This window comes from Micromonospora mirobrigensis (assembly GCF_900091555.1).
Taxonomy (GTDB): domain Bacteria; phylum Actinomycetota; class Actinomycetes; order Mycobacteriales; family Micromonosporaceae; genus Micromonospora; species Micromonospora mirobrigensis.
This window is the reverse complement of the sequence record NZ_FMCX01000011.1, coordinates 54,990-110,662: the sequence shown is the minus strand read 5'-3', so window position 1 is coordinate 110,662 and position 55,673 is coordinate 54,990. Positions and strand designations below refer to the sequence as shown.

The 55,673-nt window shown below is 73.1% G+C and carries 58 protein-coding genes and 1 riboswitch (2 of these 59 cut by a window edge); of the genes, 21 read left to right on the top strand and 37 right to left on the bottom strand.

All coding sequences use genetic code 11. The features are described 5' to 3' along the window. From GA0070564_RS26730 to GA0070564_RS26705, 6 genes are all read right to left on the bottom strand, one after another. Positions 1-952 carry the 5' portion of an ABC transporter permease gene (locus GA0070564_RS26730; protein ID WP_091615124.1) on the bottom strand. The gene continues 167 nt to the left of window position 1, outside the view, so 952 of the gene's 1,119 nt are visible here — the first part of the coding sequence; it begins with the start codon at positions 950-952; its stop codon lies off the left edge, out of view. After that, positions 949-2,508 carry a sugar ABC transporter ATP-binding protein gene (locus tag GA0070564_RS26725; protein ID WP_245670286.1) on the bottom strand — a complete coding sequence of 520 codons (1,560 nt, stop codon included), beginning with the start codon at positions 2,506-2,508 and terminating at the stop codon, positions 949-951. Before GA0070564_RS26725 ends, GA0070564_RS26730 begins: the two co-directional genes overlap by 4 nt. Further along, positions 2,505-3,683, bottom strand: coding sequence for an ROK family protein (locus tag GA0070564_RS26720; RefSeq protein WP_091615120.1), 1,179 nt, complete (start codon positions 3,681-3,683; stop codon positions 2,505-2,507). The genes GA0070564_RS26725 and GA0070564_RS26720 overlap by 4 nt, the downstream gene beginning before the upstream one ends. Positions 3,684-4,443: 760 nt before the next feature. Next, positions 4,444-5,574, bottom strand: a complete 1,131-nt coding sequence (locus GA0070564_RS26715) for a YihY/virulence factor BrkB family protein (protein ID WP_091615116.1) — start codon at positions 5,572-5,574, stop codon at positions 4,444-4,446. Between the two features lie 77 nt (positions 5,575-5,651). Then, positions 5,652-6,461, bottom strand: coding sequence for an ABC transporter permease (locus GA0070564_RS26710; RefSeq protein WP_091615112.1), 810 nt, complete (start codon positions 6,459-6,461; stop codon positions 5,652-5,654). Between the two features lie 12 nt (positions 6,462-6,473). After that, entirely contained in the window at positions 6,474-7,268 is a 795-nt protein-coding gene (locus GA0070564_RS26705) for an ABC transporter permease (RefSeq protein ID WP_245670283.1), read from the bottom strand. Positions 7,269-7,506: 238 nt separating this feature from the next. Between GA0070564_RS26705 and GA0070564_RS26700 the strand changes: the two genes are divergently transcribed. Together GA0070564_RS26700 and GA0070564_RS26695 are read left to right on the top strand one after the other, a co-directional pair. Beyond that, positions 7,507-8,976: an MFS transporter gene (locus tag GA0070564_RS26700; RefSeq protein ID WP_218105005.1), complete on the top strand. Its 1,470-nt coding sequence runs from the start codon at positions 7,507-7,509 to the stop codon at positions 8,974-8,976. After that, positions 8,973-10,295, top strand: coding sequence for a glycosyltransferase (locus GA0070564_RS26695; RefSeq protein WP_091615108.1), 1,323 nt, complete (start codon positions 8,973-8,975; stop codon positions 10,293-10,295). The genes GA0070564_RS26700 and GA0070564_RS26695 overlap by 4 nt, the downstream gene beginning before the upstream one ends. A 49-nt stretch (positions 10,296-10,344) precedes the next feature. Here the strand turns inward: GA0070564_RS26695 and GA0070564_RS26690 are convergent, their stop codons facing one another. The 6 genes from GA0070564_RS26690 to GA0070564_RS26665 all read right to left on the bottom strand — a co-directional run bounded on the left by GA0070564_RS26690 (position 10,345) and on the right by GA0070564_RS26665 (position 13,485). Further along, positions 10,345-10,869, bottom strand: a complete 525-nt coding sequence (locus GA0070564_RS26690; RefSeq protein WP_091615205.1) for a DapH/DapD/GlmU-related protein — start codon at positions 10,867-10,869, stop codon at positions 10,345-10,347. Between the two features lie 47 nt (positions 10,870-10,916). Beyond that, on the bottom strand, positions 10,917-11,876 hold the full coding sequence (locus GA0070564_RS26685) for an aminoglycoside phosphotransferase family protein (RefSeq protein ID WP_091615105.1): 960 nt from the start codon (positions 11,874-11,876) through the stop codon (positions 10,917-10,919). 124 nt (positions 11,877-12,000) lie between these two features. Beyond that, positions 12,001-12,219, bottom strand: coding sequence for a hypothetical protein (locus GA0070564_RS26680; RefSeq protein WP_091615102.1), 219 nt, complete (start codon positions 12,217-12,219; stop codon positions 12,001-12,003). Positions 12,220-12,259: 40 nt separating this feature from the next. Next, positions 12,260-12,469, bottom strand: a complete 210-nt coding sequence (locus GA0070564_RS26675) for a hypothetical protein (protein ID WP_141714875.1) — start codon at positions 12,467-12,469, stop codon at positions 12,260-12,262. Positions 12,470-12,499: 30 nt separating this feature from the next. Beyond that, positions 12,500-12,691, bottom strand: a complete 192-nt coding sequence (locus GA0070564_RS26670) for a DUF397 domain-containing protein (protein ID WP_091615095.1) — start codon at positions 12,689-12,691, stop codon at positions 12,500-12,502. Continuing rightward, the gene (locus GA0070564_RS26665) at positions 12,682-13,485 is read right to left on the bottom strand and encodes a helix-turn-helix domain-containing protein (RefSeq protein ID WP_245670281.1); all 804 of its coding nucleotides are present in this window, start codon (positions 13,483-13,485) and stop codon (positions 12,682-12,684) included. Before GA0070564_RS26665 ends, GA0070564_RS26670 begins: the two co-directional genes overlap by 10 nt. Positions 13,486-13,965: 480 nt before the next feature. Between GA0070564_RS26665 and GA0070564_RS26660 the strand changes: the two genes are divergently transcribed. After that, entirely contained in the window at positions 13,966-14,202 is a 237-nt protein-coding gene (locus GA0070564_RS26660; RefSeq protein ID WP_091615092.1) for a flavin reductase, read from the top strand. Between the two features lie 88 nt (positions 14,203-14,290). Here GA0070564_RS26660 and GA0070564_RS26655 read toward each other — a convergent pair whose 3' ends face one another. After that, positions 14,291-15,223: an ABC transporter ATP-binding protein gene (locus tag GA0070564_RS26655; protein ID WP_091615089.1), complete on the bottom strand. Its 933-nt coding sequence runs from the start codon at positions 15,221-15,223 to the stop codon at positions 14,291-14,293. Between the two features lie 192 nt (positions 15,224-15,415). Here GA0070564_RS26655 and GA0070564_RS26650 point away from each other — a divergent pair, with 192 nt between their 5' ends. Continuing rightward, positions 15,416-15,982 carry a Uma2 family endonuclease gene (locus GA0070564_RS26650; RefSeq protein ID WP_091615086.1) on the top strand — a complete coding sequence of 189 codons (567 nt, stop codon included), beginning with the start codon at positions 15,416-15,418 and terminating at the stop codon, positions 15,980-15,982. 36 nt (positions 15,983-16,018) lie between these two features. Here GA0070564_RS26650 and GA0070564_RS26645 read toward each other — a convergent pair whose 3' ends face one another. The 6 genes from GA0070564_RS26645 to GA0070564_RS26620 all read right to left on the bottom strand — a co-directional run bounded on the left by GA0070564_RS26645 (position 16,019) and on the right by GA0070564_RS26620 (position 22,339). Then, positions 16,019-16,555 (bottom strand): hypothetical protein, encoded by a 537-nt coding sequence (locus tag GA0070564_RS26645; protein WP_091615083.1) that lies wholly within the window; start codon positions 16,553-16,555, stop codon positions 16,019-16,021. Position 16,556: 1 nt separating this feature from the next. After that, positions 16,557-18,458: a DNA primase gene (dnaG, locus tag GA0070564_RS26640; RefSeq protein ID WP_091615200.1), complete on the bottom strand. Its 1,902-nt coding sequence runs from the start codon at positions 18,456-18,458 to the stop codon at positions 16,557-16,559. Positions 18,459-18,514: 56 nt separating this feature from the next. Continuing rightward, on the bottom strand, positions 18,515-18,766 hold the full coding sequence (locus tag GA0070564_RS26635; protein ID WP_088972668.1) for a helix-turn-helix transcriptional regulator: 252 nt from the start codon (positions 18,764-18,766) through the stop codon (positions 18,515-18,517). Positions 18,767-18,779: 13 nt separating this feature from the next. Further along, positions 18,780-19,631, bottom strand: a complete 852-nt coding sequence (locus GA0070564_RS26630) for an ABC transporter permease (RefSeq protein WP_091615080.1) — start codon at positions 19,629-19,631, stop codon at positions 18,780-18,782. Continuing rightward, the gene (locus GA0070564_RS26625) at positions 19,628-20,602 is read right to left on the bottom strand and encodes an ABC transporter ATP-binding protein (RefSeq protein WP_091615197.1); all 975 of its coding nucleotides are present in this window, start codon (positions 20,600-20,602) and stop codon (positions 19,628-19,630) included. The genes GA0070564_RS26630 and GA0070564_RS26625 overlap by 4 nt, the downstream gene beginning before the upstream one ends. A gap of 93 nt (positions 20,603-20,695) precedes the next feature. Continuing rightward, complete coding sequence (locus GA0070564_RS26620) at positions 20,696-22,339, bottom strand: BCCT family transporter (protein ID WP_091615077.1); 1,644 nt, start codon at positions 22,337-22,339, stop codon at positions 20,696-20,698. 129 nt (positions 22,340-22,468) lie between these two features. Here GA0070564_RS26620 and GA0070564_RS26615 point away from each other — a divergent pair, with 129 nt between their 5' ends. After that, a complete protein-coding gene (locus GA0070564_RS26615) occupies positions 22,469-24,703 on the top strand; it encodes an acyltransferase family protein (protein WP_176730853.1) in 2,235 nt (744 codons plus the stop codon). 273 nt (positions 24,704-24,976) lie between these two features. Here the strand turns inward: GA0070564_RS26615 and GA0070564_RS26610 are convergent, their stop codons facing one another. The 4 genes from GA0070564_RS26610 to ppdK all read right to left on the bottom strand — a co-directional run bounded on the left by GA0070564_RS26610 (position 24,977) and on the right by ppdK (position 30,311). Then, entirely contained in the window at positions 24,977-25,813 is an 837-nt protein-coding gene (locus GA0070564_RS26610) for a siderophore-interacting protein (protein ID WP_091615073.1), read from the bottom strand. A 15-nt stretch (positions 25,814-25,828) separates the two neighbouring features. Beyond that, entirely contained in the window at positions 25,829-27,109 is a 1,281-nt protein-coding gene (locus GA0070564_RS26605) for a deoxyguanosinetriphosphate triphosphohydrolase (RefSeq protein WP_091615069.1), read from the bottom strand. A 6-nt stretch (positions 27,110-27,115) separates the two neighbouring features. Then, on the bottom strand, positions 27,116-27,469 hold the full coding sequence (locus GA0070564_RS26600) for a VOC family protein (protein ID WP_091615065.1): 354 nt from the start codon (positions 27,467-27,469) through the stop codon (positions 27,116-27,118). Positions 27,470-27,575: 106 nt separating this feature from the next. Further along, positions 27,576-30,311: a pyruvate, phosphate dikinase gene (ppdK, locus tag GA0070564_RS26595; RefSeq protein WP_091615062.1), complete on the bottom strand. Its 2,736-nt coding sequence runs from the start codon at positions 30,309-30,311 to the stop codon at positions 27,576-27,578. A 313-nt stretch (positions 30,312-30,624) separates the two neighbouring features. Here ppdK and GA0070564_RS26590 point away from each other — a divergent pair, with 313 nt between their 5' ends. Together GA0070564_RS26590 and GA0070564_RS26585 are read left to right on the top strand one after the other, a co-directional pair. Continuing rightward, complete coding sequence (locus GA0070564_RS26590) at positions 30,625-32,391, top strand: beta-N-acetylhexosaminidase (protein ID WP_091615059.1); 1,767 nt, start codon at positions 30,625-30,627, stop codon at positions 32,389-32,391. A 568-nt stretch (positions 32,392-32,959) separates the two neighbouring features. Next, on the top strand, positions 32,960-33,613 hold the full coding sequence (locus tag GA0070564_RS26585) for a C39 family peptidase (protein WP_091615054.1): 654 nt from the start codon (positions 32,960-32,962) through the stop codon (positions 33,611-33,613). Positions 33,614-33,672: 59 nt separating this feature from the next. Here GA0070564_RS26585 and dusB read toward each other — a convergent pair whose 3' ends face one another. Next, positions 33,673-34,845, bottom strand: a complete 1,173-nt coding sequence (gene dusB, locus GA0070564_RS26580; protein ID WP_091615049.1) for a tRNA dihydrouridine synthase DusB — start codon at positions 34,843-34,845, stop codon at positions 33,673-33,675. Between the two features lie 178 nt (positions 34,846-35,023). Between dusB and GA0070564_RS26575 the strand changes: the two genes are divergently transcribed. Continuing rightward, complete coding sequence (locus GA0070564_RS26575; RefSeq protein ID WP_091615045.1) at positions 35,024-35,995, top strand: hypothetical protein; 972 nt, start codon at positions 35,024-35,026, stop codon at positions 35,993-35,995. An 81-nt stretch (positions 35,996-36,076) separates the two neighbouring features. Here the strand turns inward: GA0070564_RS26575 and GA0070564_RS26570 are convergent, their stop codons facing one another. The 3 genes from GA0070564_RS26570 to GA0070564_RS26560 form a co-directional block, all read right to left on the bottom strand. Next, entirely contained in the window at positions 36,077-37,456 is a 1,380-nt protein-coding gene (locus GA0070564_RS26570; protein WP_091615041.1) for a glycine--tRNA ligase, read from the bottom strand. A 149-nt stretch (positions 37,457-37,605) separates the two neighbouring features. Beyond that, entirely contained in the window at positions 37,606-38,085 is a 480-nt protein-coding gene (locus tag GA0070564_RS26565; protein ID WP_091615194.1) for a hypothetical protein, read from the bottom strand. A gap of 184 nt (positions 38,086-38,269) precedes the next feature. Further along, complete coding sequence (locus tag GA0070564_RS26560) at positions 38,270-38,611, bottom strand: antibiotic biosynthesis monooxygenase family protein (protein WP_091615038.1); 342 nt, start codon at positions 38,609-38,611, stop codon at positions 38,270-38,272. Positions 38,612-38,638: 27 nt separating this feature from the next. Here GA0070564_RS26560 and GA0070564_RS26555 point away from each other — a divergent pair, with 27 nt between their 5' ends. The 8 genes from GA0070564_RS26555 to GA0070564_RS29540 all read left to right on the top strand — a co-directional run bounded on the left by GA0070564_RS26555 (position 38,639) and on the right by GA0070564_RS29540 (position 43,238). Then, positions 38,639-38,896 carry a DUF6703 family protein gene (locus GA0070564_RS26555; RefSeq protein ID WP_091615035.1) on the top strand — a complete coding sequence of 86 codons (258 nt, stop codon included), beginning with the start codon at positions 38,639-38,641 and terminating at the stop codon, positions 38,894-38,896. 53 nt (positions 38,897-38,949) lie between these two features. Next, positions 38,950-39,897: a metal ABC transporter substrate-binding protein gene (locus tag GA0070564_RS26550; protein ID WP_091615032.1), complete on the top strand. Its 948-nt coding sequence runs from the start codon at positions 38,950-38,952 to the stop codon at positions 39,895-39,897. Continuing rightward, positions 39,894-40,655, top strand: coding sequence for a metal ABC transporter ATP-binding protein (locus tag GA0070564_RS26545; RefSeq protein WP_091615028.1), 762 nt, complete (start codon positions 39,894-39,896; stop codon positions 40,653-40,655). Before GA0070564_RS26550 ends, GA0070564_RS26545 begins: the two co-directional genes overlap by 4 nt. After that, a complete protein-coding gene (locus tag GA0070564_RS26540) occupies positions 40,655-41,530 on the top strand; it encodes a metal ABC transporter permease (RefSeq protein ID WP_091615024.1) in 876 nt (291 codons plus the stop codon). The genes GA0070564_RS26545 and GA0070564_RS26540 overlap by 1 nt, the downstream gene beginning before the upstream one ends. 43 nt (positions 41,531-41,573) lie before the next feature. Further along, positions 41,574-41,873, top strand: a complete 300-nt coding sequence (locus GA0070564_RS26535; RefSeq protein ID WP_088972685.1) for an ArsR/SmtB family transcription factor — start codon at positions 41,574-41,576, stop codon at positions 41,871-41,873. Positions 41,874-41,935: 62 nt separating this feature from the next. Beyond that, the gene (locus GA0070564_RS26530; RefSeq protein ID WP_091615019.1) at positions 41,936-42,331 is read left to right on the top strand and encodes a Fur family transcriptional regulator; all 396 of its coding nucleotides are present in this window, start codon (positions 41,936-41,938) and stop codon (positions 42,329-42,331) included. A 121-nt stretch (positions 42,332-42,452) separates the two neighbouring features. Continuing rightward, entirely contained in the window at positions 42,453-43,058 is a 606-nt protein-coding gene (locus tag GA0070564_RS26525; protein ID WP_091615015.1) for a hypothetical protein, read from the top strand. Positions 43,059-43,067: 9 nt separating this feature from the next. Continuing rightward, positions 43,068-43,238 (top strand): hypothetical protein, encoded by a 171-nt coding sequence (locus GA0070564_RS29540; protein ID WP_176730852.1) that lies wholly within the window; start codon positions 43,068-43,070, stop codon positions 43,236-43,238. A gap of 33 nt (positions 43,239-43,271) precedes the next feature. Here the strand turns inward: GA0070564_RS29540 and GA0070564_RS26520 are convergent, their stop codons facing one another. From GA0070564_RS26520 to GA0070564_RS26500, 5 genes are all read right to left on the bottom strand, one after another. Continuing rightward, the gene (locus GA0070564_RS26520) at positions 43,272-45,242 is read right to left on the bottom strand and encodes an acyl-CoA dehydrogenase family protein (RefSeq protein ID WP_091615011.1); all 1,971 of its coding nucleotides are present in this window, start codon (positions 45,240-45,242) and stop codon (positions 43,272-43,274) included. A gap of 116 nt (positions 45,243-45,358) precedes the next feature. Continuing rightward, positions 45,359-45,862, bottom strand: a complete 504-nt coding sequence (locus tag GA0070564_RS26515) for a DUF6328 family protein (protein WP_091615008.1) — start codon at positions 45,860-45,862, stop codon at positions 45,359-45,361. 95 nt (positions 45,863-45,957) lie between these two features. Continuing rightward, positions 45,958-46,707: a sugar isomerase domain-containing protein gene (locus GA0070564_RS26510; protein ID WP_091615005.1), complete on the bottom strand. Its 750-nt coding sequence runs from the start codon at positions 46,705-46,707 to the stop codon at positions 45,958-45,960. Beyond that, the gene (locus GA0070564_RS26505; protein ID WP_091615002.1) at positions 46,704-47,516 is read right to left on the bottom strand and encodes an AAC(3) family N-acetyltransferase; all 813 of its coding nucleotides are present in this window, start codon (positions 47,514-47,516) and stop codon (positions 46,704-46,706) included. Before GA0070564_RS26505 ends, GA0070564_RS26510 begins: the two co-directional genes overlap by 4 nt. Then, positions 47,513-48,337 carry an alpha/beta fold hydrolase gene (locus tag GA0070564_RS26500; protein ID WP_091614999.1) on the bottom strand — a complete coding sequence of 275 codons (825 nt, stop codon included), beginning with the start codon at positions 48,335-48,337 and terminating at the stop codon, positions 47,513-47,515. The genes GA0070564_RS26505 and GA0070564_RS26500 overlap by 4 nt, the downstream gene beginning before the upstream one ends. 76 nt (positions 48,338-48,413) lie before the next feature. After that, positions 48,414-48,520: riboswitch (TPP riboswitch) on the top strand. 74 nt (positions 48,521-48,594) lie between these two features. Here GA0070564_RS26500 and GA0070564_RS26495 point away from each other — a divergent pair. The 5 genes from GA0070564_RS26495 to gndA all read left to right on the top strand — a co-directional run bounded on the left by GA0070564_RS26495 (position 48,595) and on the right by gndA (position 53,437). Next, positions 48,595-49,185 (top strand): ECF transporter S component, encoded by a 591-nt coding sequence (locus tag GA0070564_RS26495; RefSeq protein WP_091614996.1) that lies wholly within the window; start codon positions 48,595-48,597, stop codon positions 49,183-49,185. A 106-nt stretch (positions 49,186-49,291) separates the two neighbouring features. Beyond that, on the top strand, positions 49,292-50,710 hold the full coding sequence (locus GA0070564_RS26490) for an ABC transporter ATP-binding protein (RefSeq protein WP_091614992.1): 1,419 nt from the start codon (positions 49,292-49,294) through the stop codon (positions 50,708-50,710). After that, positions 50,707-51,507 (top strand): energy-coupling factor transporter transmembrane component T family protein, encoded by an 801-nt coding sequence (locus GA0070564_RS26485; RefSeq protein WP_091614990.1) that lies wholly within the window; start codon positions 50,707-50,709, stop codon positions 51,505-51,507. The genes GA0070564_RS26490 and GA0070564_RS26485 overlap by 4 nt, the downstream gene beginning before the upstream one ends. Positions 51,508-51,535: 28 nt before the next feature. Further along, the gene (locus GA0070564_RS26480; RefSeq protein WP_091614987.1) at positions 51,536-51,832 is read left to right on the top strand and encodes an MTH1187 family thiamine-binding protein; all 297 of its coding nucleotides are present in this window, start codon (positions 51,536-51,538) and stop codon (positions 51,830-51,832) included. 162 nt (positions 51,833-51,994) lie between these two features. Further along, positions 51,995-53,437, top strand: coding sequence for an NADP-dependent phosphogluconate dehydrogenase (gndA, locus tag GA0070564_RS26475; RefSeq protein ID WP_091614982.1), 1,443 nt, complete (start codon positions 51,995-51,997; stop codon positions 53,435-53,437). Between the two features lie 7 nt (positions 53,438-53,444). Here the strand turns inward: gndA and GA0070564_RS26470 are convergent, their stop codons facing one another. From GA0070564_RS26470 to recO, 5 genes are all read right to left on the bottom strand, one after another. Then, positions 53,445-54,212 (bottom strand): pirin family protein, encoded by a 768-nt coding sequence (locus GA0070564_RS26470; RefSeq protein WP_091614978.1) that lies wholly within the window; start codon positions 54,210-54,212, stop codon positions 53,445-53,447. Next, positions 54,209-54,430 (bottom strand): thioredoxin reductase, encoded by a 222-nt coding sequence (locus GA0070564_RS26465; RefSeq protein ID WP_091614974.1) that lies wholly within the window; start codon positions 54,428-54,430, stop codon positions 54,209-54,211. The genes GA0070564_RS26470 and GA0070564_RS26465 overlap by 4 nt, the downstream gene beginning before the upstream one ends. Positions 54,431-54,532: 102 nt before the next feature. Continuing rightward, the gene (locus GA0070564_RS26460) at positions 54,533-54,718 is read right to left on the bottom strand and encodes a hypothetical protein (RefSeq protein WP_091614971.1); all 186 of its coding nucleotides are present in this window, start codon (positions 54,716-54,718) and stop codon (positions 54,533-54,535) included. A 59-nt stretch (positions 54,719-54,777) separates the two neighbouring features. Next, on the bottom strand, positions 54,778-55,590 hold the full coding sequence (locus tag GA0070564_RS26455) for an isoprenyl transferase (RefSeq protein WP_091615192.1): 813 nt from the start codon (positions 55,588-55,590) through the stop codon (positions 54,778-54,780). A gap of 8 nt (positions 55,591-55,598) precedes the next feature. Then, positions 55,599-55,673, bottom strand: partial view of a DNA repair protein RecO gene (gene recO, locus GA0070564_RS26450; RefSeq protein ID WP_245670279.1) — the 3' end only. It continues 792 nt past the right edge of the window; the window shows 75 of its 867 coding nt (coding positions 793-867); its start codon lies off the right edge, out of view — the gene reads right to left on this strand; the stop codon is at positions 55,599-55,601.

Below are 55,673 nucleotides of genomic sequence, written 5' to 3'. Positions count from 1 at the left end.
CGCCGAGCAGGGAGCCGACGATGGTGCCCCGCCCGCCGGTGAGCAGCGTGCCGCCGATGATCGCGGCGGCGATCGCGTCCAGTTCGTAGAGGTTCGCCATCGCCGCCTGGGCGGAGTTGGCCTGCGCGGTCAGCATGATCGCGGCGATGCCGCAGCAGAGGCCGGAGAGCGCGTAGAGCAGCAGGGTGTGCAGCCGGACGTTGATGCCGGCCAGCCGGGCGGCCTCGGCGTTGCCGCCGACGGCGACCGTACGCCGACCGAAGGTGGTCCGGTTGAGCAGCACCCAGCCGGCCAGCACCACGGCGGCCAGGATGTAGACCAGCAGCGGGATGCCGAGCACCTTGGTGCTGGCGAGGCCGTTGATGAACTGGCTGTTCGAGACCTGGGTCTGCTTCTCGGAGATCTGGGCGGCCAGGCCCCGGGCCGCCACCATCATGGCCAGCGTGGCGATGAACGGCACCAGCCGGCCGTAGGAGATCAGCACGCCGTTGACCACGCCGACCGCCAACCCGACCACCAGCGCGCTGAAGATCATGCCGCCGGCGCCGTAGCTCTGGGTGGCCAGCGTGGTGCACCAGACGCCGGCCAGGGCGACGATCGCGCCGACCGACAGGTCGATGCCGCCGCCGATGATCACGAAGGTCATTCCGACGGTGACCACGCCGACCACCGAGGCCAGCTTGAGGATGGTGAGGGTGTTGCCCCACACCCAGTTCGCGTCCCCGTACAGGTCGGGGCGGGTGGCGATGCCGATCACCACCAGGATCACCAGGGTGGCGAGTAGGCCCAGGTTACGCCGGGCGCCCTCGCCGCCGGCCCCGCTCCAGAACGGGATCCGGCCACCCGCCGGGGCCAACGCCGCGGCGGCGTGCTCGGCGGCCGTGGTCTGCGCCGGGTCGACCGGCGGCGACTGGGCCGGCAACTGCGTCGCCGTGGGTGTCGTGTCGCTCATGCCGGTGCGCCTTCCATCAGGGACCCCGCCATGACGAGGTCGAGGACGGTGTTCTCGTCGAGTTCGTCGGCCGGGGCCTCGCGGACGAGCCGCCCCTCCCGCATGACCAGCACCCGGTCGGCCAGGCCGAGCACCTCCGGCACCTCGCTGGAGACCAGCAGCACCCCGACGCCCCGCTCGGCGAGCCCCCGGATGACCTGGTAGAGCTCGGCCCGGGCGCCCACGTCCACGCCTCGGGTGGGCTCGTCGAGCAGCAGCAGCTTCGTGTCGCCGAGCAGCCAGCGCCCGACCACCACCTTCTGCTGGTTGCCCCCGGAGAGGGTGCCGACCGGGCGTCGCACGTCCCGGGGCCGCAGCTCCAGGTTGTCGGCGATCCGCATCGCCTCCGCCCGTTCCCGGCCGGTGTCGGTGAAGCCGAGGCGGGCGTACCGGCCGAAGGTGGCCAGCGTGACGTTGCGGTAGATCGGCTCGCCGAGCAGCAGCGCCTGGCTCTTGCGCTCCTCCGGGGCCATCCCCAGGCCGGCCTTGACCGCCGCGCCGACGCTGCCGGCGCGCAGCGTGCGCCCGGCCATCCGTACCGTGCCGGACTCGGCCCGCCGGGCGCCGTAGATCGTCTCCAGCAGCTCGGAGCGGCCGGAGCCGACCAGCCCGGCGATGCCGACGATCTCGCCGGCCCGCACGGTCAGCGACACGTCGGCGAACTCCCCGGCCCGGGTCAGCCCGTCCACCCGGAGCAGTTCGTCGCCCGCCGGCTCGTCGACCGGCCGGTCCGGGAAGACGTACTCGATGGTCCGGCCGGTCATCCGGGACACCAGGTCGCGGGTGGGGGTGTCGCGGGCCGGCAGGTTCGCCGCGGTGGTCCGGCCGTCCTTGAGCACGGTGACCCGGTCGCCGATCTCGCGGATCTCCTCCAGCCGGTGGGAGATGTAGATGACCGCGATGCCCTGGGCGGTGAGTTCCCGGATGATCCGGAACAGGTTGCCCACCTCGTCGTGGGCCAGCACCGCGCTCGGCTCGTCCATGATGATCAGTCGGGCCTCGTGGGAGAGCGCCCGGGCCATGCTGACCACCTGCTTGCCGGCGGCGGGCAGCGCCCGGACCATCCGGCCAGGCGGGATCTCGCCGTGCCCGAGCCGGGCCAGGATCTCCCGGGTACGCCGGGCCATCTGGCCGCGCCGGACGAAGCCGGCCACCCTCGGCTCGTGGCCGAGGAAGGCGTTCTCCGCCACCGACAGGTCCTCGACCAGGTCGAGCTCCTGGTAGATGGTGGCGATGCCGGCACGCATGGCGGCCTGCGGGTTGGCGAAGCTCACCGGCTGGCCGCGCCACTGCACGGTCCCCGAGTCCGGCCGGTGCACCCCGGCCAGCACCTTGATCAGGGTGGACTTGCCGGCGCCGTTCTGGCCGAGCAGGCAGTGCACCTCGCCGGCCCGCACCTCCAGCTGCACCCCGTCCAGCGCCCGTACGCCGGGGAAGGTCTTGACCACGTCGGTGAGTCGCAGCACCACCTCGCCCGGGACGGCGTCGGCGGGCGCCTCGACCAGCGGCGCGGTCACGATGCCTCCCCGAAGGCGACGTCGCTGGCGAGGACGGCGGCGCCGGCCACGCCGGCCCGGCCGCCCAGCTCGGAGAGGACCACCGGGAGGTTCCCGGTGGCCAGCGGCAGCGAGCGCCGGTAGACCACGCTGCGGATCTCGGCGAGCAGGATGTGCCCGAGCTGGGCCAGCCCGCCACCGATCACGATCATCGACGGGTTGGTGAAGCTGACCAGGCCGGCCAGCACCCCGCCGACCCGCCGGCCACCGTCGCGGATCAGCTGGATGCAGGTCACGTCGCCCTCGCCGGCGCCCTCGGCGACGTCCAGGGCGGTCAGCCCGCTCCGCCCGGCCAGCCGCTCGGCCAGCGCCGGGGAGAGCCCGCTGCGGGCGGCGGCGGTCGCCTCCCGGGCCAGGGCCGCGCCGCTGAACAGCGCCTCCAGGCAGCCGATGTTGCCGCACGAGCACATCGGACCGTTCGCGTCGACCTGGATGTGGCCGATGTCCCCGGCGCAGCCGTCGGTGCCCCGGTAGACCTCGCCGCTGAGGTAGATGCCGCAGCCGATGCCGGTGCCGATCTTCACGAAGAGGAAGTCGTCCACCGAGTGGGCCACCCCGCCGTGCCGTTCGCCGATGGCCATGATGTTGACGTCGTTGTCGACCACCGCCGGGCAACCGTGCTCCCGGGTGAGCAGCTCACGCACCGGGAACCGGTCCCAGCCCGGCATGATCGGCGGGGAGACCGGCACCCCGTCGCGGAAGCTCACCGGCCCCGGCACGCCGATGCCGACCGCGTCGAGCCGCTCGTACGCGCCGTCGACCTTGGCCTTGTGCAGCAGGTCGTTGACCCGTTGCAGGGTCACCTTGGGGCCGGAGCGGATGTCGGCCGGCTCCGCGTACGCGGCGATCGGCTCCAGCCGCCCGTTCACCACCTCGACGTCGATCGAGCTGGCGCCCAGGTCCACCGCGGCGAACCGCAGGTGCGGGCTCAACTCGACCAGGGTGGAACGTCGTCCGCCCCGGGAGGCGGCCAGCCCGGCCTCGGCGACGTAGCCGAGGCTCACCAGCCGTTCCAACTCGGCGAGCAGGCGCGGGCGGGGCATCTGCAACCGGTCGCCGAGCTCCGCCCGGGACACCGCCCCTTCGTCGCGGAGCAACCGCAACAGCCGCACGTGCAGGGGGTCCTCCGTCCGCACGGGACTCACCTCCGCATCGGGGTCCGTCACATCGACGCAATGGCGATGTGTTGTGTCCGACACAGTAGGAGCCTTCCGTGGCACCTGTCCAGAGCTTCAACCAATCTGACGCAAACTTTTGTACTAACGAACAAAAGCTATGAGTTGATCTAGAAAAGGTGTGCGACGGTCCGTCTACGCAGGTGAGAGTGCTTCTCCGCACCCCTGCACTCCCGCGCCGCACCGACCTTCGGCCGAAGATCGCCCCAGACTGCGGCACTTCGCGTCCTCCCGGGGCCGGCAGGAACCCGCCTGCCGCAACCCGTCGGCCGTCCGCCCGTACATCGAGGGCCTGGCGAAGGACCGACTCGCCGCAATCCGGGTCCAGGCGACAGGACCACGTGTCGATGGACCTGGCCACTTCCCGACAGGCTGGAGCAACGGCCGCTGCGGCCGCAAAGTCCGCGCGAGCGTGATACCTCAGAGTCATCAATATGCCTCTCAGGTATCAGGCGCTCAATCGGCTTACTACGTCCGCCGCGGTTAACGGCACTCACCCACCGGGCCAGCAGCGTCCACAACTCACGCCGAGGGCAGCGATCACCGCCCCAGCAGCTCGGCCACGGACCTGTTCGCGGCGGAACGCCGACCGCCTCCCCGACGCCACCGAACCGTGTCGCCTCGTGTTGGAAGCCCACGCCGAAGGGGCGACGCGTGGGCGGAGACGACGATCGCCCCGCCGCGGGGAGGCGGCGGGGCGATCGGGGCGTACCCGGGCGGGTCAGCGACCGGCGGCGGCGTTGCGCTTCTTGCGCAGCTTGCGGTCGTCGCGCAGCTCGACGTAGGGCTCCTGGTCGACGGGGTGGCCGGCGGAGATGGCCCGGCCGCGTTCCAGCTCGGCGTCGAACTCCGCCCCGAGCAGGATGGCGATGTTGCTCAGCCAGAGCCAGACCAGGAAGACGATCACGCCGGCGATGGCGCCGTAGGTCTTGTTGTACGAGGCGAAGTTGCTGACGTAGAGGGCGAACAGGCCGGAGACCACCAGCCAGATCACCACCGCCAGGATGCCGCCCGGGCTGACCCAGCGGAAGCCGCCGTGCCGGGCGTTGGGCGAGGCCCAGTAGAGGATCGCGAACATCAGGCTGACCAGGATCAGCAGCACCGGCCACTTGGCGATGTTCCAGACCGTGACGGCGGCACCGCCGGCGCCGATGGCCTGGCCGGCCTGCTCGGCGAGGCTGCCGGTGAACACGACGATCACCGCGCTGGCCAGCAGCAGCACGCCGATCACGGCGGTGATGCCGACCCGGATCGGCAGGGTCTTCCAGATCGGCCGGCCCTCGGGCACGTCGTAGATCGAGTTGGAGGCCCGCATGAAGGCGGCGATGTAGCCGGAGGCCGACCAGAAGGCGGCGAGCAGACCGATGACCGCGGCGATGCTGGCCAGCCCGCCGGACGCGCCGGCCTGGTCGATGGCGCCGCTGATGATCTGCCGGATGCTGTCGTTCGGCACCACCTGGTCGACCGTGTCCTGGACGCCGTTCGTGGCCCGCTTGCCGAGCAGGCCGAGCAGGGAGATCAGCACCAGCAGGCCGGGGAAGATGGAGAGCACCCCGTAGTAGGTCAGCGCCGCCGCCCAGTCGGTGAGGCTGTCGTCCTGGAACTCCTTGACGGTGCGGCGCAGCGCCGCCTTCCACCCGGAGCCGGGCAGCTCGGTCGGGCTGTCCGGGCCCTCGTCGGGGCCGGCGGGGCCGGAGCGGACCGCGCCCCGACCGGGCCGGCCGGATCCCGCGGGGCCGTCGTCGTGCCGGCCGGCACCGGCGACGTCACCAGTACGCCGATCGGTGGCGGTCGTGCTGCCGGGCTCGTCCCGGTCGCGCCCGTCGCGGGCGGAAGACTCGTCGGAGGCCATCGCCCCTCCTCATCGTCGGCGGTGTCCCCCTGCTCATGCCCCCTCAGGGCTCGCCACTAACTTCTCGACGCACCACGTCACCGGTAGAGCAGCCGCTGCATCCGTCGGCCGGCCACGCCCAGCCCCAGCCCGGTCGCCACCAGCAGGTAGAGCACGTCGGGGAGCCAGGACCAGCCGCCCTCCCCCAGGGCGACGCCCCGGATCAGGTGCACCGAGCGGTAGAGCGGGGTCACCTCGACCAGCCAGCGCAACACCGTCGGGTACGCCTCGGCGGGGACGAACGTGCCGGAGAAGAGGAAGAGGGTGAACTGGGCCGAGCCCATCAGGTCGAAGTCCTGCCAACTGCGCATCAGCGTGGCGACCGCCATCCCCAGCGCGCCGAAGGTGAAGCCGACCAGCACGGCGGCCGGCAGCGCCACGGCGGCCCGCCCGGCGGTGGTCAGCCCCATCGCCACCATCACCACCAGGAACGCCGCCGAGTAGGCGGTGCCCCGGACCATCGCCCAGGCCAGCTCGCCGAGGGCGATCTCGAACGGCCGGACCGGGGTGGCGATCATGCCGTCGTAGAGCTTCAGGTATTTCATCTTGCCGAAGAAGTTGAACGTGGTCTCGGCCAGCGCCCCGGTCATCGCCGACGAGGCGAGCATCGCCGGGGCGACGAACGCGGCGTACGACACGACGGCGCCGCCGCGCAGCGTCAGGTCGCCGACCAGCGCGCCGACCCCGACGCCGATGGAGAGCAGATAGAGCAGCGGCTCGACGAAGCCGGAGAGCAGCAGCACCCAGTAGAGCGGACGCAGGCTGGCCACGTTCCGCTCGACCACCGAGGCGGACCGGCGGGAGGCGGCCGGCAGGTCGAGCAGCCGGGGCAGGGCGAGGGCGATCACGGCAGCCTCCTCCTAGACGACGAGCCGGCGACGGAAGCCCCGCAGCGCGAGCAGCCAGCCGGCCGCCGCCCACGCCGCGAGGTAGAGCAGGTGCCCGGTCACCGACCAGGCCGGCGCCACCCCGAGCGTGGCCGCCCGGCACAGGTCGACGCCGTGCCAGAGCGGAGTGGCGTACGCGAACCAGCGCAGCACCGTCGGCAGCGACTCGACGGGGAAGAAGACCCCGGCGAAGAGGCTCATCGGGATCACCGCGAAGCGGAACAGCAGGGCGAGGTAGGTGTCGCTGGACACGACCGAGGCGTACCCGAAGGTGGGTGCGGCGACGGCCAGCGTGAGCAGCGCGACCACCGGGAGCACGGCGAGCGCCCACAGCGAGTGCACCGCCCCGAACAGCGTCACCACCAGCAGGAACGCGGCGCTGCTGGTGACCACCCGGAACAGCACGAAGGCGAGGTGACCGGTGAGCACGTCACCGATCCGCAGCGGCGCGGCGACCTGCGCGAAGTATGTCTTGATCCACTGGAAGTTGCTGAACACCGGCCAGGTGGACTCGCCGATCGCGACCTGGAGGGCGGTGGAGGCGATCAGGCCGGGCACGATCCAGTCGAGGTAGCGCACCCCGCCGACGCCCTGGTCGACGTAGGCGCCGACGCCGAACCCGAAGCCGACCACGCTCAGCACCGGCAGCAGGAACGACGAGAAGACCCCGCCGCGCCACGTGCGCCGGTAGCCGACCAGGTAGTGCGCCAGGACCGCCAGCGCCGGCACCCTGGGCAGCGCCGGCCGGGCCCGTTCCGCCACGCTCACCGCCCCACCCCCCGTCCGTCTCACCACGACCTTCCTACCCGAGGGGTACGACAAGCCGCCAGCGCCCCTCCGGACCCGGGAGCTGTTGCTACGCACCACCCCGAGCCTGCTCGGTCCACGCCGTCGGGGGTGATGCCTGTATGGCTCATTACCAGGCACGTAATCGACGCGGGGTGGCCCGTATGACAGCGTCGTCCCTGATCCAAGATCTCCCGTCCGGACAGAAATGTGCCCCGCCATGAGCACCGTGACCCCCACGAGCACGCCGGAGCCGTCGGCGGCGCCGACGAGCGGCTGGCGTTACTGGGGTTCGCTCCCGGTGATGCTGACCAGCATGTTCATGATCACGCTGGACTTCTTCATCGTGAACGTCGCCGTGCCCTCGGTCCAGCGCGACCTGAACGCCGACGCGGCCGCCATCCAGATGGTCGTCGCCGGTTACGGCCTCGCCTACGCCGCCGGCCTGATCACCGGCGGCCGGCTCGGCGACATCTACGGCCGCCGCAAGCTGTTCATGATCGGCATCGGGCTGTTCACCGTCGCGTCCCTCGTCTGCGGGATCGCCACCTCCTCCGAGGTGCTGATCGCCGCCCGGATCGTGCAGGGCATCGCCGCCGCCCTGTCCACCCCGCAGGAACTGGCCATCCTCGGTCTGGTCTACCGGGGCGCCGACCGCTCCCGCGCGTTCATGGCCGCCGCCCTGGCCACCGCGGTGGCCGGCGTGTTCGGTCAGCTGATCGGCGGCCTGCTCATCGCGGCCGACCCCGACGGGATCGGGTGGCGCCTCTGCTTCCTGATCAACCTGCCGATCGGCATCGCGGCTCTGGCACTCGCTCCCAAGGTGGTGCCGGAGTCCCGTGCCGTCCCCGCGGCCCGGCTCGACCCGCTCGGCATCGTGCTGGTGACGCTCGGCATGCTCGGCATCATCTACCCGTTGATCGAGGGTCGCGAGCGCGGCTGGCCGATGTGGACCATCGTCTGCCTCGCCGCCTCGGTGCCGCTGCTCGTTCTCTTCGTCGCCCAGCAGGTCCGCAACCGGCGGCGCGGCGGCAGCCCCCTCGTCGACCTCAGCCTGTTCCGGGACCGCCCGTTCTCGCTGGGCGTCGTGATGGCCCTGCTCTACAACTCCGGGATGGCGTCGTTCTTCCTGTTCTTCGCCCTCTACCTCCAGCAGGGCCGCAGGATGACCGCGCTGGGCTCGGGCGTGCTGATCATCATGGTCGGCGTCGGGTTCGTCGCCGCCTCGGTGTTCGGGCCGCAGCTGAGCAACCGGATCGGCCCCCGGGTGATCACCCTCGGCGCTCTGGTCCTGGCCGCCGGATGGCTGCTCCTGATGGGCGCCGTCGACCGGTTCGGCGACAGCTCGGTCTGGGTCCTGGCACCGGCCCTGGTGATCATCGGGCTGGGCATGGGCACCGTCGTGGCCCCGCTCACCTCCACCGCGCTGGCCACCCTGCCCAGCTCGCACGCCGGCGCCGCTTCCGGCGTGCTGTCCACCTCGATCCAGATCGGTAACGCCCTCGGCGTCGCGGTCATCGGCATCGTGTTCTACGACACGCTGGGAAGCGGCGCCTCCGCCGTGGCCTACAGCGACGCTCTGCGCCTGAGCACCGTCTGCCTCCTCGCCCTGATTCTCGCCGTAGCGGTGCTGGCCTGGTGGCTTCCCCGCAACGCCGGCACCACCAGCGCAACGGAGGGGAACGCATGAGAATCGGCATCGTCACGGTCGGCAGCCGGGGTGACGTGGAACCGTTCGTCGGCCTCGCCCACCGCCTGCGGCAGGCGGGGCACACCGTCACCGTGTCGGCGCCCGGCGATGCGGCCCACCTGGTCGCCGGGGCCGAGGTGCCGTTCGTCCCGATAGACATCGACATGCACCGCGTCCACAAATCCCCGGAGGGCCAGAAATGGATCACCTCCGGCAATTCCCGGGCCTTTCTCCGCGGTTCCGCCCAGGTGCTGTCGCAGGCCCGGGAGACGCTCGGCGACTGCACCATGAAACTGGCCGTGGAGAGCGACCTGCTGGTGGCCGGCATCCAGACCGACGACTACGCGGTCGCCGCCGGTGAGCTCCTCGGCATTCCGGTCATCGCCGGCTACTTCTCCCCCTGGACCGAGACCGGCGACTTCCCGAACCTGCTGGTCTCCACCGGCCGGATCCGCGCCACGTGGCCCGGCCGGCCGCTGCACCGGGCCAGTCACCGTCTCACCGAGCTCGCCTACTGGAACGGCAAACGCCACGACATCAACGCGTTCCGCGCGCGGATCGGGCTCGGTCCGGTGCGCATGTCCGCGGTCGGCATGACCACCCGCACCGGGCTGCCGGTGCTGCACGCGTACAGCAGGCACCTCATGTCCCGCCCCGCGGACTGGGCCGAGAACCAGGTGATGACCGGGTTCTGGCGGCTGCCGCGGGAGGTGCACGAACGGGTCGGCGAGCGCACGCCGCCGGAAGGGCTCACCGAGTGGCTGGGGGTCGGTGATCCGCCGTTCTTCGTCACCTTCGGCAGCATGCCGATCCTCGACCCCGACGTCCTGCTCACCCGGGTGGTCGAGGCGGCGAAACGCACCGGCCGCCGGATCCTGCTCGGCGCCGGCTGGACCGAGGTCAACCAGAGCGCCGCGCTGCCCGAGAACGTCCGCGTGATCGGCGCGACCGACCACTCGTGGCTGCTGCCGCAGTGCCGGGGCGCGATCAGCCACGGCGGCGCCGGCACCACCGCAGCGGCCCTGCACGCGGGCATCCCCACCTGGGCGTTCGCGCTCTTCGCCGATCAGCCGTTCTGGGGAAACCGGCTCACCGAGCGCGGCATCGGCGGCTTCAACCGCTTCCTCGAGTTGAACGCGGACACGCTGAGCGCGGCGATCCGCCGCCTGGACCAGTCGGCGATGCAGTCGGCGGCGCGAGCCTTCGGCGAACGACTGCGCTCCGAGGACGGCTTGGGCGCCGCGGTGGGCGCCATCCACCGCACCGCGGAAACGTCCGTGGCCCGACGACCGACCTCCCACGGCGCCGCCTCAGCCTGAGCGGTTCGCCGCGTGCGGGCTCAACGGGTTCCGGCGCGGTCACGAAGGTTCACCACTGCCGGCGTACCGCCGCCTTCGGGCCGGTGACCAGGCTGGCCGGCGGGACGTCGTCGGCCACCACCGCGCCGGCGGCGATCACCGCGTCCCGGCCGATGCTGACCCCGGGCAGGATCGTCGCACCGGCGCCGATCCACACGTTCTCCGCCACGTCGATCGGCGCGCCGGTGAGATAGAGCCGCCGCTCCCCGGGATCGACCGGGTGGCCGTTGGTGATGAAGGTGACCTTCGGGCCGATCATCACCCGCTCGGCCAGCCGGATGCCGGCGTAGTCCAGGAACGTGCAGTTCTGGTTGATGAAGACGCGTTCGGCGATGTCGAGCCGCAGGCCGTGGTCGGTGTAGAAGGGCGGATAGATGGTCACCCGCGCCGGCAGCGGCCTACCGAGGATCTGCGCGAACAGCTCCGCCTTGCCGGCCTCGTCGTCGAACGGGAGGGCGTTCAGGCGGGACGTCAGCGCGGTGACCTCCAGGACCCGGTCGGCCATCGCCTGGAACTCCGGACTGTGGATCCGCATGAAGCGGTCCTTGGACACGGGGCAACCTCCCGAGGTGTGCTTGTTGGTCAGGCCCGCGCCGTCGAGCCGGGCACGGGGAGCGGTCCGGACGGCGGCGTGCCGTCCGCGTACTCGGAGAAGATCTCGTCGAGGACGCGGAACGCGTCCGGGTCGTCGGCGCCGTCGACGGTCCGGGCGCAGGCGGTCAGCGTCTTCCACAGGGCCCAGCCGCGCCCGCGCGCCCAGCTCGCCGCGTCGACGCAGAGCCGGCCGCGGAAGGCCCGCCGCCCCTGCGCGGTCAGCAGCGTCCAGGCGACCGCCAGGTCGCAGGCCGGGTCCCCGACGCCGCAGGTGCCGAAGTCGATGACCGCCGCCAACTCCCCGCCGTCGAGCAGCAGGTTGCCCTGGGCGACGTCACCGTGGAACCAGCGCTCCACACCGTCCCAGGGTGCGTCCAGCGCGCCGGCCCAGATCTCCCGGGCCAGGCCGACGTCGACGTGACGGTCCAGGGCCGCGAGCGCCCGCCGGGCCAGACCGTCGTACGTCTTCAGCGTGCCGCCCCGGAACCAGTTGTGCAGGCCGGGACGGGGGCCGTCGGAGGGGTCCACGCCGCGCAGGGCCACCAGGAACCCGGCCAGGTCGTCGGCGAACCGCACCGGGTCGGTGATCCGGTCGGCCCGCGCCGGCTCGCCGTCGACCCACCGGTAGACCGACCACGGGTACGGATATCCCGCGCCCGGTTCGCCCATCGCCAGTGGGACGGGGATCGGCAGCGGGAGTCCGGCGGCGAGCACCGGAAGCCACCGGTGTTCCTTCTCCACCGCCAGGGCGTACGGTGCGGCGCTCGGCAGGCGCACGGACATCTCCGGGCCGAGGTGGAACGTCCAGTTGTCCCAGCCGCCGTCGGCGACCGGCTCGACCGGGAGACCGGCCCAGCGCGGGAACTGGTCGGCGACCAGCAGCCGCACCTGCGCCGCGTCGACGGCGACGCGTTCGGGCACGGGGCCGAGCTGCGGTGTGTCGGTCACCGGGACATCCTCGCCCGTCGGGGGCTCCGGCGGGTGCCCGCCGCCACGAGAGCGGCACACCTGCGGCAGGTCGGGGCATCCGGCCGACGGGAAGGGCCGACAGGCCGCACCTCGCCACCGGAACCTACTTCTGGTGCCGGCCCGGTACGGCATGGCGGAACTCCGCCCAATCCAGGAGGCGATACAGGTTGTAGAGCCCGCCCGGGATCAGGAGCGACACCAGCGCGCCGGTCAGCCACTGCCCTACCGACGTCGCGCGGTCCAGCAGCCAGAACACCAGCCCGGAATCCAGCGGGAGTGCCAGCATCAACAGGGCGCCGACCGCACGGCGGGCGACGGTCACCGCCCGCAGATTCGGGGCCCCGCTTACGTCCATCTCTCCGTCACCTCCCCGGACGGGTCGAGGAAGACGGTGGCCTGCCCTTCCGGGTGGGCGCGGTGAGGAAGGCGATGAAGATCAGCAGCGCCGGCGCGTCCTCACGCGCCCACGCCTGCCCGGACCACGACGCGGCGACCTGGATGACGGCCGCCGACACAGCGATCACGAGGATCCAGACCACCCAACGCAGGGCTGCCGGCCGTTGCCCGTCCATCTCGAACCGACCATCCATCCCGGGTGTGGCCTACGACCGGGTGGGAAGGGCGGCGACGAACGCGCGCCAGGCCGCGGGGGCGAAGGCCAGCGCCGGGCCGTCCGGATCCTTCGAATCGCGTACGGCCACCACGCCGGGAAGGCTGTCGGCCACCTCTACGCAGTTGCCGCCATCGGGCCCACTGCGCGTGCTCTTGCGCCATCGGGCAGCGCTCAGGTCCATGTCTCCGCCACTTCCGCCATCAACTCGAGGGACTGCTGCTGCGATAGTGCCTCACCCCGGATCGACTCCCATACCTCGACCATCTGCCGGACGTAGTCGGTCCGGTCGATCACCTGCCCGTGCCGTTGTCCTGCGAGGTAGACCAGATCCTCCGCCTGTGGCGAGGTAGCGAGCACGAAGGGTCCGCCGAGCCCAACGTATGCCCCGGCGGCCAGTGGTACCACCTGGATTCGAACCCGAGGTAGCGTCGAGCCGAGCTTCACCAAGTGGAGGACCTGCTCGCGCATAACCTCCGGACCGCCGACGCGGCGGTGCAGCACATGTTCATCGATGACGGCGGTGAACAACGGCGGGCGATTTCTAGTGAGCATCACCTGACGATCCAGCCGCGTGGTCACGTGCTGCTCGATCTCGTCCGCCGCGAACAAGCCACCGCCAGCCAGCAGCGCCCGAGCGTACCCCTCGGTCTGTAGCAGGCCCGGCACGCACACCGGCTCGAAGGTTCGTAGCGCCGTGGCCTCCTGCTCGATGCCGGCCCAGTCGCGGAACCATGGCACCACGGTCTCCCGGCTGATCCGGCGCTGGATCCGCTCGAAGCGCCCGTCGGCCCCGAACACCGCGTCGCAGCGGCGGGCGAAGTCCAGGCTGGGTCGGCGCTCGCTGGTCTCCACCTTGGCCACCAGCGCCCCGGAATAGCTCAGCGCCTCGGCCAGCGCCGCCTGGGACATGCCGCCGCTCGCCCGGGCCAGCCGCAGCTCCTCGGCGAAGTGGTCCAGCATCGACGAGCTCTCCACGGACAGCCTCCGTACATCCTCGTACCGCCCGGGGCGGACCGGCACACACGCTGGTCGTCGGCGCGCGGAACCTCCCACGGTAGTCGCGTCCTCAGCAGACTGTCACGCAGCGGAACCGCTCACGGGATCACGACGGCGGGCGGAACCAGGCCGGGGGTGTCCTGCGGGCCGCCGGTCGCAGGACACCCCCTCACCAACTCGACGGAGGTTCACCCCGATGCGGATCAGGTTCTGGCGGTGCCGCCCGGCGGCCCCCGCCCCGCTCCCCCGGCGTACGCGCAACGAACGTCCGGCGTGGGCGACCGCCCCGACGGAGGTCTTCCCGGTCGACCGGCCGGGGCGTCCGGGGCGGCTGACCCGGGCGCAGGAGTGGCGGGCGAACGGCGGCCACCGGCTGCCGTCGCCCCGCCGGTCAGCGGAGGGCGCGGGCCCGTGGGCGGATGGAGCGGGTCGGCCGGGCGGCGCGGGGGATCCGCGCTGATGCCCCGCTACCGGCCGCATGTGGCGGCCCGGCCGGGGTGGCGCTGCCGGGTGTGCGGCGCCGGCTGGCCGTGCTCGGCGGCCCGGCTGGCGCTGCTCGCCGAGTACCGCGAGGACCGGACCGCGCTGCTGATCTACCTGGGCACGCTGCTGGCCGAGGCGTCGGTCGACCTGGCCGGACAGTGCGCGCCGGCCCGGTTGGCCGACCGGATCCTGAACTGGGCCCGGCCGCGCTGACCGCCGTCCCGGGCACTCGACGGCCGACGGCGTTAAGAAGGGGCCCGTGCTATACCGAATGCGTTAACAGGGGGCCCCTCCTTGCACCTCAGTCGACGAGGGTGCGGCCGGTGAGCTGGAGGAAGACGTCCTCCAGGCTGCTGCGCCGGACCAGCACGCTGGCCGGCGTCAGGCCGAGCCCGGTCACCTCGTCGACTGCCGCGTCGCCGTCGGGAACGTAGAGCAGGATCCGGTCGGGCAGCACCTCGACCCGCTCGGCAAGGGCGTCCAGCTTGTCGGCGAAGGGCTCCTGGGACTCGGCGGCGAAGCGCAGCTCCACCACCTCCCTGGTGGAGTGCTCCTCGATCAGCGCCCGGGGCGACCCCTCGGCGACGATCCGGCCGCCGTCCATCACCACCAGCCGGTCGCAGAGCTGCTCGGCCTCGTCCATGTAGTGGGTGGTGAGGACCAGGGTGACGCCCTGGCGCTTGAGCCGGAACAGTCGCTCCCAGACCAGGTGGCGCGCCTGCGGGTCGAGCCCGGTGGTCGGCTCGTCGAGGAGCACGATCTCGGGCTCGTTGACCAGTGCGCGGGCGATGGTGAGCCGCCGCTTCATGCCGCCGGAGAGCGGCTCCACCTTGCTGTCGGCCCGCTCGGTGAGCTGGACGAAGTCGAGCAGGTCGGCGGCGCGTTGCCGGGCCACCTTGCGCGGGATGCCGAAGTAGCGGGCGTAGGTGGTGAGATTTTCCCGGACGGTCAGCTCGGGGTCGAGGCTGTCCAGCTGGGGGCACACGCCGAGCCGGGCGCGGATCGCCGGCCCGTCGCGGACCGGGTCCATGCCGAGGATCCGCAGCTCGCCGCCGGTGGGCGGGGAGATGCAGCCGATCATCCGCATGGTGGACGACTTGCCGGCGCCGTTGGGGCCGAGGAAGCCGAACGCCTCGCCCGGGCGCACCTCGACGTCGATGCCGGCGACGGCGGTGAAGTCGCCGAACCGCTTCACCAGCCCCCGGGCCTGGATGAGTGGCTGTGCAGTGGTCACCGGCCGACCCTAGCCGCGACCCCCGACAGCTTCGAGCCGATTCACGCCGGCCCGCCGGCCCCGGGGCGGCCAGGATTGCGGCGAATGGGGGTAGACCGGGTGGCGAAGCGTTCGGCCTGCCGGTGATGGCCACTCGGCGCCGAAGGCGCGATATCTTGAGGTCGTTGACCCGTCGTCGTCCAGGAGGTCAGTATGACTGCCGCGATGGTCGCGCCGGCGTGGATGCATGAGCAGGTCACGGCCGAGCAGTACGCGACGTGGTCAGAGGAGCAGTGCGCGGGCATCGAGATCGTGGATGGGATGGTCCTGGTGGGCCCTAGTGCCTCCAAGCGGCACAATCGCCTGGCCAGACTGCTGGCGAACGCCCTGGACGTCGCCGCGGGGCCCGACTGGAACGCTGACATCGACTTCGATGTCCGGCTTCAGGACGTGCCGCTGAACAACCGCCGCCCTGATGTCACGGTCTACCGGGCGGACAGCATCGACGTCACTCCGACCCGACCCGAGCATGTGCTACTCGTGGTCGAGGTGGTCTCTCCCGGATCGGAGACGACCGACCGGATCGTCAAGGCCGACCAGTACGCGAAGGCCGGAATCCAGTTCTATTGGCGGGTCGAGCAGGTCGCCACCGGCGCACCTCTCCTCTACACGTACGTCCTCGACCCGGCGACCCGGCGTTACCGCGAGGGTGCGGTGTTCACTGACGTCGTGAAGCTGACCACGCCGTTCCTCTTCGAGATCGATCTCAGCCGGCTCTGATCGAAAGCTCCTGATCAGGCCGACCTGCGGCCGGGCTCAGACGTCGGCGGGGGCGGTGGCGGCGCGGGCCTCGGCGACCAGCCGGTCGGTCTCGGCGCGTACCTCGTCGTCGTCGGTCGGGGTGCCCGGGTCGTAGCGGACGGTCCAGCTCAGCCCGTCCACCCCGGCGACCCGGCGGGCGGCGATCCGGCCGGAACCGCCGGGCACGGCGTGCTGGGCGGTGTACGCCACCGAGCGGGTCACCCGGGCCCGCACCTGGTGCGGCAACTCCCCCGGGTCGAGCAGCAGGTAGGTCTCGGCGGGGCAGTCGGCCACCACCAGGTAGCCGTCGCGTTCGGCGACCCGCTCGGCGGGGACGACGGTCAGCTCCCGGCCGGACCAGGTGGCCTTGAGCACGTCGTGCCAGCCGATCCGGTGCGGCCGGCCGGGCAGCCAGAGCCCGAGGTTGCTGGCGACCACCACGCCGTCGCCCTCGCCGTTGCCGGCGGCGGCCCAGGCGAGCACCCGCTCGTCGGCGGCCAGCGGCGGTCGGGCGGCCGGCGGCAGCTTCGGCCTGCGGTTGAACAGTCCCATCTCACAGCCCCCCGGCGGCCTGCTCGCGCAGCGCCCGCGCGTGCTGTTCCAGCGAGAGCAGTTCCCCGAAGAGCGCGAAGTACTCGTCCTTCTGACTCACCGGATTGATCCGCTGGATCTTGGATTTGAGGTCCCGGATCCGGGCCGTCACCGAACCCCACTGCAACTGGGCCATGGTGATCTGCACGTAGCGCGGGTCGGGGTCGCCGTCGATGCGCAGCGGTTCCACGGCCAGCTCGCCGACGAGCGCCCGGGCGGCCAGGTCGTCGCAGGCGTCCCGGACCGCCTCGATCCAGACCGCGCCCCCGGTGGCCGCGGCGGCGCCACCGGCCCCGGCCAGGGCGGCCCGGACGGCGACGTGCACCGGGTGGCGGTAGTCGGCCGCCTCCACGGCGTCGAACATCGGGCCGGCCAGCACCGGCTGCTGGAGGGCCAACTTCAGCGCCTCCCGCTCGACCATGGACTGTGGGCTGTCCACCGACGGCGCGGGGGTGCGGCCACGGCGGGCCGGCGCGGCGGAGTTCTGGGCCGGCCCGGTCGGCGTACCGCCGGCCGCCTGCACCGCCCGCTGCACCGGCTCGATCTCCATGCCGAGGTCGCCGGCGAGCTTGCGGACGTACTCCGGGCGCTTCTCCCGGTCCTTGATCTTGGCGACCAGCGGGGCGGCCCTGCGCATCGCCTCCACCCGACCGTCGACGGTGTCCAGGTCGTAGCGGCTGATCACGTGCCGCAGCGCGAAGTCGACCAGCGGCTCGCGGCGGGCCACCAGGTCGCGGACGGCCAGGTCACCCTTGGCCAGGCGCAGGTCGCACGGGTCCATGTTGTCGGGGCTGACCGCGATGAAGGTACGCCCGACGAAGCGCTGGTCGTCCTCGAAGGCGCGCAGGGCTGCCTTCTGCCCGGCGGCGTCCCCGTCGAAGGTGAAGACGATCTCGCCGGCCCGCTCGTCGCTGTCGAGGAGCACCCGGCGCAGCACCGAGATGTGGTCCGCGGCGAACGCGGTGCCACAGGTGGCGACCGCGGTCGGCACACCGGCCAGGTGGCAGGCCATCACGTCGGTGTAGCCCTCGACGACGACCACCTTGCCCTGCTTGGCGATCTCCCGCTTGGCCTGGTCGATGCCGTAGAGGACGTGCGACTTCTTGTAGATCGGCGTCTCGGGGGTGTTGAGGTATTTCGGGCCGTCGTCGTCGTCGAAGAGCTTGCGCGCGCCGAAGCCGATCACGTCGCCGGTGATGTCCCGGATCGGCCACATCAGCCGGCGGCGGAACCGGTCGATCAGCGAACCGGAGCGGGCCGGCCGGGACAACCCGGCGGTGACCAGCTCGTCGTGGCTGAAGCCCTGCTGGCGCAGGTGCTTGGTGAGCAGGTCCCAGCCGTCCGGGGCGAAGCCGCAGCCGTAGCGCTGGGCGGCGGCCCGGTCGAAGCCCCGCTGGGCCAGGAACTCGCGGGCCGGGCGGGCGCCGGCGGCGGTGAGCTGGGCCTGGTAGAACTCCACGGCGGCGGCGTGCGCGGCGACCAGGCGCTGCTTCTGCCCCTGCTGCGGGCGGGGCCGCGGGGCGCCGTGCTCGGGCTCGGCGTAGCGCAGCTGGATGCCGGCGCGGGCAGCGAGCCGTTCGACGGACTCGACGAAGCTCAGGTGCTCGGCGTCCATCAGGAACTTGATGGCGTCGCCGCCGACCCCGCAGCCGAAGCAGTGGTAGACGTTGCGGGCCGGCGAGACGTTGAACGACGGGCTCTTCTCGTCGTGGAACGGGCACAGCCCCTTGAGGTTGCCGCCGCCGGCCGACTTGAGGGTCACCGTGTCGGAGATGACCTCGGCGATGGAGGTGCGCTCCCGGACCAGCGTGATGTCCTCGTCCCGGATCCGCCCAGCCATTCTCGCCACCCCCTCGGCGTACATCCTGCCCTGCCGGACCGACATGACGGCGGTCGGGGGGACGGCGTGTGGCGCAGCCGTCAGGCGCTGCGGCCCACCCCGCTGGTGGCGTCGCCGATGCGCGGGAACGGCTCGATGGAGAAGACCACCTCCACCGGCACCTCGAAGTACGCGGCGATCCGCAACGCCAGGTGCAGGCTGGGCCGGAACTCGCCGCGCTCCAGGTAGCCGATGGTCTGGTAGTGCACCCCCAGCGCGTCGGCGAGCTGGCGGCGGGAGACCCCCCGCTCGGCGCGCAGCACCGCGATCCGGTTGTGCACGGTCTCGCTCATCCTCGACGCCCTCTCACATCGCCCGCTGCATGGCCTTCTCCCGGCGTGCCGCCACCCGGGAACCGGACTCGCGACGGGCCATCCGGCGCAGCACCACCGGGGCCAGCAGCAGCCCGACCGCCGCCCACGCGCCGAGGACCGCCACGGTCTCCAGGTGTCGCCAGCTGCCGCCGATCTCGACGGCCGCGAGCGAGTCCGGCAGCAGCGCCGAGCGCATGCCCAACCCTAGCCAGTAGATCGGAAAGACCTGGGCGACGGCCTGCACCCAGCCGGGGAAGACGCTGACCGGGTAGAAGATGCCCGACAGGCCGATCAGCCCCATGGTCGGCAGCATCACCAGGCCCATGTTGCGCGGGTTCTCGATCAGCGAGCCGATCACCGCGCCGAGCGGCAGGGTTGCCACCAGGCCGAGCACCAGCACCCAGGCCAGGGTGACCCACGCGGCGGGACTGTCGATGCGCAGCCCGTCCAGGAAGAGCAGCGCGATCAGCAGCTGGGCCAGCAGACCGGCGACCGCCAGCACCGAGTTCAGCACGATCTTGCCGATCAGATAGCCCAGCATGCCGTTGGGGGTGGCCTTGGCGCGCAGCAGCGTGCCGTCCTCCCGATCGATGATGAGCTGCTGGGCCAGGATGAGCATCCCGGCGAAGGCGATCCCCATCCCGAACGAGCTGGGCAGGGTGCGGGCGCCGAGCGAGAAGTCGGTGCCCGGCACGGTCAGGCCCCGGGTGAAGAACATGGTGGCCATCAGGATCACCGTGGGAAAGGCGAAGTTCCACAGGTCCTGACCGCTGCTGAGGGTGTTGCGCAGCTCGATCACGCCCCGGCGCAGACCGGCGCGGACCGCCATGGTGGTCGCGTTCACCGCTCCTCCTCCCCGCGCAGCACCCGCAGCGCGGTATCCGTTCGGCCGCCGGACTCGTGCTCACGCACCAAGGTCATGTACGCGTCCTCCAGGCTGGCCCGGCGGACCTCCAGGTCGGCGACGGCGTCGCCGTGCTGCGCGAACAGCTCACGGACGAAGCCGGTGGCATCGGTCGCGGCGTGCACGAAGCGCTCGCCGTCGACGCTCCAGCGGATCTCGGCCTTGCCGGCCACCCGCCGGGACAGCTCGTCGGCCGAGCCGTCGGCGATGACCCGGCCGCCGGCCAGGATCAGGATCCGGTCGGCCAGCTTCTCGGCCTCGTCGAGATCGTGGGTGGTCACCAGGATGGTGGTCTCGTCCAGGTCGGCCAGCCGGTGCACCAGGTCGTGGAACTCGCGGCGGGCGGCCGGGTCGAAGCCGACCGTCGGCTCGTCGAGGAAGAGCAGCTCGGGGCGGCCGACGATGCCGACCGCCACGTCCAGGCGGCGGCGCTGGCCGCCGGAGAGCTGGTTGACCCGACGGCCGGCCTGTCCGGTCAGCCCCACCGTGTCCAGCAGGTCGGCGGTCGGCCAGGGCCGGCGGATCGCGGCCGTGGCGTACGGCGCGTAGTAGGAGCCGAGGTGGGTGAGGAGGTCACCGACCAGCCACCGGCCGTGGTCGCGCCAGGACTGGAGGACGACGCCCAGCCGGGCCCGCCACGCCTCGTCGCCGCGGGCCGGGTCGGTGCCGAGCACGCGTACCTCGCCGGCCGAGCGGAGCCGGAAGCCCTCCAGGATCTCGATGGTGGTGCTCTTGCCGGCGCCGTTCGGGCCGAGCAGGGCGAGCACCTCGCCGCGCCGGGCGGTGAAGTCCACGCCGTGCAGGACGTCGACGGCGCCGTAGCGCATGCGCAGGCCCCGGACGTCGAGCACCGGGTCGGTGTCGGGTGGATGCGGAGTCTCGGTCGCCCCCGCGAGCTCAACCGCTGTCATGGTCATCCCTCGGAATGATGGATCGGTACCACGAAATGTAGCACCTCTGCTACATCATGGGCAGCCCCGATCCACGCCGGTTCCGGGAACGGTTCAGCGCGGGTTGCGCCGCAGCCAGCGGGTGACCGGCGGCGGATCCTCCTCGTCGTACGACCGGGCGGCCCGCACCGCGGCGGCCAGGCCGTAGCGACGACCCCGGACCAGGTGCGGGTTGGCCGCCGGATCGGCGGCCATGTCCCGCCACAGCGCGGCGGCCAGCCCGAGCATCACCACCACGAACGGCAGCGCCACCATGATGGTGGCCTGTTGCAGCGCCTCCAGACCGCCGGCCAGCAGCAGCGCCGCGGCGACCGCGCCGATCAGCACCCCCCAGAGCACCACCAGCACCCGGTGCGGGCGCAACGCGCCGTTGGAGGTGAGCGAGCCGAGCACCAGCGAGGCCGAGTCGGCGCTGGTGACGAAGTAGAGCGCGATGAGCACCATCGCCAGCACGCTGGTCACCGTCGCCAGCGGCAGCGCGTCGAGCAGGCCGAACAGCGCCTGCTCACTGCCCCTGCCGACGTCCGCCACCAGGTCCCGCGCGCCGGTGGCCTGGGCGCGCAGGGCGCTGCCGCCCATGATCGAGAACCAGACCGCGCTGGCCCCGCTGGGCACCAGCAGCACCCCGACGAGGAACTGCCGCACCGTTCGGCCCCGCGAGATCCGGGCGATGAAGGTGCCCACGAACGGCGCCCAGGAGATCCACCACGCCCAGTAGAAGATCGTCCACGACCCGAGCCAGGCCGCGTCGGAGAAGGCGCCGGTACGGGTCGACATGAAGACCAGGTTGCCCAGGTAGTCACCGACCGAGGCGGGCAGCACCTCCAGCGTGTAGATGGTCGGCCCCACCACGAAGACGAAGACCATCAGCAGCACCGCGAGCACCACGTTCGTGGTGGAGAGCCACTTCACGCCCTTGTGCAGGCCGGAGAAGGCGGACAGCACGAAGGCCAGGGTCAACGCGCCGATCACCACCAGTTCGACCCCCTTGGTGTCCCGGATCCCGGTCACCAGGTGCAGCCCGGCGGCGACCTGGAGGGCGCCCAGGCCGAGGCTGGTGGCCGAGCCGAAGACGGTGGCGAAGACCGCCAGCAGGTCCACCGCCCGACCGGCCGCCCCGTCGGCCCGGGCGCCCAGCAACGGGTGGAACGCCGCCGAGATCCGGTTGTCCCGACCCTTGCGGAAGGTCGAGTACGCCAGCGCCAGCGCGGCGATCGCATAGATCCCCCACGGGTGCAGCGTCCAGTGGAAGAGCGTGTACTGCATCGCCGCGGCCCCGGCCGCCGGGGTCTGCGCCGCGATCCCGGTCGCCGGCGGGGGTGCTGCGTAGTGCTGGATCGGCTCGGCCACGGCGAAGAAGACCAGCCCGATGCCCATCCCGGCGCTGAACATCATCGCGATCCAGGCCAGGGTGCTGAACTCCGGCTCGTCGTCGTCGGCGCCGAGCCGGATCCGCCCGAACCGGGAGGCCGCGATGACCACCGCCAGCACCAGGAAGGCGTCCGCCGCCACCACGAAGAACCACCCGAAGGTACGGATCACCCAGGCCAGCCCGGAGGTGCCGAAGTCCGCCAGCGACCCGCGGGCCAGCAGTCCCCAGGCCACCACCGCCAGCACGCCGCCCACGCTGAGCGTGAGCACCACCGGGTCGGGCCGCCGGACCGACCCCGTTCGATCCCGTTCGACCTGTTCGGACATCAGTCACCCCCGGTGACCATCCTGGCCGCGCCGGACCGTCCCGGACGGCGGAACGGCGGTAATCGCCCGGTCCGGCGGGCCCACCGGTCGATGCGCATGGCCGGGAACGCCCGGGGCAGGATATGCCGCATGTCCACGACCGCCCCGCCCCGGTTCGCGTACCAGCCGGCGCTCGACGGCGTCCGCGCCCTCGCCGTGGTCGCCGTCCTGGCCTTCCACGGCGGGGTGGCCGCGCTGCCCGGCGGTTTCCTCGGCGTCGACGCGTTCTTCGTGCTCTCCGGGTTCCTGATCACCTCGCTGCTGCTGGCCGAGCAGCGGGACACCGGCCGGATCGACCTGGTCGCGTTCTGGGGTCGCCGGTTCCGGCGGCTGCTGCCCGCGCTGCTGCTGGTGCTCGCCGTCGTGCTGCTGGTCTCCCGGTGGCTGCTGCCCGACACCGAGCTGACCGCGCTGCGCTGGGACGCGCTGGCCGCCCTCGGCTACCTGGCGAACTGGCGGATGGCGAACCGGGACGGCGACTACTTCGCCGCCACCGGCAGCCCGTCGCCGTTGCAGCACACCTGGTCGCTCGGCATCGAGGAGCAGTTCTACCTGCTCTGGCCGCTGCTGCTGGGGCTGCTGCTCGCACTGACCGCCCGCCGGGCCGGTGGGGCGCCGTCCGGGGGTCGGCGGCTCGGCGCGGTGCTGGCGCTCACCCTGGGCGGCGCGCTGGCGTCGGCGACGGCCGCCGCGCTGCTCTTCGCGCCGGACGCCGTGGACCGGGTCTACTACGGCACCGACACCCGGGCGGTGGCGCTGCTGGTCGGCGCCGCGCTGGCGGTGGCGTTGGCCCGCCGGGCGCCGTCACCGCCCGCGGCGAGCGACCCGCCGGCCGCCGAGGCGGCACCGGCTGCCGGGGCCGCACCGTCGCCTCGGGTACGCCGGGTCCTCGGCGCGCTGGCGCTGGCCGGAGCGGTCGGCACCGGCTGGCTCTGGGCCACCGCGAACGGCGGTGACCGCTGGCTCTACCGGGGCGGGCTGACCCTCGCCGCGCTGGCGGTGGCGGCGGTCATCGCGCACGCCGCGGTCAGCCCGGCCGGACCCACCGCCCGGCTGCTGGCACTGCCCCCGCTGGTCTGGACCGGCCGGATCTCGTACGGGCTGTACCTGTGGCACTGGCCGCTGTTCCAGTGGTGCGACGCGGAGCGGACCGGGCTGACCGGGCCGGCCCTGCTCGCCGCCCGGTGCGCGCTCACCCTGGCCGTCGCCGTCGCGTCGTACCTGCTGGTGGAGCGCCCGATCCGACGGGCCCGGCGGCTGCCCCGGGTGACGCCGGCGCTGGCCGGCGCGGCCGTCGCCGCGGTGGCGACGCTCGCCGTGTTCGGCACCGTCACGCCGCCGGTGGCCCCCACCCCGGCCACGGCCATCGCCTGGGACACCACCCCGACACCCAGCGCCACCACCAGCCCGGTCGCCGGCTCACCCGCCCCCACCCCACCGGTACGCCGGCCCGGCCGGGAACCCGGCCGGCTGCCCCGGGTCACCTTCCTCGGCGACTCGGTCTCCTGGTCGCTCGGCAGCTACCTGCCGGAACAGGACCGGCTCGCGGTGAGCGTGCGGGCGGTGCAGGGCTGCGGGATCGCCCGCCTGCCGGAGCTGCGCTACGTCGGCGGCGACCACACCAACTACCCCGGCTGCGAGACCTGGGACAACCGGTGGTGGAGGTCCGTCGACGCCGACGACCCGGACGTCGCGGTGATCCTGCTCGACCGCTGGGAGCTGGTCGACCGCCGGCTCGACGGGCGGTGGCAGCACGTGGGCGACCCGGCGTACGACGCGTACCTCGCCGGTGAGCTGGACCGGGCCATCGACATCGCGGGCGGCCGGGGCGCCCACGTGGTGCTGCTCACGGCGCCGTACACCCGGCGCGCGGAACGCCCCGACGGCGGTCTCTGGCCGGAGGACGACGCGCAGCGGGTGGACGCCTGGAACCGGCTGCTCGCCGACGCCGCCGAGCGCAAGAAGGCGAGCCTGCTCGACCTCAACCGGCGGGTCTGCCCGGACGGCGAGTTCAGCTGGGAGGCCGGCGGGATCCGGGTACGCAGCGACGGGCTGCACTTCACCCCGCGCGGGGTACGCGAGTGGATCGCCCCGTGGCTGCTGCCGGAGCTGCACCGGCTCGCCGTCCAGGGCGTGACGCCCGGTTCCGGCCCCTCGCCCACGGCCGGCACCGAACCCACCCCGGATCCCTCGGCGACGAGCACCGCGCCCGCTACCACCGCGCCCGCTACCACCGCGCCCGCTACCACCGCGCCCGCTACCACCGTCCCCGAGGACACCGTCCCCGACGAGACCGTGCCCGGCGGCGAGCCGACCGGCGGTTGATCACGGCGGCCGTGCTGCCTGCGGCGCGGCGGAGCGAGTCGTTCTCGCCGTCCTTTCGAGCTGATGTCCTGAACGGTTCAACCAGCGGCGAAGCGCCCGCCGGCACGCCCTCCCGAGGTATGCCGCGCTGGTCCGGCGGGCGGCCCCGGCGGAGCAGCGGTCGCAACGGACCGGACGGTGAGTCGTCTACGACATCAGCTCGAAAGGACGGCGGAAGCCTGTGCCGGCCGACCGGCTCCGACCCGGTCGGCGGGCGAGAGCCGGGGCGAGCGGTCAGGCGACCGCGGCGGCCTCCTCGGCCTCGACCCGCGCGTTCCAGTCGGCCTTGCTGGCCCGCCAGCCCTCGTCGGTCATCCCCCGCCGCCAGTAGCCGGAGATGGAGAGCGCCTCCCGGGGCACGCCGCGCTCGATCCGCAGCAGGTGCCGCAGCTCCTTGACGAAGGTCGCCTCGCCGTGGACGAAGGCGTGCACCGCGCCGGGCGGGAACTCCAGCGCCCGGACGGCGGCGACCAGCGCCTCCCCCACCGGCCGGTCACCGCGGTGCAGCCAGGTCAGCTCGACGGCGCCGGCACTGGTCAGCGGCTGCTCGTCGGCCGGGCCGTCGACCTCGACGAGGACCACCGCCGGGGCGCCGGCGGGCAGCCGCTCCAGGCTGGCCGCGATCGCCGGCAGGGCGCTCTCGTCGCCGACCAGCAGGTGCCAGTCCGCGGCCGGGTCGGGGGCGTACGCGCCGCCGGGGCCGACGAAGCTCACCTCGTCGCCGGGGCGCAGCGCGGCGGCCCACGGCCCGGCCAGCCCCTCGTCGCCGTGGTGCACCACGTCGATGGTCAGCTCGCCGGTCGCCGCGTCGAACGCCCGCACCGTGTACGCGCGCAGCCGCGGCCACTGTTCGCGGGGCATCGTCGCCCGCACCTCGGCCAGGTCCAGCGGCCTCGGGTAGACCACGCCGGCCGGCGGGAAGACCAGCTTGACGTAGTGGTCGGTGTACGCGCCGACCGGCAGGCCGATCAGCTCCCCGCCGGCGAGGACCAGGCGGATCAGGTGGGGGGTGGGCCGGCTGGTCCGCAGGACCGCGGCCGTGACGACCTTCTTCGTCGGGCGCTCCGTCATGCTGCTTAGGCTAGCCTAAGTCGCGCTGCCGCTGCCGCCCCCGGGCCCGCCGGGCACCAGCCGCCGGTGCCACGCCACGGCCGCCGGGTCGGTCAGCGACGCCACCTGGTCGATCACCACCCGCAGCCGGGTGGCGTCGTCCGGGGCGGCCCGCCACAGCGGGGCGAAGACCGGGTCCAGCGCGCCGGCGCCCCGCTCCACCAGCGCGGTGACCAGCTCGGTGAGCACCTGCCGCTGGCTGTCGTACCGGTCCCGCGAGCCGGGACGGCGCATCACGTAGCGCAGGGCGATGCCCTTGAGCAGGGCGCACTGGGCGCGGATCCGGCGGGGCACCACCAGGTCCGCGGCGTACCGGCGGTGCGGGCCGGGACCGAACCGCTCCCGGGTGGCGGCCACCACGGTCGAGACGAAGCGGCCGGTCAGCACGCTGGTGGTGGCCTTCAGGGCGGCCTGGGCGCGGTGGCTGCCGTCGTAGCCGGCCAGCGGGGCGAGGATCGGCTCGGCGAACAGGTCCAGCAGCACGGCGGCCAGGTCGTCCGGCGATTCGCCGGAGTACGCGCCGGCCACGTCGGCGCAGAGCGCCCGCCGCTCGTCGGCGTCGACGAGCAGCGGGGCGAGGGTGACGTACCCGCCGTGGATGCCGTCCTCCACGTCGTGCACCGAGTACGCCACGTCGTCGGCCCAGTCCATCACCTGCGCCTCCAGGCAGCGGCGCGGCCGGCCGTCGGGGCCGGTCCCGGACGGGGCGCCGGCGCGGACCCAGTCGAAGACCGGGAGGTCGTCGGCGTACGTGCCGAACTTGCGCTCGCCGGGCCGCCGGGACCACGGGTACTTGGCGACCGCGTCGAGCGAGGCCCGGGTCAGGTTCAGCCCGGCCGGGGCGCCGTCCGGGCCGATCACCTTGGCCTCCAGCCGGGTGAGCACCCGCAGGGTCTGCGCGTTGCCCTCGAAGCCGCCGCAGCCGGCGGCCAGCTCGGCCAGGGCGTCCTCGCCGTTGTGCCCGAACGGCGGGTGCCCCAGGTCGTGGGCCAGCCCGGCGGTGTCCACCACGTCCGGGTCGCAGCCCAGCCGGGCGCCCATCTCCCGGGCGATCTGCGCCACCTCCAGCGAGTGGGTCAGCCGGGTCCGCAGGAAGTCGTCGGTGCCCGCCGTGTGCACCTGGGTCTTGGCGGCGAGCCGGCGGAACGCCGCCGAGTGCAGCACCCGGGCCCGGTCCCGCTCGTACGGGGAGCGCCCGGTGCCGCCGTCCTTGGGCGCCTCACCGACCCACCGGTCGTCCGGCGCGTCAGCGACCAAGCCGGCTCACCCCTTGCGCGGAGAGAGGACGCAGAACTCGTTGCCCTCGGGGTCGGCGAGGACCACCCAGTCGGCCCCGCCCTGCCCGACGTCCACGTGCCGGGCGCCCATGTCGACCAGCCGCTCGACCTCCGCCTCCTGGTCGGCCGGGCGCAGGTCGAGGTGGAGCCGGTTCTTGGCCGTCTTGGGGTCGCGGACCGGCACGAACACCATGCCGGGCAGCCGGTCCGGCGCGGGCCGGATCTCCACCTCGTCGGAGCGTTCGGCGACGATCTGGTAGCCGAGCGCCTCCGCCCACCAGCGGGCCAGCCGGGCCGGGTCGCTGGCGTCGACGGTCAGGCTCTCCCAGACGCTGGTCATGCGGTCACCCTTCGCTCGGGACGGCAGGCAAGCCGCCCCCACGTTACGCCGCCCCGCCCGTGCCCGCCGTCCACGTGGACGGCGGGCACGGGCGGCGGGTGACCGGTCAGCGGGAGTCGGAGCCGCCGGTCTCCACCACGGCGCGGCCGGCCTCCAGGCGGGCCACCGGGACGCGGAACGGGGAACAGGAGACGTAGTCCAGGCCGACCTCGTGGAAGAAGTGCACCGAGTCGGGGTCGCCGCCGTGCTCGCCGCAGACCCCGAGCTTCAGGCCGGGGCGGGCGGCCCGGCCCTCCTCGGCGGCGATCCGGATCAGTCGGCCCACGCCGTCGCGGTCGATCGACTCGAACGGCGAGATGCCGAAGATGCCCAGCTCCAGGTAGCGCCAGAAGAAGGCGCCCTCGACGTCGTCGCGGGAGAAGCCCCAGCCCATCTGGGTCAGGTCGTTGGTGCCGAAGGAGAAGAACTGCGCGGCCTCGGCGATCTGCCCGGCGGTCAGCGCCGCCCGGGGCACCTCGATCATGGTGCCGATCAGCACCTCGACGCCGCTGGTCCCGACCACCTCGGCGATGATCTTCTCGGCCTCCGCGCGTACCGTCTCGAGTTCCTGGACCGCACCGACCAGCGGGACCATGATCTCCGGGCAGGCGGTCCCGCCGGCCTCGGCGACCGCCACCGCGGCCTCCGCGATCGCCCGCACCTGCATGGCGAACAGGCCCGGGATGACCAGACCCAGGCGTACGCCGCGCAGACCCAGCATCGGGTTCTCCTCGTGCATCCGCCGGACGGCGGCGAGCAGCGCCTCCTCCTTGGCCACGTCCTCGCCGCGCTCCTGGGCGACGGCGACGTTGACCGCGAGCTGCTCCAGCGGGGGCAGGAACTCGTGCAGCGGCGGGTCGATCAGCCGCACGGTGACCGGCAGGCCGTCCATCTCGCGGAAGATCTCGATGAAGTCCTCCCGCTGCAACGGCAGCAGCGCCTCCAGCGCCGCCTCCCGCTCGTCCGCGGCGCGGGCCAGGATCAGCCGCTCGACCAGCTCCCGGCGGTCGCCGAGGAACATGTGCTCGGTGCGGCACAGGCCGATGCCCTCGGCCCCGAAGCGCCGGGCCCGGGCCGCGTCCGCGCCGGTGTCGGCGTTCGTCCGCACGGCCAGCCGCCGCTTGCCGTCGGCGTGCGTCATGATCCGGTGTACGGCCCGGACCAGCGCGTTGTCGACGTGCTCCGGTTCCAGGCTGCCCTCGAAGTACTGCACCACCTCCGACGGCATGACCGGCACCTCGCCGAGGTAGACCCTGCCGGTGGTGCCGTCGATCGAGACCACGTCGCCCTCCCCGACGGTCTGCCCACCGACGGTGAACTTCTTGCCGGGCACGTCGACCTCGAGCTCGTCGGCGCCGGAGACGCAGGTCTTGCCCATGCCGCGGGCCACCACGGCGGCGTGGCTGGTCTTGCCGCCGCGCGAGGTCAGGATGCCCTTGGCGGCGATCATGCCGTTGAGGTCGTCGGGGTTGGTCTCCCGGCGGACCAGGATCACCGACTCGCCCTCGGCGGCCAGTTCGACGGCGCGGGCGGAGGTGAAGACGACCTTGCCGGAGGCGGCGCCCGGGGAGGCTCCGATGCCCTTGGCGACCGGCTGGAAGTCGTGGTCGAGCTGGAAGCGGGGGAACATCAGCTGGGCCAGCTGCGCGCCGTTGACCCGGTGCAGCGCCTCGTCCAGGTCGATCAGGCCCTCGTCGACGAGCTGCCCGGCGATGACGAACGCGGCGGCGGCCGTACGCTTGCCGACCCGGGTCTGGAGCATCCACAGCTTGCCGCGCTCGATGGTGAACTCGATGTCGCAGAGGTCCTTGTAGTGCTCCTCCAGCCGGGCCATGATCCCCAGCAGCTCGTCGTAGGACTTCTTGTCCAGCTGCTCCAGCTCCTGCAACGGCACGGTGTTGCGGATGCCGGCGACGACGTCCTCGCCCTGGGCGTTGGCCAGGTAGTCGCCGTAGATGCCCTGCGCGCCGCTGCCCGGGTCGCGGGTGAACGCGACGCCGGTGCCGGAGTCGGGGCCGAGGTTGCCGAAGACCATGGCGACCACGTTGACCGCGGTGCCGAGGTCGGCCGGGATCCGCTCCTGGCGGCGGTAGAGGATCGCGCGCTCGGCGTTCCACGACTCGAAGACCGCGCGGATGGCCAGGTCGAGCTGCTCGCGCGGCTCCTGCGGGAACTCCCGCCCGGTGTGCTTCACGAAGATCTTCTTGTACGCGTCGACCAGCCCGCGCAGGTCGTCGGCGTCCAGGTCCAGGTCGTTCTGCGTGCCCTTGGCGCGCTTGGCGTCGTCGAGGGCGTGCTCGAACTCCTCGCCGGGCACCTCGCAGACCGTCTTGCCGAACATCTGGATCAGCCGGCGGTAGGAGTCCCAGGCGAACCGGTCTGCGCCGCCGGAGGCGGCCGGGTCGGCTCCGGCGCCGGCCTGTCGTGCGAGTCCTACGACGCTGCGGTCGTTGAGGCCGACGTTGAGGACGGTCTCCATCATGCCGGGCATGGAGAACTTGGCGCCGGAGCGGACGGAGACCAGCAGCGGGTCCTGCGGGTCACCGAGCCTGCGGCCCATCCCCCGCTCCAACGACTCCAGGTGGGCCTCGATCTGCCCGGCCAGCCCGTCGGGCTCCCGTCCGGTGGCGAGGTACGCCTTGCAGGCCTCGGTGGTGATGGTGAAACCGGGTGGGACAGGCAGGCCGAGATTGGTCATCTCGGCCAGGTTGGCGCCCTTGCCACCCAGCAGGTCCTTGAGGTCCTTGTTGCCCTCGGAGAAGTCGTACACGTACTTGTCGTCGGCCTTGTCCTGCGCTGCCACCAGAGCCTCCCACGCGCGTCCGCATTGACACTTAACGAAGGTTCAGTTGCTCATACCCCGGGGCCGACCACCGCTAATCCAGTCCTCGTGGCCGATCGGTGGGCGAAGGTTAAGCGAACATCGGGTGGCTCGGGACCGTTCGGTGACAATCGGCACAACCATCACCACTATCCGCGTCCGTACCGGTTTTTGGGAACGCTTCCACGCGCACGATCACGCAATCGCGTCTCCCCTCGTACCCTTGACGGCGCTGGGTTCGTCGAACCTGACCTTTGCCATATCCCACGCGAATACACCCCCCGGAGTCGCACCCGTGCCGACCACCCCCGCCACCAGCCCCGAGACCGGTCCCGAGCCGCTCGACCGGTCCGTCCCGTCCACCCGGCGACCGGCCGCCGCCGAGCTGGCCCGGACCGCCGCCCGGGCGGCCGGTGCCCAGCTCGCGCCGCCCGCGCCGGTCGCGCTGGGCGACGTGGTGCCGGCGCCGGAGCGGGTGGTCCCGCACCCGGCCGCCGACTTCACCCTGACCGCCGACACCGTGCTGCGGGTCAGCGCGGACCCCGCGGCCCGGGACGTCGCCGCGCTCCTCGCCGAACTGCTGCGCCCCGCCACCGGACACCCGCTGCCGATCGCCGACGCCGCACTCGCCGACGCCGCGCCCACCGACTCCGCGTCACCGCTCACGCTCACCCTCGCCGCAGCGGATCCGGTCGCTGCCGACTTCGTCGCCGACGGGCTCCCCGCGACCGCGGAGCTGGGTGTCGAGGGCTACCGGCTCGACGTCACCCCCACCGCCGTGCGGATCACCGCACTCACCCCCGCCGGGCTGTTGCACGGGGTGCAGACGCTGCGCCAGCTGCTGCCCGCCGCCGTCGAGAGCCGGACGCCGGTGACCGAGCGCTGGACGGTGCCCGGCGGCACGATCGTCGACCGGCCGCGCTTCGCGTACCGGGGGGCGATGCTCGACGTGGCCCGGCACTTCTTCGCCGTCGACGACGTGCTGCGGGTGGTCGACCACCTGGCCAGGTACAAGCTCAACCACCTGCACCTGCACCTCACCGACGACCAGGGCTGGCGGATCGCGGTGGACACCTGGCCCCGGCTGGCCACCGTCGGCGGCGCCACCGGAGTCGGCGGCGGCACCGGCGGCTGGTACACCAAGGACGACTACCGGCGCATCGTCGCCTACGCCGCCCGCCGGCACGTCACCGTGGTGCCGGAGATCGACCTGCCCGGCCACACCAACGCGGCGCTGGTCGCGTACCCCGAGCTGGCGCCGGGCAAGGTCCCGCCGCCGCCGTACACCGGCACCGAGGTCGGCTTCAGCTACGTCGACCCCGCCGACGAGCGGACGTACGACTTCGTCGCCGACGTGGTCGGTGAGGTGGCCGCGCTCACCCCCGGGCCGTGGCTGCACATCGGCGGCGACGAGGCGTTCAAGGTCAAGGGCGCGACGTACACCGGCTTCGTCGAGCGGGCCCAGCGGATCGTCGCCGCCACCGGCAAGACGGTGGTCGGCTGGCACCAGCTCGCCCCCGCCGCCCACGTCGACGGGCGGGTGCTCCAGTGGTGGGGCACCAACGGCGACGACCCGGACATCGCCGCGGCGGTCCGCCGGGGCGACCGGCTGATCCTCTCCCCCGGCAACCACGCCTACCTGGACATGAAGTACGCCCCGGACACCCCGATCGGGCACGACTGGGCCGGCCTGATCGACGTGCGCCGGGCGTACGACTGGGACCCGGGCACGCACCTCACCGACGTGCCCGCCGAGGCGGTGCTCGGCGTCGAGGCGCCGCTCTGGACCGAATCGGTCAGCACCCTCGCCGACATCGAGTTCCTGCTGCTGCCCCGGCTGCCCGCGCTCGCCGAACTCGGCTGGTCTCCCCGGGCGACGCACGACTGGGCCGGCTTCCGGGACCGGCTGGCCGGGCACGGCGCCCGCTGGACGGCCGCCGGCATCACCTTCCACCGCTCCCCCGACGTCCCCTGGCCGACACCCTCGACGCCCCCCGCGGTGGGCCCGGTTCGTCCGGTCCCAACCCAGCCGTCCCGCGACGCCGTCCCCGACGCCCACTGACCCGGCCCGCGCCACAGCCGGCCGGGTCTCTGGGCCGGCCTGCCGCACCCAGCGCCATCCCGCCCCAGCCTCACGGCAGGCGGGCCGGCAACTTCAGCGAAGATGCTGCCTCGCAGGCGGACCGAGGCAGCATCTTCAGGGAAGATCTGCGGATCTCAAGGACCACCCGCGTCCGTTTCCAGCTGCCGGATCCGTGCCGGATGCGCCACGCTGCGCACCGCGTCCCGTGGCCGACGGCACTCGCGGAACGGAATCGCGGGTGGGGCCGGGGCGTTGTACCTGGCATACCACGGACGCTCCGCGTCCAGCGGACCCCGGCAAGGCCCGGTGGAATGCCGGCCGGCGCCGCACCGTTACACCCCCGGACCACGGAGCACCGGTCCCCGGCAGAGCCGGCGGGAATCATCCCCGGCCACCGGTCGTTACATCCCCGGGTCACCCGAGCAGCCACCCCCGTGAGCGCCGGGCCCCGCCCAGACTCTCCCCCTTCGCGACTCTCCCCCTTCGCGCGGCCGCACCGCACCCCCTGCGCGCGCCGCGCACCCCCGATGCAGAGGAGCACGCCATCATGCGTACCGACATTCTGCGCAAGACCGTCCTGACCGCTGCCGGCGTCGTCGCCACCGCCGGTGGAATCGCCGGCCCCGCGATCGCCGCCCAGGCCGCCCCGGCCAGCGCGCCGGCCGCCCAGGTGCAGACCGACCGCAAGGGCCACGGCGAGCGCGAGCTGAACGTCCGCTACGAGGCCCAGCCGAACTTCTACTACTGCGGCCCCGCCGCCACCCGTAACGCCCTCTCCGTCCAGGGCAAGGACATCAACGTCGACGCCATGGCCAAGGAGATGGGCACCACCGAGGACGGCACCAACAGCATCAACGACATCACCCCGGTGCTGAACAAGGAGACCGGTCGCAACGCGTACCGCAGCACCGAGCTGCCGGCCGACAAGGTCGACGGCAAGCGGGTCGAGCAGCTGCGCGCCGACGTGGTGCGGGCCGTGGACGACGGCCGGGCCGTGGTGGCCAACATCGCGGGTACGGCCACCGACACCGACGGTGTCGCGCACTCCTTCGAGGGTGGCCACTACATCAGCGTGGTCGGCTACCGCGACGGCGGCAAGGTCGTGACGATCGCCGACTCGGCCAACCCGGAGCAGGCCTCCTACCGGATCGACGTGGACGCCCTGGCGCACTGGATCGCCAGCCGCGGCTACAGCTCCTGACGTACGGACACGCGAAGGGCCCGACCCCCACGGGGTCGGGCCCTTCGGCAGGTCAGGGCTCAGCCGCCGGAGTCGTCCATCTCGGCGCCCTCGGGGACGGTGTCGTCGTCCCGGCTGGCCAGCCAGCCGTCGGGCAGAGCGACCTTGCCCGGGGAGTTGGTCCGGCCGCGGGGCTGGCCGAGGGTCTCCACCGGGAACGGCACCGCCGGGTCGAGCTTGCCCAGCAGGTCGTCGAGCTGGGCCAGGCTCTCGATCATCGCCAGTGAGCGGCGCAGCTCACCACCGACCGGGAAGCCCTTGAGATACCAGGCGACGTGCTTGCGGAAGTCGGTGCAGCCGTCCCGCTCGCCCCGGGCCGGGTTGCGGGCGCCCGCCACGAACTGGTCGACCAGCAGCTCGGCGTGCCGGCGCATGGTCACCGCCACCTCGCCGAGGTTCGGCAGCCGCCGTTCGGGGCGCCCGTTGAAGGCGGCCTCCAGGTCGGCGAAGAGCCACGGCCGGCCGAGGCAGCCGCGACCGACCACCACCCCGTCGACACCGGTGTGGGCGACCATCCGCAGCGCGTCCGCGGCCTCCCAGATGTCGCCGTTGCCGAGCACCGGCACGTCGAGGGCCTGCTTGAGGGTGGCGATGGCGTCCCAGTCGGCGGTGCCCGAGTAGCGCTGCGAGGCCGTACGCCCGTGCAGGGCCACCGCGGCGACGCCGGCGTCCTGGGCGGCGAGGCCCGCCTCGACGTACGTCAGGTGGTCGTCGTCGATGCCCTTGCGCATCTTGACCGTGACCGGCACCCCGGCGGGTGACGCGGCGGCCACGGCGGCCCGCACCAGCCGGGCGAAGAGCCGGCGCCGCCAGGGCAGCGCCGCCCCGCCGCCGCGTCGGGTCACCTTCGGCACGGGGCAGCCGAAGTTCAGGTCGATGTGGTCGGCGAGGTCCCGCTCCACCACGATCCGCACCGCGGCGGCGGTGACCTCCGGGTCGGTGCCGTAGAGCTGGAGGCTGCGCGGCCGCTCGTCGGCGCCGAAGGCGATCATCCGCAGCGTCTTCGGGTTCCGCTCGACCAGCGCCCGTGTCGTGATCATCTCGCAGACGTAGATGCCGCCGCCCTGCTCCCGGCAGAGCCGCCGGAAGCCGATGTTGGTGATCCCGGCCATCGGCGCGAGCACCACCGGCGGCCACACCTGGTGGGGGCCGAGGGTCAGCGGGCGCAGGGCGGGCACGGTCGCAGCGGTCACCGCCCAAGTGTAAGGAGGGGCCCCTTCTTAACGCCTTCTGCATAGCAGGGGCCCCCTGTTAACACGGCGCATATCACAGCTCGGCTGCTGCCGGGCGGTTTCCACAGCGGCCTCGGCCGTACACAGGCAGAGGCGTGCGGACGGCGGAACCGGCCTGTCGGCGGCCAGCCTGCCGAGCATGGTCGACCTAACACCGCAACTGGCGGAGGCAGCACACCTGCAGCAGCAGATCGTCACGCGGAGCCAGCTGCTCGCCGCCGGCTTCGACGACATGTTCCTCTACCGGCAGGCCCGTCGCGGCCATTGGCAACGCGTGCTGCCGGCCACCTACGCGCTGTTCACCGGGGCGCTCACCGACGAGCAGCGGCGGATCTCCGCGAGCTTGTACGCGGGCCTGGACGCCCAGCTCACCGGGCTGGCCGCGCTCGCCTGGTACGGCTTCCGGTACAGCCCCAGGACCGACGACGTACACCTGATCGTGCCGCACGGCACGCGCCGGAAGTCCTCCGGCCACGCGTTGATCTCCCGGGCGCTGACGCTGGACGGCAGGGCGCGCCGGACGGCCCTCTACCCGGTCTGCTCCCCGGCCCGCGCGGTGGTCGACGCCGCCCGGGACCTGCGCCACCTGCGTCCGGTGCGCGCCATCGTCGCCGAGGCCGTGCAACGCGGCTTCACCGACCTCCCGGCGCTGGACGAGGAGATCCGGCGGGCGCGGCGCAGTCGGACCGCCCTGATCAGAAAGGCCTTCTCCGAGGTCGTCGTCGGCACCCGTTCGGCACCGGAGGCGGAGCTGCGCGACTGCCTCGCAGACAGCAAGCTGCTGCCGGAGATCCTGTGGAACCCGCGCCTGACCAACCGGGAGGGGCGGGCGCTGCCCACGCCGGACGGCTACCTGACCGACGCGGCCGTGGCCCTGGAGGTGGACTCCCAGGAGTTCCACTTCAGCCCGGGTGACTGGGCGCGGACGCTGGACCGGCACAACGAACTGAGCCGGCTCGGCGTGCTGATTCTGCACTTCACGCCGGCCCAGGTCCGCCGGGAGCCGGCGCGCGTACGGCGCACCGTGGAGGACGCGTACGCGTCACGGCGCGGCCTGGGCACCGCCGTCGGCGTACGCGCCGAGCCTCGCGTAGGCATGGCCGGCACCTGAGCCCGTCGAGCCGGGCCCGAGGGCGTTAAGAAGGGGCCCCTCCTATACCAGAAGCGTTAAGAAGGGGCCCCTGCTTACACCTCAGCAGCCGGGGAGGCGCTCGATCAGGTAGCGCTCCACCTGGTCCAGGGCGACCCGCTCCTGGGCCATGGTGTCCCGGTTCCGCACGGTCACCGCGTTGTCGTCCAGGGTGTCGAAGTCGACGGTGACGCAGAACGGGGTGCCGATCTCGTCCTGCCGGCGGTAGCGGCGGCCGATGGCCTGCGAGTCGTCGAACTCCACGATCCACCGCTTGCGCAGGTCCGCGGCGAGCTGCTTGGCCTTGGGCGAGAGCGCCTCGTTGCGGGACAGCGGCAGCACCGCCACCTTGACCGGGGCCAGCCGCGGGTCGAAGCGCATGACGGTGCGCTTGTCCACGCCGCCCTTGGTGTTCGGGGCCTCGTCCTCGTCGTACGCCTCGAGCAGGAAGGCGAGCACCGCGCGGGTCAGGCCGGCGGCCGGCTCGATCACGTACGGCATCCAGCGCTCGCCCTTGGTCTGGTCGAAGTACGACAGGTCGACGCCGGAGTGCTTGCTGTGCGTGGACAGGTCGAAGTCGGTCCGGTTGGCGATGCCCTCCAGCTCGGCGAACTCGGTGCCGCCGAACTGGAACTTGTACTCGATGTCGACGGTGCGCTTCGAGTAGTGGGAGAGCTTCTCCTTGGGGTGCTCGTAGAAGCGCAGGTTGCTCTCGGAGAGGCCGAGGTCGAGGTACCAGTTCCAGCGCTCGGAGAGCCAGTACTCGTGCCACTGCTCGTCGGTGCCCGGCTCGACGAAGAACTCCATCTCCATCTGCTCGAACTCGCGGGTCCGGAAGATGAAGTTACCGGGGGTGATCTCGTTGCGGAACGACTTGCCGGTCTGCGCGATGCCGAACGGCGGCTTCTTGCGGGCGGCCGTCTCGACGTTCTTGTAGTTGACGAAGATGCCCTGGGCGGTCTCGGGGCGCAGGTAGTGCATCCCCTCCTCGCTCTCCACCGGGCCCAGGTAGGTCTTCATCAGGCCGTTGAACATCTTCGGCTCGGTGAAGGTGCCCTTGTTGCCGCAGTTCGGGCAGTTCAGCTCCGCCAGCGAGGCCAGCGGCTTGCCGTGCTTGGCCTCGTACGCCTCTTCGAGGTGGTCGGCGCGGAACCGCTTGTGGCAGGACTGGCACTCGGTGAGCGGGTCGACGAACTCGGCGATGTGGCCGCTGGCCTCCCAGACCTTGCGGGCCAGGATGACGGCGGAGTCGAGGCCGACCACGTCGTCGCGCTGCTGGACCATGGTCCGCCACCACTGCCGGCGGACGTTCTCCTTGAGCTCGACGCCGAGCGGGCCGTAGTCCCACGCCGACCGGGTGCCTCCGTAGATCTCGCTGGAGGGAAAGACGAAGCCCCGGCGCTTGGCGAGGCTGACGACGGCATCGATACGGTCGGCTGGCATGTTTCCTCCTACGCCGGCTGGCGGTCGGCGGGGGCGAGATGTGGATGGAACGGTCGGTTCGGGACCACGGTACGGCGACCGGGAGCCCGAGCCCAGCAGAATACTCGGGCCGGGGCCGGCCGCCCCCGGCCGCCTCCGCGCCGCCCCGGTCAGCTGATCCCGCAGACCTCGATCGAGCCGGTGCCGCTGTCCGGGGCAAGGGTGACCTGCTGGGTGCGCCGGTCCCCACCGGTGAAGGTCACGTCGACCGGCACGGTGAGCGAGTTCGGGTCGACCTCGCCGACCCGGTACGCGGTGACCTGCGGCTGCTCGGAGACCCGCCGCTCGAACTGGGCGCGGCTCTCCCGCCGCTGGGCGTCCTCGCAGAGCTGGTCGTAGGACTCGTCGTAGTTGCGGTCGCGCAGCCCCTGGTAGTAGTGCTCGGTGGCGGTCCTGCCCTGCTCGCGTACCGCCTGGACGTTGCTCACCGCGAAGCCGACCAGGGCGGCGCCGCCTCCGCCGCAGCAGAGCAGCAGGGCCAGCGCGCCGACGCCCAGCCCCAGCCAGAGCCGGGCCTGCCGGCCCTCGGTGGGCGGCGCGGCGAACGGCGGGACCACCCCGGGGCCCGGCGGCGGCGCGGGCGCGCCCACCTGGGCCGGGGACGCCGGATGGTCGGCGGCGGGTGAGGCCGGGGACGCCGGGTGGCCGGCGGCGGGAGAGCCGGGGAAGGCCGGGTGGCCGCCCGCCGGGACCGGTGGCTGGCCGCCCTGGCCGGGCGACACGGGGTACGGCGGTCCGGGAGCGGTCATACCGTGCAGGGTAGTGCCCGCCGGCTCACCGGTAGGGGCGTGCGGCCCGATCACTGGCCGCCTCGACGATCTCGCCGTTCGGGGCGGCGCTGGCCAGCGTCTCGTACGCGGACGGCTCGTCGAGCGACTCGGCGAGCAGCGGGGTGGCGTGCACCTTGACGTCGAACCCGCCCAGCGCCCGCCGGTACGCCCCGACCGACTCCCAGTCGGTCACCAGGCACCAGTGCCGGGGGTCGTCGAGCGCGCGCAGCAGCTCCCCGCGCAGGTAGCCGGGGCGGGCGGCGAGCGCGGTGAGCGCGGCGTGCGCCCGCTCGGTGAAGGCGGGCGCGACATCCTCGTCGACCACGAACCGGTTGGTCACCAGCACCGGGATCCTCCTCGTAGAGTCTGTGGGATGCAGCGTACGCAGAGCCCCCTGCTGGTCCGGCTGGCCCGGGTGAACCCGACGTCGGCGTTCCTGGCCGCGCTGGTCCTGGTGCTGGTGGCGTTCTTCGCGCCCGCCCCGGTGGGCGGGGTGCTGCTGCTGGCGCTGGCCGCCGCCCTGGTCTGGCTGCTGGCCACCACCTGGCCGGTGCAGGCCCCGGCCGGCCGGGTGATCCGGCTGCTGATGCTGACCGTGCTGATCGCGGTCGCCCTGGCCAAGCTGCTGTGACATGCAACCATGCGCTTTTGACAATCAATTTCGTTAGGGCGGACAGTGGTGCCATGACGCTCCGCACCCTCGCCGCCGCCACCGCCGCCCTGCTCACCCTGGGCGGCACCGCGGCCTGCACCCGCGACGGGGCGGGCGCCGACCCACGGCGGGTGGACGTGGTGGCCGCCTTCTACCCGCTGCGCTTCCTCGCCGAGCGGATCGGCGGCGACGCGGTACGGGTCACCGACCTGGCCAAGCCGGGCGCCGAGCCGCACGACCTGGAACTCAACCCCCGACAGGTCGGCCAGGTCGCCGAGGCGGAGCTGGTGGTCTACCTCAGCAGCTTCCAGCCCAGCGTCGACGAGGCGGTCGCCCAGAACGCCGGCGACCGGGCCTTCGACGTGACCGGCGTGCAGCCGCTGCTCGACGTCGCGGCCGGTGGCCACGACCACGAGGGTGACGCCGGCCACGAGGGCGCGGCCGGTCACGCCGAGGAGGAGCACGGCGGCAAGGACCCGCACCTCTGGCTCGACCCGACCCGGCTGGCCACCGTCGGCGACCGGCTCGCCGAGCGGCTGGGCAGGGTCGACCCGGAGCACGCCGCCGACTACACCGCCCGGGCGGGGTCGCTGCGCTCCGAGCTGACGAAGCTCGACGGGGAGTTCACCGCCGGGCTGGCCACCTGCCAGCGCCGGGAGATCGTGACCAGCCACACCGCCTTCGGCTACCTCACCCAGCGCTACCGGCTCGAGCAGGTCGGCCTCACCGGGCTCAGCCCCGAGGCCGAGCCCTCCCCGCAGCGCCTCGCCGAGGTGGTCCGCGAGGCCCGGGACCACCGGGCCAGCACCATCTTCTTCGAGACCCTGGTCAGCCCCAAGGTCGCCGAGACCGTGGCCCGCACGGTCGGCGCGCGGACCGCGGTGCTCGACCCGATCGAGGGCCCACCCGCCGAGGGCGACTACCTCTCGGCGATGCGTACCAACCTCCAGACCCTGCGTACCGCCTTGGACTGCTCATGAGCACACCCGTCATCCAGGTCGCGCACGCGGCCGTCGGCTACGACGGCCGGCCCGTGCTGCGCGACGTCTCGCTGACCGTCACCGCCGGGGAGGTGGTCGCCGTCCTCGGCGCCAACGGCTCCGGCAAGTCCACCCTGATCCGCGCCGTGCTCGGCCTGGTGCCGCTGGCCGCCGGGACGGTCACCCTCTTCGGCGCGCCGCAGCGCCGCTTCCGGCAGTGGCACCGCATCGGGTACGTCCCGCAGCGGCTCGGCGCGGGCAGCGGCGTACCGGCCACGGTCGGCGAGGTGGTGGCCTCCGGGCGGCTGGCCCGCCGGGGCGTGCTGCGCCCGTCGGGCCGCGCCGACCGGGCGGCGGTGACCGCCGCGCTGCACGCCGTCGGGCTGGCCGACCGGGCCGGCGACCCGGTGGCCACCCTCTCCGGCGGCCAGCAGCAGCGCACCCTGATCGCCCGCGCGCTGGCCGGCGAACCGGAGCTGCTGGTGCTCGACGAGCCCACCGCCGGGGTGGACGCGGCCAGCCAGGAGGCGTTCGCCGGTGCGTTGCGCGGCTTCGTCGGCGGCGGCGGCACGGTGCTGCTGGTGGCGCACGAGCTGGGCCCGCTGCGCCCGCTGATCAGCCGGGCGGTCGTCGTCCACCAGGGCGGCATCGCCCACGACGGCGCGGTCCCGGAACCCGCCGGCCACCACGCGGAGCCGGACCACGACCACGTGCACCCGCACTGTGCCGAGGAGCCCGCCGGGCTGTGGAGCATGTGATGGACCTCTTCCAGTACGACTTCATGCTGCGCGCCCTGGTCGGCGCCCTGATCATCGGGCTGGCCGCCCCGGCGCTCGGGATCTACCTGGTGCAGCGGCGGCTGGCGCTGATCGGCGACGGGATCGGGCACGTCGCGCTCACCGGCGTCGGCGCCGGGCTGCTGCTCAACCGCTCCCCCGTGCTGGTGGCGGTGCTCGCCGCCACCCTCGGCGCGGTCACCATCGAGCTGGTCCGCTCCCGGGGCCGCACCTCCGGCGACCTGGCCCTGGCGCTGCTCTTCTACGGCGGCATCGCCGGCGGGGTGATGCTGGTCGGGCTCTCCGACGCCAGCAACGCGTCGCTCAACGCGTACCTCTTCGGGTCGTTGACCACCACGTCCCCGGCGGACCTGGTCACCATCGGCGTGCTCGGCGTGGCGATCCTGGTGCTCATGCTGGTGCTGCGCCCGGCGCTCTTCGCGGTCTGCCACGACGAGGAGTACGCCCGGGTCTCCGGCCTGCCCGTCCGGGCGCTGAACATGCTGCTCGCGGTGACCACCGCGGTGACCGTGACCATCGCCATGCGGGCCGTCGGCGTCCTGCTGATCAGCGCCCTGATGGTGGTGCCGGTGGCCACCGCCCAGCAGGTCACCCGCGGTTTCCGCAGCACGATGGCGGCGGCGATGACGCTCGGCCTGTTCGCCGCCGGCGGTGGCGTCGTGGTCGCCGCGAACGCGAACACCGCCCCGGGCGCGTCGGTGGTGCTGCTGGCCATCGCCAGCTTCCTGGTCGTCGCGCTCGCCGCAGCCGGATGGCGGGCGCTGCGCCGCCGCCTGGCCCCGCACCCGGCGGTCCCGGTGACCGAACCGCACGAGCACGAGGTGGTGCTCCGGTGAGGCTGTTCCGCGCCGGGGACGCCGAATTGGTTACCGTGGCCCGGTGACCGGCACGAACGGGTACGACGCCTTCGAGGGCGCGGGTGACCTGCTGCGCGCCCTGGCGGCCCCGATCCGGCTGGCGATCGTGAGCGAGTTGGCGCAGGGTGAACGGTGCGTGCACGAACTGGTCGACAAGCTCGGCGCGCCGCAGCCGCTGGTCTCCCAGCACCTGCGGGTGCTGCGCGGCGCGGGCGTCGTACGCGGCTCCCGGCGCGGCCGGGAGATCGCGTACGCGCTGGTCGACGAGCACGTCGCGCACATCGTGGCCGACGCGGTCAGCCACGCCGGAGAGGGCACGTGAGCGCCACGGGCCGCCCGGTGCCGGCCCCGCGAGCCGGCACCGCCACTTCGTCGGGAGGTGACATGACCGAGTCCGGCACCGTGGTCCGCAACACCCGGCAGCGCTCGGCGGTGAGCGCGCTGCTGGCCGAGGTCGAGGGCTTCCACAGCGCCCAGGACCTGCACGCCATGCTGCGGCAACGCGGCGAGCGGGTCGGGTTGACCACCGTCTACCGCACGTTGCAGGGGCTGGCCGACGCGGGCGAGATCGACGTGATGCGGCCGCCGGGCGGGGAGCACCTCTACCGCCGGTGCAGCCAGGGTCACCACCACCACCTGGTCTGCCGGGCCTGCGGCCGGACGGTCGAGGTGGCCGGCCCGGCGGTGGAGACCTGGGCCGAGCGGGTGGCCGCCCAGCACGGCTTCTCGGACGTCAGCCACACCCTGGAGATCATCGGCACCTGCGCCGCCTGCGCGTAAGGAGGGGCCCCTTCTTAACGCCTGCGGTATAGCAGGGGCCCCCTCTTAACACTGTGCGGCATGGCCGGCCGGACATGCGGCGGAGTGCCGCCGGGGGGCGAGGCGTGGCACGCTGTCCGGCGTGAAGATCTACGCCGATCGTTTCCCGACCGCCGCCCGCCAGTTCCTCACCGACCTGCTCGTCGTCGCCTGGGTGTACGCCGCGGTGCGCTTCGCGCTGTGGCTGCACGACCTGGTGGAGAAGCTCGCCGTACCCGGTCGGAAGCTGGAGGGCGCGGGCACCGGCCTCGCCGACAACCTGGCCGACGCCGGCGGCAAGGTCGGCCGGGTGCCGCTGGTCGGCGACGAGCTGACCGCGCCGTTCACCAGGGCCGCCGAGGCGGCCCGCTCGGTCGCCGAGGCCGGCCGGGACCAGCAGGACCTGGTCGGGCAGCTGGCCCTGGCGCTGACCGTGGCGGTGCTGATCTTCCCGCTCGGCCTGGTCCTCTTCGGCTGGCTGCCGCTGCGGCTGCGCTGGATGCGCCGGGCCGGCGCGGCGAAGTCGCTGGCCGCCGCGCCCGCCGGTCGGGACCTGCTGGCGCTGCGCGCGCTGACCGGTCAGCCGCTGGGCCGGCTCGCCCGGATCGCCCCCGACGTCGCCGAGGCGTGGCGCCGCGGCGACGACGCCACCCTCGACGCGCTGGCCGCGCTGGAGCTGCGCCGACTCGGCCTCAAGGGCGGCCGTTAGGGTGTGCGGGTGCTCTACTTCCTGATCGTCATCGCCGTGGCGCTGCTGGCGTACGCGGCCGTGCTGGTGAGCTTCGTCCGCCGGGGCCGCAAGATCCCGCCGCAGGCGTACCTGGTGCTGGCGCTGCTCAACGGCCTGATCCTGGCCGCCGTGCTGGCCTGGGCCATCGCCCGCCGCTGACCCGACGCAGGTGCCGGGTCAGCGGCGGCGCCGTCAGGAGGCGGGTGGGATTCGGCGGCGGACGTCCTCGGCGGTGGACGGGCCCGGGGTCCAGCGGGCCACCCAGGGGGCGTCGGCGGGCGGGGTGATCACGCCCTCCTCCAGGGCGGCGTACCGGCCGGCGAGGATCCGTTTGGCCGCCGCCACGTCCACCGAGTCGGTGTTCTCCCACAGGCCGGTGAAGAGCTGGTCGATCCGGACCCGGGCCTGTCGGCAGAACAGGTCGGCCAGCTCGACGTTCTCCGGACGGGCGTCCCGCTCGGCGGTGGCCCGTACGCAGACCGCGGAGATGGCGAACAGCTCCGCCCCGATGTCGACGATCCGGGCCAGGAACGCCTGCTTGCGCTCCATCTTGCCCTGCCAGCGGGACATCGCGTAGAAGGTGGACCGGGCCAGCTTGCGGGAGGTCCGCTCGACGTGCCGCAGGTGCCCGGCGAGCGGCCCGAACTCGGCGTACGCGGTCGGCCGCTGGCCCGCGCCGACGGCCAGGGTGGGCAGCCACTTCGCGTAGAAGGCGCCCGCCCGGGCGCCCGCCTTCGCCTTGCGACCGAGACCGGCGTCCGGGTCGATGATGTCGCCGGCGACGGAGAGGTGCGCGTCGACGGCCTCCCGGGCGATCAGCAGGTGCATGATCTCGGTGGAGCCCTCGAAGATCCGGTTGATCCGCAGGTCGCGCAGGATCTGTTCGACGGCGGCCGGGCGTTCGCCCCGGGCGGCCAGTGAGTCGGCCGTCTCGTAGCCGCGCCCGCCACGGATCTGGATCAGTTCGTCGCCGATCGTCCAGGCCATCTCGCTGGCGTAGAGCTTGACCAGGGCCGCCTCGATCCGGATGTCGTTGCGGTCGTCGTCGGCGAGCAGACAGCACAGGTCCAGCATGGTCTCCATGCCGTACGTGGTGGCGGCGATGAAGGCCAGCTTCTTGGCGACGGCCTCGTGCTCGCCGACCGGCCGGCCCCACTGGACCCGGTCGGCGGCCCACTCGCGGGCCACGTTCAGCGACCACTTGCCGGCGCCGACGCACATCGCGGGCAGCGACAACCGGCCGGTGTTCAGCGTGGTCAGGGCGATCTTCAGCCCCTTGCCCTCGCCACCGATGACGTTCTCCTTCGGGACGAAGACGTCGTGGAAGCGGGTCAGGCTGTTCTCCAGGCCGCGCAGGCCGACGAAGGCGTTGCGCCGCTCGACGGTGATCCCCTCGGCGTCGCCGTCGACCACGAACGCGGTGATCCCGCCCCGGCGCCCCTCGCCGGCCGGCACCCGGGCCATCACCACCAGCAGGGTGGCGACGGTCCCGTTGGTGGCCCAGAGCTTCACCCCGTCGAGCCGGTAGCCGGTGCCGTCGGCGGTGGGGGTGGCGGTGGTGGCAAGACGGGCCGGGTCGGAGCCGACGTCCGGCTCGGTGAGCAGGAACGCCGACACCTCACCGGCGGCGAGCCGGGGCAGGAAGCGTTCTTTCTGCTCGGCGGTGCCGAACATCTTCAGCGGCTGTGGCACGCCGATCGACTGGTGCGCGGAGAGCAGCGCGCCGATCGCCGGGCTCACCGAGCCGGCCAGCATCAGGGCGCGGCAGTAGTGCAGGTTGCTCAGGCCGAGGCCGCCGTACTTCCGGTCGATCTTCATGCCGAACGCGCCGAGCCGGGCGAGGCCGTGGAAGACCTCGTCGGGGATGCGGGCGTCCCGCTCGATCGCGGCGCCGTCCACCTCGGAGGAGAGGTACGACCGCAGCGCGCTGAGGAACTCCTCGCCGCGGGCGTCGTCGGCCGGGTCGGAGCGCGGCCACGGGTCGATCAGGTCGAGCCGGAACCGGCCGAGGAAGAGCTCCTTGCCGAAGCTGGGCCGGTCCCAGGCGGCCTCGCGGGCGGCCTCGGCGACCTGGCGGGCCTCCTTCTCGGAGACCTGGCCGGCCTCCAACGGCAGCGGCCCGACACCGTCGGGGATGGATGAGCTGTCCTGCGTCGTGGTCACGGCTGCCCCCTGAAAACCTCGGTCCGGAGAAGTCGACGTGCGCAAATGCAACGCTACCCCCGGGTGTTACCCAGAGGTAGCGTTGCGTGCACGTCCGATTTTTCGCAGCCGGAGGGTCAGTCGCCGGACGGCGCCTCGGGGTCGTCGTCATCGTCGTCGATGTCGTCCTCGCCCCAGCTGCGCCGGGCGAAGGGCAGGAAGACCCAGAAGCTCAGGAACCACAGCGCGGTGATCGCGGAGAGCAGAAAGGCGATCGGCCGGTCCAGGACGAAGTCGGTGATCAGGAGCACCGCGCTGACCATCGAGATCAGCATGAAGGCGAGGCCACCGCTGGCCATGGTGTGCGAGAAGCGCACCAGCTCCGGCTTGCGACCCTGCCGGAACAGCGCCCGGTGGAAGGCCACCGGCGAGATGATCATCGCGGTGGCGGCGGCGGCGGAGAGCAGCGCGACGATGTAGACGTCCCGCTGGAACTCGCTGGTACGGGTGAAGCCGTTGCTGAACGGCAGGGTGAGCAGGAAGGCGAAGAGGATCTGCACGCCCGTCTGCGCGACCCGCAACTCCTGGAGGAGATCGGCGAAGTTGCGCTGCCAGCGCTGCTTCTCGGTTTCCTTCGACACGCGGTGCTACCTCCCACTGATACGCGGCTGCCGGCGAGAGGTCCCACTCCGCCGGCGCCCGCCCAGTGCCCGATTTCGACCTCGGCGAAACCGGCTCACGATCCGCGGCGGATCCGGCCGGCGTACCGGGCCTCCAGCGCGTCGTTGTGCGCATCGCCACCGGTGATGTTCGCCGACAGGTAGACCGGCGGGGTCCGCCCCGCGGCGATCATCCGGGCCACCACCTCGGCGACGATCTGCTGCGCCAGCAGGGCGGCGGTGATCGAGGAGACCGCCCCGACCGCGCCGCCACCGGGCAGCGGCAGCGTCGCGTCCCCGTACGGGGAGCCGTTGTCCAGCAGCACGTCGGCGAAGTCGGCCAGCTTGCGCCCGGACGGGTGCCGGGAGGTCATCCGGGCCGAGTGCGCCACCGAGGTGATCGCGACCAGCCGGTGGCCGCGCTCCTTGACCAGGGCGGCGAACTCCACCATGGCCCCGTTCACCCCGGAGTTGGAGGCGAGCACGAAGACGTCCGACGGACGGACCGGGGCCAGCTCGTAGAGCCGGTGCGCCACCGCCGGGTCGCGTTCCAGCTTCGGGCCGAGGATGCCGGCCGGCTCCCCGCCGTACAGCACCAGGTCGCGCAGCGCGATCCGGTTGGTGGGGACCAGCCCGCCGGCCCGGCCAGCGATCTCCATGGCCAGCGCCTCGGAGTGCCCGGTGCCGAAGGCGTGGACCACCCCGTCGGCGGCCAGCGCCTCGGCGATCAGGTCGGCGGCCTCCCCCACCGCGGCCCGCTGGCCGATCGCCACCCGGTCGACCGTCTCGCGCACCACCGCCAGGTACGCCTCCGCGCTCACCGTCATGCCGTCTCCGTCCGTCGTTCCCGGGCCAGCCAGCCCACCGCGAAGTCGACCGCCGTCCGCTGCCGCACCAACCGGCCGGTCCCGTCGCCCACCGGCCCGGTCCGCTCCGCACCGGTGGCCGCCAGGTCGTCGCCCAGCCGGGCGAAGTCGCTCTCGTCGAGGTCCACGTCGTCCCACCACACCCACTCCCGGCCGCCGTCACCGGTCGACACGGCCGCGCCGCAACGCTGCCGAGGCAGGCCGGGCAGCCGGTACTCCGCCAGGTGCAGCGAGGTGTTGGAACCGTGGTCGACGCCGAGCAGCAGCACGTCGGCGTCGAGGTCGTAGAGGCGGGCCAGCGGGGAGGTCTCGCCCAGCATGTCGGTCAACGCGTGGCCGACCACGATCCGGTCGGCCGCCGGACCGAGCGCGGCGAACGACACCTGCGGGTGGGCGCTGCGCCGCGCCCCCGGCCAGGTCCGCACCTGCTCGGCGAGGGCGCCCATGAACCGGCTGGGCGTCCGCGCCGGGTCGAAGCCGGGTGACTCCGCCCGGATCACCGGCCACCAGTGCGCCGGCACCGGCGGCCTGCTCCAGCCGGCCGGGTCGCTGTTCTCCGGGGTGTGGGTGGGCACCACGATCGTCCCGTCCGGCCCCAGCACGTCGCGCAGGGCGAGCACCATCGCCTCCGGACCGCCGCAGAGGAAGCCCAACGGGCGCGACGCGGCGTGCACCAGGACCACCCCGCCGGGGCGTACTCCCAGGTCGTGGAGCTGCGCGGCGAGGGACGCGCGGGTGTGCGGCCCGGCCGGCGCGGGCGTCGCGGTCACCCCCGGACCCGGGCGAGGATCGCCTCGGCCAGCGGCCCCGGCGCCTCGTCCGGGATCCAGTGGGTGACGCCGGGCAGGGTGACGAAGCGGTAGTCGCCCTCGACGTGGCCGGCGCAGGCCTGCGCGGCGGTCCGGCCGATGGCGATGTCCTTGTCGCTCCAGACGTAGGTGGTGGGGACGGTCACCGGGCCGACGGCCTTCATGTCGGAGCCGGTCATGGCCCGGTACCAGTTCAGCGCGGCGGTCAGCGCGGCCGGCTCGCGCATCGGGTCGGCGTAGCGGGCCACCCGCGCCCGGTCGCCGACCCCGGAGAGCAGCCTGCGCAGCGCGGTGGCGTTGAACGCCAGCAGCACCTTCTCCGCCTTGCCCGGCTTGCGGAACAGCGCGATGTAGGACGAGCGGGCCTTCTGCTGCGGATCGGTGGCCAGGGCGTGCCCCATCGCCGCCGGGTGCGGCACGGAGACCGCGGTCAGCGTGCGCACCCGGTCCGGGTGGGCGGCGGCGAGACCCCAGGCGACGATGGCCCCCCAGTCGTGTCCCACCACGTGCGCGGCGGTCACCCCGAGCGCGTCGAGCACGCCGGCCGCGTCGGCCACCAGCTCCGGGATCCGGTACGCCCCGACCTCGGCCGGCCGCGCCCCCGGCGAGTAGCCGCGCTGGTCCAGGGCGTACGTGCGCAGCCCGGCGGCGTGCAGCGCGGGCAGCACCGCATCCCACTCGCCGCTGTGCTGGGGGAAGCCGTGCAGCAGCAGGACGGGTACGCCGTCCTCCGGACCGCCGGTGCGTACCTCGAACGTCAGACCTCGCGCGTCGACCCGCATGATCGGCAGCCTACCCACCGTCGGCCCACTGGGCCGCCGCCCACGTGCGGTGCTAGCGTCTGCATCGAGACAACTTCACATCCGACAGGGGAGCGCACAGCGCTGAGAGTGCGGGCACCAGCCCGCAGACCCTCGAACCTGATCTGGGTAATGCCAGCGCAGGGAGTTCGGTCGACCTCCAGCCGCGCCGCCGTCCGGTAGCCACCGGGCGCGGCGTGCGTCTTCTCCTGGTTCGTTCACTGGACTGGGAGCACACCATGAACCACACCGACAGCAACCGCTGGCGCACCATCGACATCGTGGTCGCCGCGGTCATCGCCGTCGCCTTCGGCGTCGTCTTCTGGGCCTGGGGGCTGGTCTGGAAGGCCGCCGACCCGGCCTTCGCCGCGGCGCCCGCCGCTCAGGCGATCATGTACGGCGTCTGGCTGGTCCCCGCCGTGCTGGGCGGCCTGGTCATCCGCAAGCCGGGCGCGGCCCTGTTCTGCGAGACCGTCGCGGCGGTCGTCTCCGCGCTGCTGGGCAGCCAGTGGGGTGGCGTCGTCATCGTCCAGGGCCTGGTCCAGGGGCTCGGCGCCGAGCTGGCCTTCGCCGCCTTCCGGTACCGGTCGTTCCGGCTGCCGGTGGCGGTGCTCGCCGGCGCGCTGACCGGCCTCAGCGCCGCCCTGTTCGACTTCTTCGTCTGGAACTCCGAGTACGCCCTGGTCGGCTACCGCCTGCCGTACGCGGCGCTGACCGTGGTCAGCTCGGCCCTGATCGCGGGCGTCGGCGGTTACTACCTCACCCGAGCCCTGGCCAACACCGGCGCCCTGGACCGCTTCCCGGTAGCCCGCGACCGCGCCACGGTCTGACCCCGATCCTTTCGTTGATCACGGAGTTGACGGCGATGTGGATCTCCGATTGTGCCGCCAACCTCATGATCGACGAGGCAGGGTGTTCCGGGAGGGGGGTGTAGCGGTGGGTTCCGTGGTGCTGCGGGGGTTCGGGTGGCGGCACGCCGGGCGGAAGCGGTGGGCGGTACGCGGGCTCGACCTGCGCGTCGAGCGCGGGGAGCGGGTGCTGCTGCTCGGGCCGTCCGGCGCCGGCAAGAGCACGCTGCTCGCCGCGCTGGCCGGCCTGCTCCCGGAGGACTCCGGTGAGCAGGAGGGCACCGTCGAGATCGACGGGCTCGACCCGCGCAAGGCCCGGGAGCGGGTCGGCATCGTCTTCCAGGACCCGGAGAGCCAACTGGTGATGGCCCGCTGCGGCGACGACGTCGCGTTCGGGCTGGAGAACCGGGGCGTACCGGCCGAGGAGATCTGGCCCCGGGTGGACGAGGCGCTGCGCCGGGTCGGTTTCCCGTACCGGCGGGACCGGCCCACCGCCGCGCTCTCCGGCGGCGAGCAGCAGCGGCTCGCCCTGGCCGGGACGCTCGCCCTGCGCCCCGAGCTGCTGCTGCTCGACGAGCCCACCGCCAACCTCGACCCGGCCGGCGCCGCCCAGGTCCGCCGGGCCGTCGCCGAAGCCCTCGACGCCGACACCACCCTGATCCTGGTCGAACACCGGGTCACCGAGGCGTTGCCGCTGGTCGACCGGGTGGTCGTCGTCGAACCGGGCGGCGGGGTGCGGGCCGACGGCACACCCGAGGCGGTCTTCGCCGCGCACGGCGACGTGCTCGCCGCGGAGGGGGTCTGGGTGCCGGGCCACCCCGTACCGCCGCGCCGCGCCGCCGGCCCGGCCGGTGACCTGCTGATCACCGCCGACCGGCTCGGCCTGCCACCCCGGCTAGCCCCCACCGACCTTTCGGTACGCGCCGGCGAGGCGCTCGCCGTCCTCGGCCCGAACGGCGCCGGCAAGTCCACCCTCGCCCTGCTGCTGGGCGGCCTGCTCCGCCCCGGCGCCGGCCGGGTCACCGCCAGCGCCGAACTGGCCGGCCGGGACGCCCGCACTCCCCCGCACCGCTGGCGGGCGCCAGCCCTGGCCCGCCGGATCGGCTCGGTCTTCCAGGATCCCGAGCACCAGTTCGTCACCGGCACCGTCCGCGACGAACTGGCCCTCGGCCCCCGCCGCACCGGAACGCCCGAACCGGCCGTCCGGGCGACCGTGGACGAGCTGCTGGAACGGCTCGGCCTGGCCGCGCTGGCCGGCGCGAACCCGTACACCCTCTCCGGTGGCGAGGCGCGGCGGCTGAGCGTGGCGACCGCCCTGGCCACCGCGCCCCGCCTGCTGATCTGCGACGAACCCACCTTCGGTCAGGACCGGCGGACCTGGCGGGAGCTGGTCGACCTCTTCGCCGGGCTGCGCGACGCCGGACACGGCATCGTCGCGGTCACCCACGACGCGGACTTCGTCGCCGCCCTGGCCGACCGCACCGTCACCCTGGAGCGCCGCCCGTGATCGACATCCAGCCGGTCGCCGCGCCCGGCGCGCCGCTGGCCCGGCGCAACCCGGTGGCGAAGGTGGCCGCCGCGCTGGTCTTCTCGTTCGTCCTGCTCGCCACCCTGGACCCGGTGGCCCCGGCGCTGGCCATCGCCGTCGAGCTGGCCGTGCTGCCGTTGTTCGGCGTCCGCTACCGGCTGCTGGCCCTGCGGGCCTGGCCGCTGCTGGCCAGCGCCGTCGGCGTGCTGGTCACCCTGGTGCTCTTCGCCGCCGACCGCTCCGGCCGGGTGCTGCTCGACGCCAGCCCGGTCCTGGTCACCTCCGGGGTGCTGGTCACCGCGCTCGGGCTGGTGCTCCGGCTGCTGGCGGTGGCGCTGCCCGGCATCATCGTCTTCGCCACCACCGACGCCACCGACCTGGCCGACGCGCTGATCCAGAACGCGAAGGCGCCGGCCCGGTTCGCCATCGGCGCGCTGGCGGCGTTCCGGCTGGTGCCGCTGCTCGGGCAGGAGTGGCAGATGATCAGCATGGCCCGCCGGGCCCGGGGGGTGGACGCCGGCCGCAACCCGGTGGCCAGGCTGCGGCTCTTCGTCTCCACCGCGTTCGCGCTGCTGGTCGGGGCGATCCGGCGGGGCACCCGGCTGGCCGTCGCGATGGACGCGCGGGGCTTCGACGCCGGTGTCCCGCGAACCGTGGCCCGCCGGCAGCGGTTCGGGCTCGCCGACTGGGCGCTGATCGCCTCGGCGGCCGTGGTTTCCGGGGCGGCGCTGACGGTCAGCGTGCTGCTGGGGACGTTCCGCCCGCTGATCGGCTGACCGCCGGATCCCTGGCACGATCGGAGGCATGCTGATCGCGTTCTCGATCACCCCGCTCGGCGTGGGTGAGTCCGTCGGTGACCTGGTCGCCGACGCCGTCCGGGTGGTCCGCGAGTCCGGGCTGCCGAACCGGACCGACGCCATGTTCACCACCGTCGAAGGCGAGTGGGACGAGGTGATGGCGGTGGTCAAGCGGGCCGTCGACACGGTCGCCGCCCAGGCGCCCCGGGTCAGCCTGGTGCTCAAGGCGGACGTCCGGCCCGGGGTCACCGACGCGATGCACGCCAAGGTCGCCCACGTGGAGGCCCGCCTGGCGCAGGGCTGACCCGGCCGGGAGCCGGGCGCGCGAACGGACGAGGCACGGGCCGGTGCCGGGGGCGGCGTTGCGTGCCCGCCCGTGCACCCACCGTCGACGACCGGACCCGGCGGCTCGTCGGCCGCGATACGGTCGCAGGACGGGCATCGAAGACGAAGGGTGGCGGTACGCATGGCAGAGCAGGCGACGGCGCAGATCGGGGTCACCGGGCTGGCGGTGATGGGCCGCAACCTGGCCCGCAACCTCGCTCGCAACGGGTTCCGGGTCGCGCTGCACAACCGTTCGCCCGAGCGCACCCGCAGTCTGGTGGCCGAGCACGGCGACGAGGGCACCTTCGTGCCGTCGGAGACCATGGCGGACTTCGTCGCCTCGCTGGAGCGTCCCCGTGCGGTGATCGTGATGGTCAAGGCGGGCGGCCCCACCGACGCGGTGATCGACGAGCTGGTCCCGCTGTTGGAGGAGGGGGACATCGTCGTCGACTGCGGCAACGCGCACTTCGCCGACACCCGCCGCCGCGAGGAGGCGCTGCGCGGGCACGGGCTGCACTTCGTCGGCACCGGCGTCTCCGGCGGCGAGGAGGGCGCGCTGCTCGGCCCGAGCATCATGCCCGGCGGGTCGGCCGAGTCCTACCAGAAGCTCGGCCCGATGTTCGAGAAGATCGCCGCGCAGGTGGAGGGCACCCCGTGCTGCCGGCACATCGGCCCCGACGGCGCCGGCCACTTCGTCAAGATGGTCCACAACGGCATCGAGTACGCCGACATGCAGCTCATCGCGGAGGCGTACGACCTGTTGCGGGCAGGCCTGTCGGCGAGCCCGGCGGAGATCGCCGACATCTTCCGGGAGTGGAACGGCGGGGAGCTGGAGTCCTTCCTCATCGAGATCACCGCGGACGTGCTGGCGCACACCGACGCGGCGACCGGCCGCCCGTTCGTGGACGTGGTGCTCGACCAGGCCGAGCAGAAGGGCACCGGTCGCTGGACGGTGCAGAGCGCGCTGGACCTGGGCATCCCGATCACCGGCATCGCCGAGGCGACCTTCGCCCGGTCACTGTCCGGGCACGCCGACCAGCGCGCCGAGGCCCGCCGCGCCTTCGGCGACGCCGGCGAGAAGTGGCAGGTCGACGACCGGGACACCTTCGTCGAGGACGTACGACGCGCGCTGCTGGCCAGCAAGATCGTCGCGTACGCGCAGGGCTTCGACCACATCCGGGCCGGCAGCCGGGAGTACGACTGGGACATCGACCTGGGCGGCACCGCCACCATCTGGCGGGGTGGCTGCATCATCCGGGCCCGTTTCCTGGACCGGATCCGGGAGGCGTACGACGCCGAGCCGGAGCTGACCACGCTGCTGGTGGCGCCGTGGTTCGCCGAACGGGTCTCCGACGGCGTGCCGGGCTGGCGGCGGGTGGTGGCCGACGCGGCCCGGGCCGGAGTGCCGACGCCGGCCTTCTCCTCGTCGCTGGCGTACTTCGACGCGCTGCGCGCCGAGCGGCTGCCGGCCGCTCTGATCCAGGGCCTGCGGGACGACTTCGGCGCGCACACCTACCACCGGGTGGACCGGGAGGGCTCCTTCCACACCCTCTGGGCGGGTGACCGCTCCGAGGTGGAGGCCTGACCGGGGCTCAGCCGAGGGTGGCGTGCATCTCCCAGACCAGGATCTCGGCGGCCTCGGCGGCGGTGACCCGCTGGCCACCGGTCATGGTGATCCGCGCGGCGTCGCCGGTGTCGAGCCGCTCGGAGCCCTCCAGGTCGACCGCGCCGGCGGGGACGTAGACGTGCAGGAACGGCGCGTCGGGCAGTACCACCTCGTCGCCGGGGCCGAGCCGGGCGGCGTGCAGCGTCGCGTACCGGTTGCGGATCCGGATGGCGGCGTCGCCGGCGTGGCGGTCCATGCCGGAGGCGACCGGTACCAGGCCGCCGCGGAGCAGCTCGTCACCGATCTCCAGCTGCTCGTAGCCGGGGTCGATCCCCTCGGTGTCGGGCAGCACCCACATCTGCACGAAGTGGACGGGGTCGGTGTGCGGGGCGGTGTTCTCCAGCCGCCACGAGTCGTTCTTCTCCGAGTGCAGGATGCCGGTGCCGGCGCTCATCCGCTGGGCCAGCCCTGGATAGATCACCCCGGAGTGGCCGGTGGAGTCCTGGTGGACCAGCGAGCCGCGCAGCACCCAGGTGACGATCTCCATGTCCTCGTGGGGGTGGGTCTCGAAGCCGGTGCCGGGGTGCACCACGTCGTCGTTGTTGACCAGCAGCAGCCCGTGGTGGGTGTTGCCCGGGTCGTAGTGCCGGGAGAACGAGAAGGAGTGCTTCGAGTCCAGCCAGGACAGCCGGGTGGCGAATCGGTCGGTGGCCCGGCGGACGTCCACCGCGGGCACCGGGGCGACGGCCGTCACCAGGCCCGCTGCCCGGTCTCGGTGGGCGCCCAGCCCAGCGCCGGTTCGCCGTTGGCCAGTTCGGCGATCTCGCCGGAGCGGACGACCGGGGTGTGTCCCAGCTCGTCGCAGTGCTGCTCGGCGATCTCGGCGCAGATCGCGGCGACCTGCTCGCAGATCGGACTGCCCAGGTCGGCGGCGTTCAACGCCATGATCATTTTGTACCGCAGCTCCACCATCGCGCACCCCCGCGGCCGACCCTACTGTCGGCGTACCCGAGGGGTGGTGGAAACGCGACGGCGCCGCACATCCGGGGGACGTGCGGCGCCGAACCTACCGGCTCAGAAGAACCGGCGACGCTTGGCCTTCTGCGGGCGCAGCATGTTCGCGCCCTGGTTGAGCAGTCGGCTCACGCCGGACGGGCCGCGCTTGGCCTCCAACGTGCTGCTGAGCCGGCGTGCGCCGGCCGCCGCCAGCGGCACGGCGACCGCCATGAGCGCCCACTGGGCGATGCGCTTCTGAATCATGTGGGTTCACCTCCGCGTTTGTCTGCTGCTGAGAAGGTGATACCCAGCCCCGGCCCGGGCTAAGCGTGACCTGGGCCCTGCGGGGCCACCGGGTTCGGCAGCGCGCCGCCGAAGCGCCGGTCGCGCTGCGCGTACAGCTCGCAGGCGTACCAGAGGTGGCGGCGGTCGAAGTCCGGCCAGAGCGTGTCCAGGAAGACCAGTTCGGCGTACGCGGCCTGCCAGAGCAGGAAGTTGGAGATCCGTTCCTCGCCGGAGGGGCGCAGGAAGAGGTCCACCTCCGGGATCTCCGGGTGGTAGAGGTACTTCGCGATGGTCTTCTCGGTGACCTTGTCCGGGTGCAGCCTCCCGGCCGCGACGTCCCGGGCGATGGCCGCGGCGGCGTCGGCGATCTCCGCCTGGCCGCCGTAGTTCACGCAGAACTGGAGGGTCAGCGTGGAGTTGCCGCGGGACATCTCCTCCGCGGTCTGCAACTCGGAGATGACGCTCTTCCACAGTCGCCCGGCCCGCCCCGACCAGACCACCCGCACGCCCAGCTCGACGAGCTGGTCCCGGCGACGCCGGATGACGTCCCGGTTGAAGCCCATCAGGAAGCGGACCTCCTCCGGCGAGCGCCGCCAGTTCTCGGTGGAGAACGCGTACGCCGAGAGATAGGGGATGCCGAGCTCGATCGCGCCCTCGATGGTGTCGAAGAGGGAGTGCTCGCCCGCCTCGTGGCCCTTGGTGCGAGGCAGGCCGCGGTCCTTGGCCCACCGGCCGTTGCCGTCCATCACCACCGCCACGTGCTTCGGCTTCGCCTCGGCGGGCAGCGCCGGCGGCCGGGCGCCCGACGGGTGCGGTGTCGGCGGCACCGGCTCACGCCGGCCGGCCCTCATCGATCGGATCACTCGGTCATCTCCCTGCTCACGTCCACTGCCCCGGCCTCGGCGACCCGGCCCGGCAGCCCGCCGGCGCCGGC

Bases quoted from the DNA above. Each gene is read 5' to 3' on its own strand.
- GA0070564_RS26715 (WP_091615116.1), bottom strand. From the start codon at position 5,574: ATGGCCTCCGACGAGTCTTCCGCCCGCGACGGGCGCGACCGGGACGAG.
- GA0070564_RS26700 (WP_218105005.1), top strand. From the start codon at position 7,507: ATGAGCACCGTGACCCCCACGAGCACGCCGGAGCCGTCGGCGGCGCCG.
- GA0070564_RS26695 (WP_091615108.1), top strand. From the start codon at position 8,973: ATGAGAATCGGCATCGTCACGGTCGGCAGCCGGGGTGACGTGGAACCG.
- GA0070564_RS26690 (WP_091615205.1), bottom strand. From the start codon at position 10,869: ATGCGGATCCACAGTCCGGAGTTCCAGGCGATGGCCGACCGGGTCCTG.
- GA0070564_RS26675 (WP_141714875.1), bottom strand. From the start codon at position 12,469: ATGGACGGGCAACGGCCGGCAGCCCTGCGTTGGGTGGTCTGGATCCTC.
- GA0070564_RS26670 (WP_091615095.1), bottom strand. From the start codon at position 12,691: ATGGACCTGAGCGCTGCCCGATGGCGCAAGAGCACGCGCAGTGGGCCC.
- GA0070564_RS26660 (WP_091615092.1), top strand. From the start codon at position 13,966: ATGCCCCGCTACCGGCCGCATGTGGCGGCCCGGCCGGGGTGGCGCTGC.
- GA0070564_RS26650 (WP_091615086.1), top strand. From the start codon at position 15,416: ATGACTGCCGCGATGGTCGCGCCGGCGTGGATGCATGAGCAGGTCACG.
- GA0070564_RS26645 (WP_091615083.1), bottom strand. From the start codon at position 16,555: ATGGGACTGTTCAACCGCAGGCCGAAGCTGCCGCCGGCCGCCCGACCG.
- dnaG (WP_091615200.1), bottom strand. From the start codon at position 18,458: ATGTACGCCGAGGGGGTGGCGAGAATGGCTGGGCGGATCCGGGACGAG.
- GA0070564_RS26635 (WP_088972668.1), bottom strand. From the start codon at position 18,766: ATGAGCGAGACCGTGCACAACCGGATCGCGGTGCTGCGCGCCGAGCGG.
- GA0070564_RS26625 (WP_091615197.1), bottom strand. From the start codon at position 20,602: ATGACAGCGGTTGAGCTCGCGGGGGCGACCGAGACTCCGCATCCACCC.
- GA0070564_RS26620 (WP_091615077.1), bottom strand. From the start codon at position 22,339: ATGTCCGAACAGGTCGAACGGGATCGAACGGGGTCGGTCCGGCGGCCC.
- GA0070564_RS26615 (WP_176730853.1), top strand. From the start codon at position 22,469: ATGTCCACGACCGCCCCGCCCCGGTTCGCGTACCAGCCGGCGCTCGAC.
- GA0070564_RS26610 (WP_091615073.1), bottom strand. From the start codon at position 25,813: ATGACGGAGCGCCCGACGAAGAAGGTCGTCACGGCCGCGGTCCTGCGG.
- GA0070564_RS26600 (WP_091615065.1), bottom strand. From the start codon at position 27,469: ATGACCAGCGTCTGGGAGAGCCTGACCGTCGACGCCAGCGACCCGGCC.
- GA0070564_RS26585 (WP_091615054.1), top strand. From the start codon at position 32,960: ATGCGTACCGACATTCTGCGCAAGACCGTCCTGACCGCTGCCGGCGTC.
- GA0070564_RS26575 (WP_091615045.1), top strand. From the start codon at position 35,024: ATGGTCGACCTAACACCGCAACTGGCGGAGGCAGCACACCTGCAGCAG.
- GA0070564_RS26570 (WP_091615041.1), bottom strand. From the start codon at position 37,456: ATGCCAGCCGACCGTATCGATGCCGTCGTCAGCCTCGCCAAGCGCCGG.
- GA0070564_RS26555 (WP_091615035.1), top strand. From the start codon at position 38,639: ATGCAGCGTACGCAGAGCCCCCTGCTGGTCCGGCTGGCCCGGGTGAAC.
- GA0070564_RS26550 (WP_091615032.1), top strand. From the start codon at position 38,950: ATGACGCTCCGCACCCTCGCCGCCGCCACCGCCGCCCTGCTCACCCTG.
- GA0070564_RS26545 (WP_091615028.1), top strand. From the start codon at position 39,894: ATGAGCACACCCGTCATCCAGGTCGCGCACGCGGCCGTCGGCTACGAC.
- GA0070564_RS26540 (WP_091615024.1), top strand. From the start codon at position 40,655: ATGGACCTCTTCCAGTACGACTTCATGCTGCGCGCCCTGGTCGGCGCC.
- GA0070564_RS26530 (WP_091615019.1), top strand. From the start codon at position 41,936: ATGACCGAGTCCGGCACCGTGGTCCGCAACACCCGGCAGCGCTCGGCG.
- GA0070564_RS26510 (WP_091615005.1), bottom strand. From the start codon at position 46,707: ATGACGGTGAGCGCGGAGGCGTACCTGGCGGTGGTGCGCGAGACGGTC.
- GA0070564_RS26500 (WP_091614999.1), bottom strand. From the start codon at position 48,337: ATGCGGGTCGACGCGCGAGGTCTGACGTTCGAGGTACGCACCGGCGGT.
- GA0070564_RS26495 (WP_091614996.1), top strand. From the start codon at position 48,595: ATGAACCACACCGACAGCAACCGCTGGCGCACCATCGACATCGTGGTC.
- GA0070564_RS26480 (WP_091614987.1), top strand. From the start codon at position 51,536: ATGCTGATCGCGTTCTCGATCACCCCGCTCGGCGTGGGTGAGTCCGTC.
- gndA (WP_091614982.1), top strand. From the start codon at position 51,995: ATGGCAGAGCAGGCGACGGCGCAGATCGGGGTCACCGGGCTGGCGGTG.
- GA0070564_RS26465 (WP_091614974.1), bottom strand. From the start codon at position 54,430: ATGGTGGAGCTGCGGTACAAAATGATCATGGCGTTGAACGCCGCCGAC.
- GA0070564_RS26460 (WP_091614971.1), bottom strand. From the start codon at position 54,718: ATGATTCAGAAGCGCATCGCCCAGTGGGCGCTCATGGCGGTCGCCGTG.
- GA0070564_RS26455 (WP_091615192.1), bottom strand. From the start codon at position 55,590: ATGAGGGCCGGCCGGCGTGAGCCGGTGCCGCCGACACCGCACCCGTCG.